Annotated in this window: 47 protein-coding genes and 1 pseudogene; 30 read left to right on the top strand and 18 right to left on the bottom strand. The window is 73.0% G+C overall.

Annotated elements, in window-relative coordinates; genetic code table 11:
- Window positions 1–52: 52 nt before the first annotated feature.
- Both IG74_RS0132730 and IG74_RS0132725 read right to left on the bottom strand, forming a co-directional pair.
- Window positions 53–1,021 (bottom strand): acyl-ACP desaturase, encoded by a 969-nt coding sequence (locus IG74_RS0132730; protein WP_030684606.1) that lies wholly within the window; start codon window positions 1,019–1,021, stop codon window positions 53–55.
- 125 nt (window positions 1,022–1,146) lie between these two features.
- The gene (locus IG74_RS0132725) at window positions 1,147–2,484 is read right to left on the bottom strand and encodes a PucR family transcriptional regulator (protein ID WP_030684605.1); all 1,338 of its coding nucleotides are present in this window, start codon (window positions 2,482–2,484) and stop codon (window positions 1,147–1,149) included.
- A gap of 279 nt (window positions 2,485–2,763) precedes the next feature.
- On the opposite strand from IG74_RS0132725, the gene IG74_RS0132720 reads away from it, so the two are divergent.
- Entirely contained in the window at window positions 2,764–3,657 is an 894-nt protein-coding gene (locus IG74_RS0132720; RefSeq protein WP_051855808.1) for a DUF4394 domain-containing protein, read from the top strand.
- A 42-nt stretch (window positions 3,658–3,699) separates the two neighbouring features.
- Here the strand turns inward: IG74_RS0132720 and IG74_RS0132715 are convergent, their stop codons facing one another.
- Together IG74_RS0132715 and IG74_RS0132710 are read right to left on the bottom strand one after the other, a co-directional pair.
- Window positions 3,700–5,988: an ATP-binding cassette domain-containing protein gene (locus IG74_RS0132715; protein WP_030684601.1), complete on the bottom strand. Its 2,289-nt coding sequence runs from the start codon at window positions 5,986–5,988 to the stop codon at window positions 3,700–3,702.
- 10 nt (window positions 5,989–5,998) lie between these two features.
- Window positions 5,999–7,675, bottom strand: a complete 1,677-nt coding sequence (locus IG74_RS0132710) for an ABC-F family ATP-binding cassette domain-containing protein (protein ID WP_078869207.1) — start codon at window positions 7,673–7,675, stop codon at window positions 5,999–6,001.
- Window positions 7,676–8,101: 426 nt separating this feature from the next.
- On the opposite strand from IG74_RS0132710, the gene IG74_RS0132705 reads away from it, so the two are divergent.
- On the top strand, window positions 8,102–8,935 hold the full coding sequence (locus IG74_RS0132705) for an isocitrate lyase/PEP mutase family protein (RefSeq protein WP_030684599.1): 834 nt from the start codon (window positions 8,102–8,104) through the stop codon (window positions 8,933–8,935).
- A gap of 67 nt (window positions 8,936–9,002) precedes the next feature.
- On the opposite strand, the gene IG74_RS0132700 is transcribed toward IG74_RS0132705, so the two are convergent.
- Complete coding sequence (locus tag IG74_RS0132700) at window positions 9,003–9,419, bottom strand: SsgA family sporulation/cell division regulator (RefSeq protein ID WP_030684597.1); 417 nt, start codon at window positions 9,417–9,419, stop codon at window positions 9,003–9,005.
- 357 nt (window positions 9,420–9,776) lie between these two features.
- On the opposite strand from IG74_RS0132700, the gene IG74_RS0132695 reads away from it, so the two are divergent.
- Window positions 9,777–10,901, top strand: a complete 1,125-nt coding sequence (locus tag IG74_RS0132695; protein ID WP_420709976.1) for a WD40/YVTN/BNR-like repeat-containing protein — start codon at window positions 9,777–9,779, stop codon at window positions 10,899–10,901.
- On the opposite strand, the gene IG74_RS0132690 is transcribed toward IG74_RS0132695, so the two are convergent.
- Window positions 10,898–11,197, bottom strand: a complete 300-nt coding sequence (locus tag IG74_RS0132690) for a YciI family protein (RefSeq protein WP_030684595.1) — start codon at window positions 11,195–11,197, stop codon at window positions 10,898–10,900. The two genes, IG74_RS0132695 and IG74_RS0132690, sit on opposite strands and share 4 nt — an antisense overlap.
- Window positions 11,198–11,622: 425 nt before the next feature.
- Between IG74_RS0132690 and IG74_RS54260 the strand changes: the two genes are divergently transcribed.
- The 3 genes from IG74_RS54260 to IG74_RS0132680 are packed head-to-tail and all read left to right on the top strand — an operon-like array spanning window position 11,623 to window position 14,154.
- The gene (locus IG74_RS54260) at window positions 11,623–11,751 is read left to right on the top strand and encodes a hypothetical protein (protein WP_267885620.1); all 129 of its coding nucleotides are present in this window, start codon (window positions 11,623–11,625) and stop codon (window positions 11,749–11,751) included.
- The gene (locus IG74_RS52325; RefSeq protein ID WP_158857858.1) at window positions 11,748–11,969 is read left to right on the top strand and encodes a hypothetical protein; all 222 of its coding nucleotides are present in this window, start codon (window positions 11,748–11,750) and stop codon (window positions 11,967–11,969) included. The genes IG74_RS54260 and IG74_RS52325 overlap by 4 nt, the downstream gene beginning before the upstream one ends.
- 25 nt (window positions 11,970–11,994) lie before the next feature.
- Window positions 11,995–14,154 carry a hypothetical protein gene (locus IG74_RS0132680; RefSeq protein WP_234334524.1) on the top strand — a complete coding sequence of 720 codons (2,160 nt, stop codon included), beginning with the start codon at window positions 11,995–11,997 and terminating at the stop codon, window positions 14,152–14,154.
- On the opposite strand, the gene IG74_RS0132675 is transcribed toward IG74_RS0132680, so the two are convergent.
- On the bottom strand, window positions 14,146–15,846 hold the full coding sequence (locus tag IG74_RS0132675) for a hypothetical protein (RefSeq protein ID WP_030684593.1): 1,701 nt from the start codon (window positions 15,844–15,846) through the stop codon (window positions 14,146–14,148). The genes IG74_RS0132680 and IG74_RS0132675 overlap by 9 nt on opposite strands.
- A 288-nt stretch (window positions 15,847–16,134) precedes the next feature.
- Here IG74_RS0132675 and IG74_RS0132670 point away from each other — a divergent pair, with 288 nt between their 5' ends.
- Window positions 16,135–16,839, top strand: coding sequence for an endonuclease V (locus tag IG74_RS0132670; RefSeq protein ID WP_107059086.1), 705 nt, complete (start codon window positions 16,135–16,137; stop codon window positions 16,837–16,839).
- Window positions 16,840–16,870: 31 nt separating this feature from the next.
- Here the strand turns inward: IG74_RS0132670 and IG74_RS0132665 are convergent, their stop codons facing one another.
- Window positions 16,871–18,058 (bottom strand): saccharopine dehydrogenase family protein, encoded by a 1,188-nt coding sequence (locus IG74_RS0132665; RefSeq protein ID WP_030684590.1) that lies wholly within the window; start codon window positions 18,056–18,058, stop codon window positions 16,871–16,873.
- A gap of 217 nt (window positions 18,059–18,275) precedes the next feature.
- Here IG74_RS0132665 and IG74_RS0132660 point away from each other — a divergent pair, with 217 nt between their 5' ends.
- The 4 genes from IG74_RS0132660 (at window position 18,276) to IG74_RS0132645 (ending at window position 24,172) form a co-directional block, all read left to right on the top strand.
- The gene (locus IG74_RS0132660) at window positions 18,276–19,418 is read left to right on the top strand and encodes a CaiB/BaiF CoA transferase family protein (RefSeq protein WP_030684589.1); all 1,143 of its coding nucleotides are present in this window, start codon (window positions 18,276–18,278) and stop codon (window positions 19,416–19,418) included.
- Window positions 19,419–19,474: 56 nt separating this feature from the next.
- On the top strand, window positions 19,475–20,617 hold the full coding sequence (locus IG74_RS0132655) for an acyl-CoA dehydrogenase family protein (protein ID WP_030684587.1): 1,143 nt from the start codon (window positions 19,475–19,477) through the stop codon (window positions 20,615–20,617).
- A gap of 114 nt (window positions 20,618–20,731) precedes the next feature.
- Window positions 20,732–21,946 carry an acetyl-CoA C-acetyltransferase gene (locus tag IG74_RS0132650; protein ID WP_030684586.1) on the top strand — a complete coding sequence of 405 codons (1,215 nt, stop codon included), beginning with the start codon at window positions 20,732–20,734 and terminating at the stop codon, window positions 21,944–21,946.
- Between the two features lie 48 nt (window positions 21,947–21,994).
- Window positions 21,995–24,172 (top strand): 3-hydroxyacyl-CoA dehydrogenase NAD-binding domain-containing protein, encoded by a 2,178-nt coding sequence (locus IG74_RS0132645; RefSeq protein ID WP_030684585.1) that lies wholly within the window; start codon window positions 21,995–21,997, stop codon window positions 24,170–24,172.
- Between the two features lie 25 nt (window positions 24,173–24,197).
- Here the strand turns inward: IG74_RS0132645 and IG74_RS0132640 are convergent, their stop codons facing one another.
- A complete protein-coding gene (locus IG74_RS0132640) occupies window positions 24,198–25,010 on the bottom strand; it encodes a MerR family transcriptional regulator (protein ID WP_078869204.1) in 813 nt (270 codons plus the stop codon).
- A 241-nt stretch (window positions 25,011–25,251) separates the two neighbouring features.
- Here IG74_RS0132640 and IG74_RS0132635 point away from each other — a divergent pair, with 241 nt between their 5' ends.
- The 3 genes and pseudogenes from IG74_RS0132635 to IG74_RS46440 all read left to right on the top strand — a co-directional run.
- Window positions 25,252–27,057 (top strand): AMP-dependent synthetase/ligase, encoded by a 1,806-nt coding sequence (locus IG74_RS0132635; protein ID WP_030684582.1) that lies wholly within the window; start codon window positions 25,252–25,254, stop codon window positions 27,055–27,057.
- Between the two features lie 184 nt (window positions 27,058–27,241).
- Window positions 27,242–28,708 (top strand): amino acid permease, encoded by a 1,467-nt coding sequence (locus IG74_RS0132630; protein ID WP_030684581.1) that lies wholly within the window; start codon window positions 27,242–27,244, stop codon window positions 28,706–28,708.
- A 111-nt stretch (window positions 28,709–28,819) separates the two neighbouring features.
- Window positions 28,820–29,071, top strand: a pseudogene (locus IG74_RS46440) (oxygenase MpaB family protein); the annotation flags it as partial.
- A gap of 153 nt (window positions 29,072–29,224) precedes the next feature.
- On the opposite strand, the gene IG74_RS0132620 reads toward IG74_RS46440, so the two are convergent.
- On the bottom strand, window positions 29,225–30,727 hold the full coding sequence (locus tag IG74_RS0132620; RefSeq protein ID WP_030684579.1) for a M1 family metallopeptidase: 1,503 nt from the start codon (window positions 30,725–30,727) through the stop codon (window positions 29,225–29,227).
- A 247-nt stretch (window positions 30,728–30,974) separates the two neighbouring features.
- Between IG74_RS0132620 and IG74_RS0132615 the strand changes: the two genes are divergently transcribed.
- The 3 genes from IG74_RS0132615 to IG74_RS0132605 all read left to right on the top strand — a co-directional run bounded on the left by IG74_RS0132615 (window position 30,975) and on the right by IG74_RS0132605 (window position 36,069).
- Entirely contained in the window at window positions 30,975–32,957 is a 1,983-nt protein-coding gene (locus IG74_RS0132615) for a Xaa-Pro dipeptidyl-peptidase (RefSeq protein ID WP_030684578.1), read from the top strand.
- The gene (locus tag IG74_RS0132610; RefSeq protein WP_030684576.1) at window positions 32,954–34,237 is read left to right on the top strand and encodes a M14 family metallopeptidase; all 1,284 of its coding nucleotides are present in this window, start codon (window positions 32,954–32,956) and stop codon (window positions 34,235–34,237) included. Before IG74_RS0132615 ends, IG74_RS0132610 begins: the two co-directional genes overlap by 4 nt.
- 140 nt (window positions 34,238–34,377) lie before the next feature.
- Window positions 34,378–36,069, top strand: a complete 1,692-nt coding sequence (locus tag IG74_RS0132605; RefSeq protein WP_051855819.1) for a BCCT family transporter — start codon at window positions 34,378–34,380, stop codon at window positions 36,067–36,069.
- Between the two features lie 115 nt (window positions 36,070–36,184).
- Here the strand turns inward: IG74_RS0132605 and IG74_RS0132600 are convergent, their stop codons facing one another.
- Entirely contained in the window at window positions 36,185–37,162 is a 978-nt protein-coding gene (locus IG74_RS0132600) for an FAD-dependent oxidoreductase (RefSeq protein ID WP_030684573.1), read from the bottom strand.
- Window positions 37,163–37,228: 66 nt separating this feature from the next.
- Here IG74_RS0132600 and IG74_RS0132595 point away from each other — a divergent pair, with 66 nt between their 5' ends.
- Together IG74_RS0132595 and abc-f are read left to right on the top strand one after the other, a co-directional pair.
- Complete coding sequence (locus IG74_RS0132595) at window positions 37,229–38,239, top strand: hypothetical protein (RefSeq protein ID WP_030684572.1); 1,011 nt, start codon at window positions 37,229–37,231, stop codon at window positions 38,237–38,239.
- 84 nt (window positions 38,240–38,323) lie between these two features.
- Window positions 38,324–39,976: a ribosomal protection-like ABC-F family protein gene (gene abc-f / locus IG74_RS0132590; RefSeq protein WP_030684571.1), complete on the top strand. Its 1,653-nt coding sequence runs from the start codon at window positions 38,324–38,326 to the stop codon at window positions 39,974–39,976.
- A 115-nt stretch (window positions 39,977–40,091) separates the two neighbouring features.
- Here the strand turns inward: abc-f and IG74_RS0132585 are convergent, their stop codons facing one another.
- The 3 genes from IG74_RS0132585 to IG74_RS0132580 all read right to left on the bottom strand — a co-directional run bounded on the left by IG74_RS0132585 (window position 40,092) and on the right by IG74_RS0132580 (window position 43,759).
- Entirely contained in the window at window positions 40,092–42,497 is a 2,406-nt protein-coding gene (locus IG74_RS0132585) for a Tex family protein (protein WP_037826419.1), read from the bottom strand.
- A 67-nt stretch (window positions 42,498–42,564) separates the two neighbouring features.
- Entirely contained in the window at window positions 42,565–42,729 is a 165-nt protein-coding gene (locus IG74_RS52870; protein WP_199818920.1) for an LPFR motif small protein, read from the bottom strand.
- A gap of 124 nt (window positions 42,730–42,853) precedes the next feature.
- A complete protein-coding gene (locus tag IG74_RS0132580; protein ID WP_030684568.1) occupies window positions 42,854–43,759 on the bottom strand; it encodes an SCO6745 family protein in 906 nt (301 codons plus the stop codon).
- 144 nt (window positions 43,760–43,903) lie between these two features.
- On the opposite strand from IG74_RS0132580, the gene IG74_RS0132575 reads away from it, so the two are divergent.
- Both IG74_RS0132575 and IG74_RS0132570 read left to right on the top strand, forming a co-directional pair.
- Complete coding sequence (locus IG74_RS0132575; protein WP_030684567.1) at window positions 43,904–44,890, top strand: GlxA family transcriptional regulator; 987 nt, start codon at window positions 43,904–43,906, stop codon at window positions 44,888–44,890.
- Between the two features lie 9 nt (window positions 44,891–44,899).
- Window positions 44,900–45,538, top strand: coding sequence for a DJ-1/PfpI family protein (locus IG74_RS0132570; protein ID WP_030684566.1), 639 nt, complete (start codon window positions 44,900–44,902; stop codon window positions 45,536–45,538).
- Here IG74_RS0132570 and IG74_RS0132565 read toward each other — a convergent pair.
- Entirely contained in the window at window positions 45,522–46,292 is a 771-nt protein-coding gene (locus IG74_RS0132565) for an enoyl-CoA hydratase/isomerase family protein (RefSeq protein ID WP_030684565.1), read from the bottom strand. The two genes, IG74_RS0132570 and IG74_RS0132565, sit on opposite strands and share 17 nt — an antisense overlap.
- A 74-nt stretch (window positions 46,293–46,366) precedes the next feature.
- Here IG74_RS0132565 and IG74_RS0132560 point away from each other — a divergent pair, with 74 nt between their 5' ends.
- Both IG74_RS0132560 and IG74_RS0132555 read left to right on the top strand, forming a co-directional pair.
- Window positions 46,367–47,074, top strand: coding sequence for an HdeD family acid-resistance protein (locus IG74_RS0132560; protein ID WP_078869201.1), 708 nt, complete (start codon window positions 46,367–46,369; stop codon window positions 47,072–47,074).
- A gap of 93 nt (window positions 47,075–47,167) precedes the next feature.
- Window positions 47,168–47,680 (top strand): ATP-binding protein, encoded by a 513-nt coding sequence (locus tag IG74_RS0132555; RefSeq protein ID WP_078869200.1) that lies wholly within the window; start codon window positions 47,168–47,170, stop codon window positions 47,678–47,680.
- A 21-nt stretch (window positions 47,681–47,701) separates the two neighbouring features.
- Here IG74_RS0132555 and idi read toward each other — a convergent pair whose 3' ends face one another.
- The 3 genes from idi to galE form a co-directional block, all read right to left on the bottom strand.
- Window positions 47,702–48,295, bottom strand: coding sequence for an isopentenyl-diphosphate Delta-isomerase (gene idi, locus IG74_RS0132550; RefSeq protein WP_030684561.1), 594 nt, complete (start codon window positions 48,293–48,295; stop codon window positions 47,702–47,704).
- 483 nt (window positions 48,296–48,778) lie between these two features.
- Window positions 48,779–49,711 carry a cation diffusion facilitator family transporter gene (locus tag IG74_RS0132545; RefSeq protein ID WP_030684559.1) on the bottom strand — a complete coding sequence of 311 codons (933 nt, stop codon included), beginning with the start codon at window positions 49,709–49,711 and terminating at the stop codon, window positions 48,779–48,781.
- A gap of 133 nt (window positions 49,712–49,844) precedes the next feature.
- Window positions 49,845–50,834: a UDP-glucose 4-epimerase GalE gene (galE, locus tag IG74_RS0132540; RefSeq protein ID WP_030684558.1), complete on the bottom strand. Its 990-nt coding sequence runs from the start codon at window positions 50,832–50,834 to the stop codon at window positions 49,845–49,847.
- A gap of 275 nt (window positions 50,835–51,109) precedes the next feature.
- On the opposite strand from galE, the gene IG74_RS0132535 reads away from it, so the two are divergent.
- From IG74_RS0132535 to IG74_RS0132505, 7 genes are all read left to right on the top strand, one after another.
- The gene (locus IG74_RS0132535) at window positions 51,110–52,912 is read left to right on the top strand and encodes a DUF5941 domain-containing protein (protein WP_030684557.1); all 1,803 of its coding nucleotides are present in this window, start codon (window positions 51,110–51,112) and stop codon (window positions 52,910–52,912) included.
- The gene (locus IG74_RS0132530) at window positions 52,909–53,661 is read left to right on the top strand and encodes a sugar phosphate nucleotidyltransferase (RefSeq protein ID WP_030684556.1); all 753 of its coding nucleotides are present in this window, start codon (window positions 52,909–52,911) and stop codon (window positions 53,659–53,661) included. Before IG74_RS0132535 ends, IG74_RS0132530 begins: the two co-directional genes overlap by 4 nt.
- A complete protein-coding gene (locus IG74_RS0132525) occupies window positions 53,649–54,713 on the top strand; it encodes an iron-containing alcohol dehydrogenase family protein (RefSeq protein ID WP_030684554.1) in 1,065 nt (354 codons plus the stop codon). Before IG74_RS0132530 ends, IG74_RS0132525 begins: the two co-directional genes overlap by 13 nt.
- Window positions 54,691–55,470, top strand: a complete 780-nt coding sequence (locus tag IG74_RS0132520) for a CDP-alcohol phosphatidyltransferase family protein (RefSeq protein WP_051855805.1) — start codon at window positions 54,691–54,693, stop codon at window positions 55,468–55,470. The genes IG74_RS0132525 and IG74_RS0132520 overlap by 23 nt, the downstream gene beginning before the upstream one ends.
- Window positions 55,471–55,514: 44 nt before the next feature.
- A complete protein-coding gene (locus IG74_RS0132515; RefSeq protein ID WP_051855813.1) occupies window positions 55,515–56,360 on the top strand; it encodes a glycosyltransferase family 2 protein in 846 nt (281 codons plus the stop codon).
- 116 nt (window positions 56,361–56,476) lie between these two features.
- A complete protein-coding gene (locus IG74_RS0132510; RefSeq protein ID WP_030684551.1) occupies window positions 56,477–57,406 on the top strand; it encodes an ABC transporter permease in 930 nt (309 codons plus the stop codon).
- Window positions 57,399–57,671: ATP-binding cassette domain-containing protein (locus tag IG74_RS0132505; protein ID WP_030684549.1), on the top strand; the 273-nt coding region annotated here is incomplete at its 3' end. The genes IG74_RS0132510 and IG74_RS0132505, both read left to right, overlap by 8 nt.

Genomic DNA, 57,671 nt, shown 5'->3' with positions numbered 1-57,671 from the left:
GTGGGAGAGAGGGCCCGGCGCGGTAGCGCCGGGGCTGTTGGCCGGGCCGGTCTCAGGCCCGGGCTGCGATGCGAGCCCGACGGGCCGCAAGCCGCTCGTCGAAGCGCCGCGCCTCCCCGTCGAGCCCGTCGAGGAAGAGCCCGAGCTCCTCCTGGGCCTGGATACCCTCCGGGCCGAGCCCGGAGATGCTCATGACCTTGAGGAAGCGGAGCACGGGCTGGAGCACGTCGTCGTGGTGGATGCGCAGGTTGTACACCCCGCCGATGGCCATCTTCGCGGCGGCCCGCTCGAAGCCGGGGATGCCGTGCCCGGGCATGCGGAAGCCGACGACGACGTCGCGTACGGCCATCATCGTGGCGTCCGGCGCGAGCTCGAAGGCGGACTTCAGGAGGTTGCGGTAGAAGACCATGTGCAGGTTCTCGTCGGTGGCGATGCGCGCCAGCATCCGGTCGCAGACCGGGTCGCCGGACTGGTGTCCGGTGTTCCGGTGGGAGATGCGGGTGGCCAGCTCCTGGAAGGCGACGTACGCGACCGAGTGAAGCATCGAGTGCCGGTTGTCCGACTCGAACCCCTCGCTCATGTGTGCCATCCGGAATCGCTCCAGCTGGTCCGGGTCCACCGCGCGGGAGGCGAGGAGGTAGTCCCGCATCACGATGCCGTGGCGGCCCTCCTCGGCCGTCCAGCGGTGCACCCACGTGCCCCAGGCCCCGTCCCGTCCGAAGAGCGTGGCGATCTCGTGGTGGTAGCTCGGGAGGTTGTCCTCGGTGAGGAGGTTGACGACGAGGGCGATGCGGCCGACGTCGGTGACGGGCGACTGTCCGAGCTCCCAGGCCTCGCCGTCCTCGAACTGGCCGGGGAAGTTCCGCGCGTCCGAGAACGGCACGTACTCGTGCGGCATCCAGTCCTTGGCGACCTTCAGATGCCGGTTGAGCTCCTGCTCGACCACTTCCTCCAGCGCGTACAGCAACCGGGCGTCGGTCCAGGTGTCCGGGCTGCCGAGGTGCGGGGAGGTGAGCGTCACGGGGTCTCCAGGGAGGGGGTGGGGACGGAGGGGGGTGCGGCACGGGGTGCCGCGAGCGGGGTTACCTACGGCATCGTAGGTTACGTTCCCGTAGGTTAAACCCGTCGTAAAGAGTGACGGTGGTCTCAGCGCACCGCCAGGCGCCGTGCGACGGCCGCGCTGAGGACGCGTACCCCCCGCGTCGAGCCGGGGGCGAGGCCGGTGAGCTCCCGTACCCGGCGCAGTCGGTAGTCGAGGGTGCGGGGGTGGACGTTGAGGGCGGCCGCCGCCGCGCCCCGGTCCATGTCGTAGCGGTAGTACGCGTCGAGGGTGACGACGAGGTCGGGTCCGGGTTCGAGGTGCCGGGCCACTGTAGCGAGCCAGGAGTCGACGAACGGCACGTCGGCGACGGCCAGTTCGACGAACGCGTCCGCCGTGGTGAGCGGCCGCAGCCGGGCGGGCGCCCGCCGCAGGGGGGTCACCCGGCTGATCCGCCGGGCCCGGTTCAGGGCGCAGGCGAGCTCCGTGAGCGGCGCGCTCGCGGTGCCCGCGGCGCAGGGGCGGTCGAGGGCGCCCGCGAAGTCCCGTACGAGGTCGAGGGCGAGGTCGGGCACGGGATCCAGGCCGAGGTCGGACGCGGAGTCGGCGGCGGGCTCCGCCGGGGGGCCGGGCTCGCGGGCGGTCGCGGGGGAGGCCGCGGCGGCGGGCGTCCGGCCGCTGGTGGACGCGGACGCGTGATCGGTCACGTCGCGTGATCGCGGCCTCGTCGCGACGTCGGGCACGAGGGCGATCAGCTCCCCGCCCCCGTCTCCCGTCGGGCACCAGACCATCGGCACCCGGTGGGTCTTCATGAGCGCCTCGATCTCGCGCTCCGGGCCGCCGCGGCCGTCGTGGCCGCTGCTCCCGTCCGGTATCCGGACCACCGTCACCGCGCAGTGCTCGGGCAGCTCCATGCCCACGGCCGGGGCGAGTTCCGCCGCCAGCGGGTCCTGGGTGAGCAGCGACTTGGCGAGCAGGGCGACCTGTTCGACGTACGGAAGGCGGCGGCGCAGCGCGGTCACGAAGCCCTGGCAGTAGGCGCTGATGCCGCGCTCGCCCTGCGGGGCGAACCAGCCCATCATGCGCAGGAGTTCCTCGGCGTCGCCGCCGCGCTTGGCGTCGACCGCCTCGTGGATCTCGCGCAGCATCAGCGCCGTGTGCAGGCACAGGACCCGCTGGCGTGACTCCAGGGACATGCCCGAGCCGCCCCGCACCTCGCCCATGGCGGAGACGAAGGCGAGGTCGTCGGGGGTCAGCGGGCTGTTGTCGGGCGACAGTTCGAGCGTGCGGCGGCGCAGCCACACCGCGTACTCCATCGTCTCGGCCCGGGCCCTGGCGTCGGCGTCCAGGGAGGCGAACTCCGGGATCTCGCGCGCGTACGCCTCGACCTCCCGGCGCGCGCTGTTCGCCGCCCGCCGGGCCAGCTCGGCGAAGAGGCTCCCCATGGCCGCGAGCATCCCACCGCGCGCGAGCGGCCCGACAGGGGGAATCCGGTCGGCGTTCACACCTCTCACACATTCCGGCCGGGCGGGCGGGCGGCTGTTTGTCACCCCGCGCAAAGTTCCGCGAACGGGGCGCCCTTGTCCCTGCAAGCGCTTGTCGGCCCCCGGTGACCTGGGCTTAATGGGAACCCTGCACCCGCCCGTGGGGGGAACACCGTGGCGATCGGGACAACCCGCATGTGCCCTATGACGTATTCAAGGAGCAACGGGAGGGAACCACCGATGAAGATTCGAAGCAGAACGCGCAGCAGGAGAAAATTCGCGGCGGCGGTCGCGCTCCTCACCGCGTCGACAGTGCTCGTGATGGGCGCGCCCGGCACCGGCTCGGCGGCGCCCGCCGCCACCCCGAGCCTGCAGGCGTACGGGATCAGTAGCGACGGCCTCTCGATGGCCGCGTTCAAGACCGACACCCCGACGCGACTGGACTGGGTGCGGGATATCACCGGCCTCAAGGGCGACCAGAAGGTGGTCGGCATCGACTTCCGGGTCCAGGACGGCCAGTTGTACGGGGTCGGCGACAAGGGCGGGATCTACACGTTCAAGTGGCCGCCCCAGGTCCCGGAGCCGACCGCCACCAAGGTCTCCCAGCTCCAGTTCGACCTGCTCGGCACCAACTTCGGCGTCGACTTCAACCCGGCGGCCGACCGGCTCCGGGTGATCAGTGACAACGGCCAGAACCTGCGGCACAACCTGAACGACCACACCACGGTCGAGGACGGCGTCCTTACCACCCCGCCCATCCCCGGGTGGACGCGGGGCGTCAGCGCGGTCGCGTACACGAACAACGACCTGAACGGGACCACCGGCACCCTCCTGTTCGACATCGACACCAAGACGGACCAGCTGCTCGTCCAGGCCCCGGCCAACAACGGCACCCTGTCGCCGATCGGCTCCCTGGGCGTCGACGCGGGCCCCAACGCGGGCCTCGACATCTACAGCACGCTCTCGGGCGGCAAGACGGTCTCGAACGCGGGCTTCGCCATCCTGGGTCCGCCGTCCGGCACGGTGAAATCCAGCCTCTACAACGTCAACCTGTTCACCGGCGAGACCGAACTCATCGGCCGGTTCCCCGCCGTGGACATCACGGACCTGGCCATCTCCCTCACCGGCAAGTGAGCCCACGCCGCGGCCCGGTCACCGCCGGGCCGCGGTGAAGGCCTAAGCGGCCACCGATCGCCGCAGGTGTTCCGCCGTGAACGAGCCCTCGGCGGCGAGCAGTTCGCGCGGTGTTCCCTCGAAGACGACGCGGCCGCCGTGCTTGCCGCCGTCCGGGCCGAGGTCGATGACCCAGTCGGCGTGCTTGACGACGTCCAGGTTGTGCTCGACGACGAGGACGGTGTTACCGGCGTCGACGAGCCGGTCGAGCAGGGCGAGGAGTCCGTCGACGTCCGCCATGTGCAGCCCGGTCGTCGGCTCGTCCAGGACGTACGTCGTCCCGGTCCTGTGCAGCTGGGTGGCCAGCTTGATGCGCTGGCGCTCGCCGCCGGAGAGGGTGCTCAGCGGCTGCCCGAGGGTGAGGTAGGTGAGTCCGACGTCCCGCAGGGCGCCGAGGCGGCGGCGCACCGCCGGGTCCGGGAAGTCCCCCAGGAAGGCGAGGGCCTGCTCGGCGGTCATGTCCAGGACGTCCACGACCGAGCGGCCGCCCACGGTGAGCCGGAGCACCTCCTGCTTGAACCGGCGTCCGTCGCACTCCTCGCAGGTCGTCGTCACCGGGTCCATGAAGGCCAGGTCGCTGTAGATGATCCCGCGGCCCTGGCAACGCTCGCACGCGCCACTGGAGTTGAAGCTGAACAGGCCGGCCTCCGCCCCCGTGTGCCGGGCGAACAGGGTCCGTACGCGGTCCATGATCCCCAGATAGGTCGCGGGGGTCGACCGGCCAGAGATGCCGATGGCGGACTGGTCGACGACCACGGCGTCCGGGTGCTGCGCGGTGAACGCCCCGGAGACGAGCGTGCTCTTTCCCGAGCCCGCGACGCCGGTGACCGCGGTGAGCACGCCGGTGGGCACCCGTACGCTCACGTCCTTGAGGTTGTGCAGGTCGGCGCCCTTGATCCAGGCGCCGCCGACGGGCTCGCGCGGGTGCTCCTTGACGCCCGACGCGCGCCGCAGGGAGCGGCCGGTGAGGGTGTCGGCGGCGCGCAGTCCGTCCGGGGTGCCCTCGAAGACGACCAGGCCGCCGTGGCTGCCCGCGGCCGGGCCCATGTCGACGACGTGGTCGGCGACCGCGATGACGTCCGGGTCGTGCTCGACGACGAGGACGGTGTTGCCCTTGTCGCGCAGGCGCAGCAGCAGGTCGCCCAGGCGCCCGACGTCCCGCGGGTGCAGGCCGACGCTCGGCTCGTCGAAGATGTACGTCATCCCGGTGAGGCTGGAGCCCAGGTGCCGGACCATCTTCAGGCGCTGGCCCTCGCCGCCGGAGAGCGTGGAGGTCTCGCGGTCGAGGCTGAGGTAGCCGAGGCCGATCGCCTCGACGCGTTCGAGCGCGGCGACGGCGGCCCGCGCGACGGGGCCCGCGACCGGGTCGTCGACGCGGCCGAGCTCCACGATGAGGTCGGTGACCTCCATGCGGGCGCAGTCGGCGATGTTCAGGCCGTTGATCCGGCTGGCCAGCGCCGCCGGGTTGAGCCGCGCGCCCGCGCAGGCGGGGCAGCGGCCCTCGATGAGGAAGCCCTGCACCAGGTCGCGGGTCTTCTGGGAGAGCGCCGACAGGTCGCGGTGCAGGTAGAGGCGCTCGAACCGGTCGGCGAGGCCCTCGAAGTCGATGTCGCGGGCGCCGCCGGTGTTGCCCACGTTGACCTTCCCGCTGTGGGGGTGCCCGCGCAGCAGGAAGCGCCGCTCCTCGGCGGTGAAGTCGCACAGCGGCTTGTGCGGGTCGAGGTCGGGGGTGTTGGTGTACGTCTGGCCCTGCCAGGTCCCGACGGCGAACGGCGGGAACAGGACCGCGCCGTCCGCGAGGGACTTGGCGGGGTCCAGGATGCGGTCGTAGTCGGGCCGCACGGTGCGGCCGAGCCCGGCGCACTCGGGGCACATGCCGCTCGGGTCGTTGAAGGAGTAGGCGGTGGCCGGGCCCGCGCTCGGCGTGCCGTGCCGCGAGAACAGGACCCGGATCACCGAGTAGATGTCCGTCATCGTGCCGACGGTGGACCGGGAGTGGCCGCCGATCGGCTTCTGGTCGACGACGATCGCGGGCGCCAGGTCCTCGATGGCGTCCGCGTGCGGCCGCTCGTACTTCGGCAGGCGGTTGCGGACGAACCAGGTGAAGGTCTCGTTGAGCTGGCGCTGCGACTCGACGGCGATGGTGTCGAAGACGACCGACGACTTCCCCGAGCCGGAGACGCCGGTGAAGACGGTGAGCCTGCCCTTGGGGACGCGCAGGCTCACCTCCCTCAGATTGTTCTCGCGGGCTCCGGTGATGGTGATGTGGTCATGGGCGGTTGCTTCGTACATGCCTCCGAAGCTATTCGGGATACCCGACAACCTCTGTCGGGATTTCCGGGCGGTCCTTCGTGAGCTGCGGGCGGTCTCCCGCGAGCTCGCTGAGCCCGCCGTCGAGCAGCAGCCAGCGCGTGATGCCGATGGACTCCAGGAACGGCAGGTCGTGGCTGGCCACGATCAGCGCCCCCTCGTACGACTCCAGGGCCGACGACAGCTGCCGCACGCTCGCCATGTCGAGGTTGTTCGTCGGCTCGTCGAGCAGGAGCAGCTGGGGTGCGGGCTCGGCCAGCATGAGCGCCGCGAGCGCCGCCCGGAACCGCTCGCCGCCCGACAGGGTGGCGGCCCGCTGGTCGGCCTTGGCGCCCCGGAACAGGAAGCGGGCCAGGCGGGCCCGGACGCGGTTGTTGGTCGCGTCCGGGGCCTGCCGCGCCACGTTCTCGGCGACGGTCAGCTCGTCGTCGAGGACGTCGAGGCGCTGCGGCAGGAAGCGCATCGGCGCGTGCGTGATCGCCTCGCCGCCGGCCGGTGCGAGGTCGCCGCTGATGGTCCGCAGGAGCGTCGTCTTGCCCGCGCCGTTGCGGCCCACGATCGCGATCCGCTCCGGGCCCCGGATCTCGAACTCGCCCCGTACGGAGGCTCCGTAGCGCAGGGACAGATTGCTCAGGGTGAGCACGGTGCGGCCCGGCGGCACCGCCGTGTGGGGCAGGTCGACGCGGATGTCGTCGTCGTCCCGCACGGCCTCCACCGCGTCGTCGAGACGCTCCTTGGCCTCGGCGAGCTTCTCCTCGTGCAGGATGCGGTGCTTGCCCGCGGACTCCTGGGCGGCCCGCTTGCGGTTGCCCATGACGACCTTCGGCTCCCGCTTCTGGTCCCACATCTTCTGGCCGTACCGCTTGCGCCGGGCCAACTTGACCTGGGCGTCGACCAGTTCGCGCTTCTGCTTGCGCAGATCGGCCTCGGCGACGCGCACCATGCGCTCCGCCGCCTCCTGCTCGACGGCCAGGGCCTCCTCGTACGCGGAGAAGTTGCCCCCGTACCAGGTCACCTCGCCGTCCCGTAGATCGGCGATCTGGTCGACCCGGTCCAGGAGTTCGCGGTCGTGGCTGACCACCACGAGCACGCCGGACCAGGCGTCGACGGCCGCGTACAGGCGGCGCCGGGCGTACAGGTCCAGATTGTTGGTGGGCTCGTCGAGCAGCAGCACGCCGGGCCTGCGAAGGAGCAGGGCGGCCAGGCGCAGGAGCACCGACTCGCCGCCGGACACCTCGCCCGTGGTGCGGTCGAGGCCGATGTGGCCGAGCCCGAGCTGGTCGAGCGTCGCCGCGGCGCGCTCCTCGACGTCCCAGTCGTCGCCGACGGCGGTGAAGTGCTCCTCGCGCGCGTCGCCCGCCTCGATGGCGTGCAGGGCGGCGCGCGTCGCCGCGATGCCGAGGACCTCGTCGACGCGGAGCGCGGTGTCGAGGGTGACGTTCTGCGGCAGGTAGCCGACGTCGTCGGCGGTGCGCACCATGCCATCGGTCGGGGCGAGTTCGCCCGCGACGAGCTTCAGGAGCGTGGACTTGCCCGAGCCGTTGCGGCCGATGAGGCCGGTCCTGCCGGGGCCGAACGCGGCCTGGAGGCCGTCGAAGACGGGGGTGCCGTCGGGCCAGGTGAAGGACAGCGACGTACAGGTGATGGACGGGGTGGGGACAGTAGACATGCGGCCTCGCGGTTGCTCGGTGGCGTGATCAGGGGCAACGCGTGTGAGACACCGCGGGGGGCCGTGCGCGCCGGGCCTGGGAGGCCGGACGCGGAAGGAGGACCCTGTGCCGGGGCGGGACGGCTCGTACGCCGAGGTCGCACGCGACGCACACAGCGAGGGACAGCTGTGTGACGCGGTGTCTCAAGACCTCAGACGAGCAACGTCCTTCTCCAATCGGCGGCAACAGAAGCGAGTACACCGTAGGAAGAGCCCGGAAGACGTGTCAACGCATTTTCTCCCCGCCCCGGTGCGCGAGGGGTGAGTGAGGGGTGCGTGAGAGATGCGCGCGGGGTGCGGGAGGGGGGCGGGAGGGCGCGCCGCCGTCGACGACGATGTCGGATTCCTGCCGGACCGGATGCGGCGCGGACTGGTTGAGTGCTGGGCATGACGCACGTGAACGATCTCGCGACCGCCTTCCGTGACCTGCACGTCCCCGGGTCCCCACTGGTCCTGCCCAACGCCTGGGACGCCGCGAGCGCCCGGCTCGTCGAGACGGCGGGGGCCGCCGCCGTCGCCACCACGAGCGCCGGGCTCGCCTGGGCCCTCGGGGCGGGCGACGGCGACCGGCTCACCCGCGACCAGGCGCTCGGCGCCGTGGCCCGGATCGTGGACACGGTCTCCGTGCCCGTGAGCGCCGACGTCGAGAGCGGCTACGCCGAGGACGCCGCGGGCGTCGCCGACACCGTCCGGGCGGTCCTGGCCGCGGGCGCGGTGGGCGTGAACATCGAGGACGGCCGGTACGCCGGGGGCGAGCCGCTGCGGCCCGTCGCCGAGCAGGCCGAGCGGATCGCGGCCGCGCGCGGTGCCGCCGACGCCGCGGGCGTGCCCCTGTTCGTGAACGCGCGCGTCGACACCTATCTGCGGGGCGCGGGGGAGGACGCGGGGGAACGGCTCGCGCTGACCCTGGAGCGGGCCGCCGCGTTCCTCGGCGCCGGGGCCGACGGCGTCTTCGTGCCCGGCGTGGTCGACCCGGAGACGGTCGGGGCCCTGGTCGCGAAGGTCGACGGGCCGGTCAACGTGATGGCGGGGCCGGGAGCGCCGCCGGTCGCGCGCCTCGCCGCGCTCGGCGTGGCGCGGATCAGCGTCGGCTCGGGCATCGCCCAGGCCGCGCACGCGCTGGTGCGCGGGGCGGCGCGGGAACTGCTCACCGAGGGCACGTACGGATCGCTGGCGGGCGGGCTCGACTTCGGTGAGCTCGACGCGCTGTTCGGCCGCTGACTGCGGGGCGCCGCGCGCCGCGGGGACGCGGCCGCCGCCGGGTGCGGCCGCCGGGTGCGGCCGTGCCTCAGCAGGCGTCGCGCATCAGATCGGCCAGGTCCTGGTCCAGGTCCACGTGCTGGTGCTCCTGGCCGGCCGGTACGAGGGCCGTCGTGCGGTGCAGGAACCGGCGCAGGTCACCGGTGCGGACGTGCACGATGGCGGTGCCCTCGGGGGCGTGGAACTCCAGGACCGTGCGCTCGTAGCCGTACGGCCGCACCCGGACGTCACCGTCGCCCACCGTGCTCTCCACTCCCTGGGTGAGCAGCTCGCGGGCGAACGTCCAGTGCACCTCGACGCCCTCCAGGGTCGCGGGGGCCGGGAAGCTCATGCGCACCGCGAAGGGGTCACGCTGGTCGTAGTGGAGCGTGGCGGGGATGGTGGGCATCCGGGGCGCCGCGGCGACCAGACGGGCCTCGACGGCTTGCTCGATGACAGTGGACAAGGCCTGCTCCCTTGACTCTGGCGACTGGACGACCTCGGTGTGCACGACAGTGGTCGGGCACTTGAATAGACGTTGGAATCGGGAGATCCGTGCATGCGGGGTCCGGTCGGACCGAGTGACCTCTGTCACCGCGACACCGTGAACCGCGGCGCGGTTCCGGCCGTCGGCCTTCCGAGTGCCCTGGTTCGGCCATCTGGACGCCACCGGCGCCGTGGGCTAGCTTCGCCCGCCAAGAGGGGCACGGGGCGGCTGGGACATCCGGACTTCAGGGGGCGTGTGGTGCGTACGGGACGTTTGACGCGGCGCGGAGCGGGCGGCCTGGGCCGCCTGGGCGGTCTGGGGGTGGCGCTCGGCGCGGTGGCGCTGGTGGCGACGTCCCTCGTCACTCCGGGAACGGCCGGTGCGGCTGGCGCGGCCGGTGCGGCTGGCGGGGCCGACGCGGGTGGTGCGGTTGGCGCGGCTGAAGGTTCGGAAGGGGCTGCTGGGGCGTCGGTCCACCGGGGCGGCTCCCCGGCCTGGGACCTCAAGCCCACCGGAACCGACGCCCGCTTCCGTGGCCTCGCCGCCGTCAGCCGGAGCACCGCCTGGGCGGCCGGGTCCAAGGGCACCGTCCTGCGCACCGCGGACGGCGGCGCCCACTGGCGGGACGTGTCGCCGCCCGGCGCGGTGGGCCTGGAGTTCCGCGACGTCGAGGCGTTCGACGGGCGCCGGGCCGTGGCGCTCGCGATCGGCGAGGGCGAGGCCTCGCGGGTCTACCGCACCGCCGACGGCGGCAAGACCTGGACGGAGGCCTTCCGCAACACGGAGCCCAAGGCCTTCTACGACTGCATGACCTTCTTCGACCGCCGCCACGGCCTCGCCGTGAGCGACCCGGTGGACGGCAAGTACCGCATCCTGTCCACCGGGGACGGCGGCCGCTCCTGGAAGGTCCTTCCGGACAAGGGCATGCCCGCCGCCCAGGCCGGCGAGAGCGCCTTCGCCGCGAGCGGCCAGTGCGTGGTGAGCGCGGGCCCGCGCGACGTGTGGCTGGCCACCGGCGGCGCCGCCCGCGGCCGGGTCCTGCACTCGGCCGACCGGGGTCTGACCTGGACGGCCACCGACGCGCCGATCCCCGCGGGGGACCCGGCGCGCGGGGTCTTCGGCCTCGCCTTCCGCGACCGTACGCACGGGCTCGCCGTCGGCGGCGACTACCGCGCCGGGGAGGCGTCGCCCCGGGCCGCCGCCGTGACCCGCGACGGCGGGCGCACCTGGCGGCCGTCCGCACGCCCCGTGCCCGCCTACCGCTCGGGCGTCACCTGGCTTCCGCACAGCCGCACCACGGCCCTCGCCGTCGGACCCACCGGCACCGACGTCACGACGGACGCGGGGCGCTCCTGGCGCACCGTCGACGGCGGCTCCTACGACACCGTGGACTGCGCCCCCGACCTCGGCTGCTGGGCGGCGGGCGAGAAGGGCCGCGTGGCACGCCTCGAACGGCGCTAGGCGGGCAGCTGCTGCCGGTAGGCGGACAGCGCGGGGGCCGTCTTCGTGGCGAGGAACTCGGTGATCCGGTACTCGCACACCCCGCCGGTGACGAAGGGGTCGAGGGCCGCGATCCTCTCGATGTCGGCGCGGCTGTCCCCGACGGCGAGGATCACCCCGCCGTCGCGGGGGTTCTTCCGCCCCGAGGCGAGGAACACCCCGGCGGCGTACTGCTCGTCGAGCCACGCGACGTGCTCGGCGAGCAGCGCGTCGACACGGTCGACCGGGGCGGTGTAGGTGAGCTCCATGACAAACATGATCGCGAGGCTATCGCGGGGCGCGGCGACGGACGGACCTGGTCGCCGGACACGTGGAATCCGTCGAGCGCGGCACGGAAGTGCGCCTCGGCGTCCGTGAGGTTCCCCGCGGTGCCCAGGTTGTTCCGGCAGCGGGCGATCTGCCACACGTCCGCCGCGGACCGGCGCAGCTCGACGGGGCCGAGGACGCTAATGCCCAAGTCCACCCGTGCCTCCGGGTGTTCCGCAGGTCGGCTCTCGCTCGGGTAGGGCGTTGAAGAATCGCACGCGGTCGATATCGTTCACACAGGGAGGGGCGCGACTTCTTTTATTGGCTTGATTTGCTTAGTCGTTCGGATTGCTTAGTTATTCGATCAGATGCGGGCGGGTACAACGCTGGAACGGTAACGCCCACGGCCACGGTGAAGCGGGGAAAGGGCGGCGGATTGGAGCAGGTGACGGCCGTCGCGCTGATGGCCGCCCTGTCGCGGGCCGCCGCCCTGCCGCACCACCGCGACGCCCTGCGCGCGCTCGCCCGGACGTCGTACGCTCCGCCGCCGAGGCCCTGGCGGTGAGCGAGCACCAGGCCGAAGTCGCCGCGCAGCGCGCGCCAGGGCAGGACCGGTGCGCCGAGCGCCTTGAGGGAGCGGCAGCAGGACGCGCCGCGCCCGCCCCGGCGTGCTGCAAGGTTTCGGCAAGGCGCGGGCTGCCCGGCTGCAAAAGCGTCCTCGTCGTCGTGCACACCGAGGTGTACGGGCAGTGGTACGGACGGCGGCCGCACGGCATACGGTGAGGTGTCGCGGCGGCAAAGGAGCCTTGTGGAGGACGAGTTGGGCAGCCAAGAGGCGGGCGGCGGGGGCAACGACCTGTCAGGGACTGTGCACGGCCACAGCGTTCAGGCCGGGCACGTCGCGGGCGACGTGACGCTCAACGTGCTGCCGCCCCCGGCGCACCAGTACGTCACGCCGTACGAAGTGCCCCCTCTCAGTGCCGGGTTCTTCAATCAGGTCGACGTCCTCGCGCGCCTCGACGCCCTCGCGGCGCCCGGCCACGGCGCTCCCGTGGGCGTCGCGGTGCTCCAGGGGCTGCCCGGCGTCGGCACCACGGCGGTGATCAGACGCTGGGCGGAGCTGAAGCGCGCCTGGTTCCGGGGCGGGCAGCTCTACCACGACTTCGCCGCCCTGAGGGACCGGCGGGAGGGCGCGGACGTCTCCGAGGCCGCCGGGCAGTTCCTGCGGTCCCTCGGCGTCGAGGAGCCCCTGATCCCCGACTCCCTCCAGGAGCGCGCCGCCCGCTTCCGGTCCCGCACGGCCGAGCAGCCCCTGCTCGTGGTCCTGGAGAACGTCAGCCGCGCCGCGCAGGTGCGCGCCCTGCTGCCCCGCGGGCCCGGCAGCGTCGTCCTCGTCACCTTCGGCGGGGACAGCGGCGAGCTGGGCGAACTGTCCGTCGACGCCCAGCTGGTGTACGTCGACCCGCTGGACCGGGCCAGCGCGCTGCGGCTGCTCGCGGACCGGTGCGCGCACGCCGTGGCGGCCGACCCGGCGGCCGCGGCCCGCGTCGTCGAGCTGTGCGGGCAGCTGCCGCTGGCCCTCGACATCGTGGCCGGGCGGCTGCGGACGGCCCGCAGCCTCACCCTGGCCCGCCTCGCCGACGAACTCGCCGACGCCACCCACCGCCTGTCCGGTCTGTCCGTGGGCAGGAGCCGTTCCATGACCGCTGCTCTCGACCTCGCCTACGGCGCGCTGCCGCCCGCGACGGCCCGGCTCTACCGGCTCATCGGCTCCCTGCCCCTCACCGCCCTCGACGAGTCGGCCGTCGCCGCGGCCGCCGGGGTGGACCTCGCACAGGCCCGCGCCCAGCTGCGCGAACTGGAGGCGCTGAGCCTCCTGGAAGCCACCGCGGACGGCCGCCACCGCGTCCACGACCTCGTCCGGCTGCACGCCGGCGAGCGCGCGGAGCGCGAGGACCCGCCCGCGAGCGGACAGGCCGCGCTCGCCCGCGTCCTGGACCACTACCTGCGGCTCACCGCCCTCGCCGACCGCGCCGTCCGGCGGGACCGGCTGCGCGTCGCCGATCTCACCGACGTGCTGCGCGCCGTCCCCGACCCGTTCGCGGCCCCCGGCGGCCCCGCCCCGCTGGCCTGGCTCGAAGCCGAGTACCCCAATGTGCTCGGCGTGCTGCGCGCCGCCGCCCGCGAACCCGGACTCCAGGTGCCCGTCTGGCAGACGGCGGAGGCGCTCACCGTCCTGTTCCTGCACCACCGGCACCTCGGGCCCTGGCTGGAGTCGCTCGCGCTCGGGGCCGCCGCGGCCGCCGCGGCCGTCGACCCCGCGGCCGAGGCCCGGCTGCGCAGCCTGCGCTCACGCCCCCTGCTCGACCTCGGCGAACACGCGGAGGCCCGCGCCGAGCTGGACGCGGCCGTCGCCTGCGCCGAGGTCTCGGGCCACACCGTCCTGCGCGCGTCCGTCCAGGAGTTCCTCGGCCGCTGCCTCGAACACCACGACCTGGACGCGGCCATGACCGCCTACCGCGCCTCCCTCGCGCTCAACACGGCGGCGGGGGAGGAGCGCGGCGCCGCCATCGCCGCGTACTTCCTCGGCCGCGCCGAGGACACGGCCGGGCGGCCGCGCGCGGCCCTCGCCACCCTCCGCGACGCGCACTCCCGTCTGACGGCCCGCGCCGACCACCGCATGGCCGCCCGCGCCACCCTCGCCATCGGTCTCGCCCACGACCACCTGGGCGAGACCGACGACGCCGTACGCGCCCTCACCGCCGCGGCCCAGGCCCTGCACGCCACGGAGGCGTACAGCTACGAGGCCGACGCACGCGCTGCCCTGGCCGACGTCCTCAGCCGCACCGGGAGCGACCCGGACGCCGCCCGTCCCCTGCTGGCCAGGGCGCTGGAGGTCTACGAGGCCTACGGCAGTCCCCGCGCGGACGCCGTGCGCGCGCGGCTCGCGGAGCTCGACTCAGCCTGAGGCGCGCCGTACCGTCACCTGCCGCTCGGGCAGGGAGCCCAGGCGCAGCGTCACCGCCGCCTCCAGCGGAAGCCCGGCCCGCAGGCACGTGTAGACGACGGCCGCCGCGAGGCCGGGCGCGGTGACCTCGCATCCGGTCGCCAGGACCGACCGGCCGTCCCGCAGGGCGATCAGGACGTCGTCGCCGTCCGCCACGGCCGACGCGGCCAGCAGCGCACCGGGGAAGCGGCACAGCACGTCCTCGGCCCACCGCCGCGCCGCCGCGGCCGACGTCGCGGGGCACGTGGCGGTGAGGACCGACGCGCTCTCCGTGAGACGGCGGTCCCGTTCGGCCTCGTCACAGGCGAGATGGGTGTACGTACGCGCGGTGTCGCCGTCCGCGCGGGACACGGCCGCGGGCGTGCGCCGCACGTCGACGACCGGACCGGAGCCCGGCAGGGCGCCGTCCGTGAGGGACGTGGTCACCGCCCAGGACGTGACGTCCCGCGACTCGGCCCGAGGGGGCGGCAGGACCAGCGCGGACGGCGGGTCACCTGCGGGTTCGGGCAGGCCGAGCAGCCGGTAGAGGGCGGCGCGGAGACGGGGCAGCGCGCGGCCGGGTTCGGCGAACGCCAGGCGCGCGACCTCCGCCGACACCGACGCCGTCGACGGCTCGCGCAGGGCCGCCGCGAGCTGCGCGCGCAGGTCGCCGTCGAGGTCAAGCCGGGGCGCGGTGCGGGCGAGGTGGGCCACGGCCGTGCCGGGCACCGCGTCGCTGCCGTACGCGCCGAGCAGCACGGGTTTGCCGAGGGCCGCCCCGTACAGGGTCACCGAACCGTGGTCGCCGACCACGGCGTCCGCGGCGACGAGCGCGGACCGCCAGGCGTGCACCGGCGGCACAAGGAGCAGCCCGGCGTCGAGCGCGGCGGCCTGCACCGTGCGGATCTGCCAGGGTCCGTGCGCGGACCACACGTTGGGGTGCAGGACCGCGGCCACCCGGTACTCGTCGCAGGGCAGCGCGGCGAGCAGCCGCGCGGGCAGCTCCGGCGCGCGCCCGAGCAGGGACGTCGGCCCCCAGGTGGAGCTGACGAGGACGAGCCGCTGCCCGGCGGCCACGCCGAGGGCGGCCTTGTAGGCGTCGGCGTGCCCCCGGCTCGCAAGCAGCTCGTCGAAGCAGGGGTCGCCGACGGGCAGAGTGTGCCCGGCCGCCTTGGGGTGCGCGGCGAGCAACTGCCGCTCCTGGTCGGGGTGCGAGGTGGCGAGCCAGGCACGGCCGGTGTCCAGGAGCGCGTCCGGCACGGCTCCGGAGAGCCTGCTGCGCGAGGTGCGGGAGTCGGGGACCAGCTTCTGGAAGCCGACGCCGTGCGGCAGGACGAGGACGGGGTAGTCGCCGTCCGGCACGTCGATGTTCTCGCTCGCGGAGAGCACGAGGTCCGGTGCGATGTCACCGAGCCGGTCCCAGGGCAGGACCCGGCAGCCGGCGTCGTGCAGCACGTCCGTGACGCCTTCGCTGAACGCCGACGTCGGGTCGTGGGCGAAGACGACGGTCACCCGGGCGTCGCCGCGCAGCAGCGCGGGCAGGCATTCGAGGATCCGCACCGTCGAGGTGACCGTGCGCGCCGCCACGACCAGGGTTCTGCTGCCCCGGAACGTCGACCAGCGCCAGGCGTCGTCCCCCACCAGGGCCCGCAGCGGCTCCGGGCTACCGCCCACGCGGGCCTCCGGCTATGCCCTCCGGGCCACCCGGTACCAGGTCCCAGGTCCCAGCGCCCAGCGCCCGGTTCGCGGTTCGCGGTTCGCGGTTCGCGGTTCGCGGTTCGCGGTTCGCGGTTCGCGGTTCGCGGTTCGCGGTTCGCGGTTCGCGGTATGGTCGCGCGCTACCAGACATCACGACCTGTGCCAACCCTTCCCGGCCCGTGCGCGATGGGCCCGCCCTGGACGACGGAGACCCGAGAACCGTACCGGAGCCCGTTGTGCCGGAGGCCCTAGGCTGAGATGACCATGAACACGACCACCGTGACGATCCCGCCCCTGCCCGTCGACTGGCCCGTGGACGAGGCGGCGGCCCGTGCCGTACAGGACGCCCTGCGCACCCGCGTGGTGCGCGACGAGCCGGGCCCGCCGCCCGGGACGGGCCACGTCACGGGTGTGGACGTGGCGTACGACGACGAACGGGACGTGGTGGCCGCCGCGGTCGTGGTCCTGGACGCGGCGAGCCTCGCCGTCGTCGAGGAGGCGACGGCGGTGGGCACCGTCGCGTTCCCTTACGTGCCGGGTCTGTTGGCCTTCCGGGAGCTGCCCGCGGTGCTCGCCGCCCTGGACGCGCTCACCGCCGACCCGGGCCTGGTCGTCTGCGACGGCTACGGAATCGCCCATCCGCGCCGCTTCGGCCTCGCGAGCCACCTCGGCGTGGTCACCGGTCACCCCACCATCGGCGTCGCCAAGAACCCCTTCACCTTCTCCCACGAGGCGCCGGGCGCCGGGCGCGGCAGCGCGGCGCCGCTGCTCGACGGCACGGAGGAGGTCGGCGTCGCGCTGCGCACGCGGGACGGCGTGAAGCCGGTGTTCGTGTCGGTCGGCCACCGCGTGGACCTCGCCCGTGCGGCGGCCCACACCCTGCACCTCACCCCGCGCTACCGGCTGCCGGAGACCACCCGCAGGGCCGACGCCCTGTGCCGCGCGGCCCTGCGCGAGGCGACGGCCTGAAGCGGCCCGGACCGGACAGCCGTCGCGCGCGTCACCGCACCGCGGCCACCCGGAACCCGATGCCCGCCGCCGTGAGCCGCTCGATGAGCGGTTCGGCCATCGCGATGGCCGTCGTCACCTGGCCCGAGGTCTCGGGCAGGTCGTCGAGCGCGAGGCACAGCGCCGCCTCCGCGAAGATCTTCGAGGTCTCGCCGTACCCGGGGTCGCCGCCGGACACCTCGGTGAACACCCGCTGCCCGCCGCCGGCGCCGACGTACCGCAGGGAGAACCAGCTCGCCGCCCGGCGCGCCGCGTCCGGCCCCTCGCCCGGCTTGACCAGGCCGGAGAGCCAGCGCCGCGCCGGGGGGACCTGCGCGGCGGCGAGGACCGTGCCGACCGCCGCGACGCCGCCCACGGCCACCGGGAGCGACTTGACGGCGGCGTAGTGCCGGTAGCGGAAGTCCGGCCCGTAGCGCGGCAGGGCGCGCGCGGAGTGCTGCACGACCTGCGGGTCGATCGTCGGCAGCGGCAGCGCCCACGCGCCGACCTCGGCGGCGTACCGGGGCGGGCCCGGCGGCGCGTACGCGGTGCGGCCCACCAGGCGCGGCTCGTGCCGCCGCCGCTCGCGGGCGGCGGCCACCAGCTGGCGCCCGCGCGCGAACTGCTGCAGTGCGGAGGCGAACGTACCGCCGGAGAAGCGCGCGTGGGTGCGGACGAATCCGTCGACGCGCAGCGGCACGTCCTCGGGCAGCCGCTGCACCGTGTAGTACACACCGAGGTCGTGCGGGACCGAGTCGAAGCCACAGGCGTGCAGCAGGCGCGCGCCGGTCTCCCGTGCGCGGGCGTCGTGCCGCACGTACATCTGGTCCACGAACTCCGGCTCGCCGGAAAGGTCCAGATAGTCCGTGCCCGCGTCCGCGCAGGCGGCCACCAGGTCCTGGCCGTACGTGAGGTACGGGCCGACGGTGGTGGCCACCACGCGCGCGTGGGCGGCCAGTTCGCGCAGCGACCCGGGGTCGCCCGCGTCCGCGTGCAGCACGGGCAGCTCCGCGCACGCGGGGTGCGCGTCGGCGAGGCGTTCCCGCAGCCGCTCCAGCTTCGCGGTGTCGCGCCCGGCGATCGCCCAGCGCAGCCCGGCGGGGGCGTGCGCGGCGAGGTACTCGGCGGTGAGCACCCCCACGAAACTGGTCGCTCCGAAGAGCGCGATGTCGTAAGGACGGTCCTTGTCGTGACTGGTCATGGCACCTCTCTGCCGTGTCCCGCGCCGGTGTCGGGGGCTGAGGCTAGCGCGCCCCGGCGCCGGGCGGCGGCCCGCCGCAGGGCGCCCGGCCCCGGTCACCGGGCTAAGCGCTTGCTCGTTCGGGGTCGTCAAGGGCTTGTGCCCAGTGGAACACGTTCTTAGCATCACTGGTGTTACATCGGTTGTGTCATAGCGGCGGCAGAGCTCTGGGGGCTCAATGGCAGTGCCGGACAACGGCGTTCACGGACCGCTCGACGGCGTGCGCGTGGTGGAGTTGGCGGGCATCGGCCCCGGCCCGTTCGCCGCCATGCTCCTGGCCGACCTGGGCGCGGACGTCGTACGCGTCGACCGGCCCGGCGGCGCCGGGCTCGCCGTCGACCCCGCGTACGACCTCACCAACCGCAACAAGCGCAGCGTCCTGATCGACCTGAAGGCCCCGGGCGGCGCGGAGCGCGTGCTCGACCTCGTCGCGCGCGCGGACGTGCTCATCGAGGGCTACCGCCCCGGCGTCGCCGAGCGCCTCGGGGTCGGCCCCGACGACTGCCGCGCCCGCAACCCCAGGCTCGTCTACGGCCGCATGACCGGCTGGGGGCAGCAGGGCCCGCTCGCCCCGCGCGCCGGGCACGACATCGCGTACATCGCCGTCACCGGCACCCTCGGCATGATCGGCGCCGCGGACGAGCCGCCCACGGTCCCGGCGAACCTCGTCGGGGACTACGCGGGCGGCTCGCTGTACCTCGTCGTCGGCGTCCTCGCCGCGCTGCGGCACGCCCAGGCGCACGGCACCGGGCAGGTCGTGGACGCCGCGATCGTGGACGGCGCCGCGCATCTGGCCACGATGATCCACGGCATGCTCGCGGCGGGCGGCTGGCAGGACCGCAGGGGCGCCAACCTCCTGGACGGCGGCTGCCCGTTCTACGGCACGTACGAGACGGCGGACGGCGGGCACATGGCCGTGGGCGCCCTGGAACAGCGCTTCTACGACGAGTTCGTCGAGCTGATGGGCCTGAAGGACGTCGCGGACGCGCGGGGGGACCTGGCCCGCTGGGGCGAGCTGCGCGAGGCCGTCGCCGCCCGCTTCAAGACGCGTACGCGTGCCGCGTGGACGGCCGTGTTCGAGGACTCGGACGCCTGCGTGGCGCCGGTGCTCTCGCTGCGCGAGGCCCCCGGCCACCCGCACCTGGCGGCCCGCGGCACCTTCACCGACCACGGCGGCCTCACCCAGCCCGCGCCCGCGCCCCGGTTCTCGGCGACGCCCACGGCGGTGCGCTCCGGGCCCGCGCGCCCCGGCGCCGACACCGAGGACGTGGCCCGCGACTGGGACGTACCGGCGCTGCGCGACGCCGCGCCGCGCTCCTGAACACCCCGCGCGCACGCACGCCGCGGCGCCCCCCTCCGACGACGGAACGGAAGACCATGGAACGGCAGATCTTCGACGCCGAGCACGACGCGTTCCGCGAGACCGTGCGCACCTTCCTCGCCAAGGAGGTCGTGCCGCACTACGAGCAGTGGGAGAACGACGGCATCGTCTCCCGCGACGCCTGGCGCGCGGCCGGCCGACAGGGCCTGCTCGGGATCGCCGTGCCCGAGGAGCACGGGGGCGGCGGCAACGGCGACTTCCGCTACGCCGCCGTGCTCGCCGAGGAGTTCACCCGCGCGGGTGCCGCGGGCCTCGCGATCGGCCTGCACAACGACATCATCGGCCCCTATCTGACCGGCCTCGCCACCGAGGAGCAGCGGCGGCGCTGGCTGCCCGGCTTCTGCGACGGCTCGCTGATCAGCGCCATCGCCATGACGGAGCCGGGCGCGGGCTCCGACCTCCAGGGCATCCGCACGACCGCGGAGGACCGCGGCGACCACTGGCTGCTCAACGGCTCCAAGACCTTCATCTCCAACGGCATCCTCGCCGACCTCGTCATCGTCGTCGCCAAGACCACGCCCGATGGCGGCGCGCACGGCCTGTCGCTGCTCGTCGTCGAGCGCGGCATGCCCGGCTTCGAGCGCGGCCGCAACCTCGACAAGATCGGCCAGAAGGCCCAGGACACCGCCGAACTCTTCTTCCACGACGTGCGCGTGCCCAAGGAGAACCTCCTCGGCGAGCTGAACGGCGCGTTCGTCCATCTGATGACGAACCTCGCGCAGGAGCGCATGGCCATCGCCGTCGCCGGGATCGCCGCCGCCGAGCACCTCCTGGAGATCACCAAGACGTACGTCAAGGAGCGCGAGGCCTTCAACCGCCCGCTCGCCAAGCTCCAGCACATCCGCTTCGAGATCGCCGAGATGGCCACCGAGTGCGCCGTCACCCGCACGTTCCTCGACCGCTGCATCGTGGACCACTCGAACGGGCAGCTCGACGCGGTGCACGCCTCCATGGCCAAGTGGTGGGCCACGGAGCTGCAGAAACGGGTCGCCGACCGCTGTCTGCAACTGCACGGGGGATACGGCTACATGACGGAGTACCGCGTGGCGAAGGCGTTCACGGACGGACGTATCCAGACCATCTACGGCGGCACGACCGAGATCATGAAGGAGATCATCGGCCGCGCCCTCCTCGACTGACCCCCGCACCGCCCCCCCCGCACTGACCCCCGCACGGCGCCCCCGACCGCCCCGGGACCCCGCGGCCGACCTGCCGGGCCCCGCCCGACCGACCCTCCCCCGAAAGGCTTCCCAGTGAGCTCCGAAGCGTACGTATACGACGCGATCCGCACCCCGCGCGGCCGCGGCAAGGCGAACGGCGCCCTGCACGGCACCAAGCCGATCGACCTCGTCACCGGCCTGATGCGGGAGGTCACCCGCCGCCTTCCGGGCCTGGACCCGGCGGCCGTCGACGACGTCGTGCTCGGCGTCGTCGGACCGGTCGGCGACCAGGGCTCCGACATCGCCCGGATCGCCGCCATCGCGGCCGGTCTGCCCGACACGGTCGCGGGCGTCCAGGAGAACCGCTTCTGCGCCTCGGGCCTCGAAGCGGTCAACATGGCCGCGATGAAGGTCCGTTCCGGCTGGGAGGACCTGGTCCTCGCCGGTGGCGTCGAGTCCATGTCGCGGGTGCCGATGGCCTCCGACGGCGGCGCCTGGTTCAACGACCCGATGACCAACATCGACACCGGCTTCGTCCCGCAGGGCATCGGCGCCGACCTGATCGCCACCCTGGAGGGCTACACGCGCCGCGACGTCGACGAGTACGCCGCCCTGTCGCAGGAGCGCGCGGCCACCGCCTGGAAGGAGGGCCGCTTCGAGAGGTCCGTCGTCCCGGTGAAGGACCGCAGCGGCCTCACCGTCCTCGACCACGACGAGCACATGCGGCCCGGCACCACCGCCGACTCGCTCGCGCGGCTCAAGCCGTCCTTCAAGGACATCGGCGACCTGGGCGGCTTCGACGCGGTCGCGCTGCAGAAGTACCACTGGGTGGAGAAGATCGACCACGTCCACCACGCGGGCAACTCCTCCGGCATCGTCGACGGCGCGGCCCTCGTCGCCATCGGCAACAAGGAGATCGGCGAGCGCTACGGCCTGACCCCGCGCGCCCGCGTCGTCTCCGCGGCCGTCTCCGGCTCCGAGCCGACCATCATGCTCACCGGGCCCGCCCCCGCGACCCGCAAGGCCCTCGCCAAGGCCGGCCTGACCATCGACGACATCGACCTGGTCGAGATCAACGAAGCCTTCGCCGCGGTCGTCCTGCGCTTCGTCAAGGACATGGGCCTGAGCCTGGACAAGGTCAACGTCAACGGCGGCGCGATCGCCCTCGGCCACCCGCTCGGCGCCACCGGCGCGATGATCCTCGGCACCCTCGTCGACGAACTGGAGCGCCAGGACAAGCGCTACGGCCTCGCCACGCTGTGCGTCGGCGGCGGCATGGGCATCGCGACGATCGTGGAACGTGTGTAGACCCCAGCGGCTCGGCCTGCCTTCCAAGACTTCTACGGAGACCACCACATGACCACCGAGAGCACCACCATCCGCTGGGAACAGGACGACACCGGCGTCGTCACCCTCGTCCTCGACGACCCCAACCAGTCCGCGAACACGATGAACCAGGCGTTCAAGGACTCCATCGCCGCGATCGCCGAGCGCGCCGAGGCCGAGAAGGACTCCATCCGCGGCATCGTCTACACCTCCGCCAAGAAGACCTTCTTCGCGGGCGGCGACCTCAAGGAAATGATCCAGGTCGGCCCCGAGAACGCCCGGGCCGCCTTCGAGACCGGCACCGCGATCAAGAACTCGCTGCGCCGCATCGAGACCCTCGGCAAGCCCGTCGTCGCCGCCATCAACGGCGCGGCCCTCGGCGGCGGCTACGAGATCGCCCTGGCCAGCCACCACCGGATCGCGCTCGACGCCCCCGGCTCCAAGATCGGCCTGCCCGAGGTCACCCTCGGCCTGCTCCCCGCGGGCGGCGGCGTCACCCGCACCGTCCGCCTCATGGGCATCGCCGACGCCCTGCTCAAGGTGCTGCTCCAGGGTACCCAGTACAACCCGGAGCGGGCCCTGGAGAACGGCCTCGTGCACGAAGTGGCCGCGACCCCCGAGGAGATGCTGGCCAAGGCCCGCGCCTTCATCGACGCCCACCCCGAGTCCCAGCAGCCCTGGGACGTGCCCGGCTACCGCATCCCCGGCGGCACCCCGGCCCACCCGAAGTTCGCCGCGAACCTCCCGGCCTTCCCCGCCAACCTCAAGAAGCAGCTGAACGGCGCCCCCTACCCGGCGCCTCGCAACATCCTCGCGGCCGCCGTCGAGGGCTCCCAGGTCGACTTCGAGACCGCCCTGACCATCGAGGCCCGGTACTTCACGGAGCTGGTCACGGGCCAGACCTCGAAGAACATGATCCAGGCCTTCTTCTTCGACCTCCAGGCCGTCAACTCCGGCGCCAACCGCCCCAAGGGCATCGAGCCCCGCAAGGTCCGCAAGGCCGCCGTGCTCGGCGCCGGGATGATGGGCGCGGGCATCGCCTACTCCTGCGCCCGCGCGGGCATCGACGTCGTCCTCAAGGACGTCTCCGCCGAGGCCGCGGCCAAGGGCAAGGCCTATTCGGAGAAGCTGTGCGAGAAGGCCGTCGCGCGCGGCCGCACCACCCGCGAGAAGGCGGACGCGCTGCTCGCCCGCATCACGGCCTCCGGCGACGTGGCCGACCTCGCGGGCTGCGACGCGGTCATCGAGGCGGTCTTCGAGAACCCCGAGCTCAAGCACAAGGTGTTCCAGGAGGTCCAGGACGTCGTCGCGCCCGACGCGCTCCTGTGCTCCAACACCTCGACCCTGCCCATCACCCTGCTCGCCGAGGGCGTCTCCCGGCCGGTGGACTTCATCGGCCTGCACTTCTTCTCGCCCGTAGACAAGATGCCGCTCGTGGAGATCATCAAGGGCGAGCGCACCGGCGAGGAGGCGCTGGCCCGCGCCTTCGATCTCGTCCGCCAGATCAACAAGACCCCGATCGTGGTCAACGACTCGCGCGGCTTCTTCACCTCGCGGGTCATCGGCCACTTCATCAACGAGGGCGTCGCGATGGTCGGCGAGGGCGTCGAGCCCGCGTCCGTCGAGCAGGCCGCGGCCCAGGCGGGCTACCCGGCGAAGGTCCTGTCCCTGATGGACGAGCTGACGCTCACGCTGCCCCGCAAGATCCGCAACGAGTCGAAGCGCGCCGTCGAGGAGGCGGGCGGCACCTGGGCCACCCACCCCGCGGAGGCCGTCATCGACCGCATGGTCGACGAGTTCGACCGGACCGGCCGCAGCGGCGGCAAGGGCTTCTACGACTACGGCGACGACGGCAAGCGCACCGGCCTGTGGCCGGGCCTGCGCGAGCACTTCAGCAAGCCGGGGCACAGCATCCCGTTCGCGGACATGCAGGAGCGGATGCTGTTCTCCGAGGCGCTCGACACCGTGCGCCTCCTCGAGGAGGGCGTCCTCACCTCGGTCGCCGACGCCAACATCGGCTCCATCTTCGGCATCGGCTTCCCGGGCTGGACCGGCGGCGTGCTCCAGTACATCAACGGCTACGAAGGGGGTCTGCCCGGCTTCGTGACCCGCGCGCGGGAGCTCGCCGAGCGCTACGGCGAGCGGTTCGCGCCGCCCGCGCTGCTCGTGGAGAAGGCGGACCGGGGCGAGAAGTTCAGCGACGGCTGAGCCGCCCGCCGCGCGGGGGAGTGGCTCAGGTCTCCGTGAGCCACTCCCTCAGCTCCTCCTTCAAGGACCGCTGGAACGCCGTGACCAGGGCCTGCACCACCAGCGGCTGCATATGGGCCGAGAGCGACTTCATCGCCGCCACGTGCTCGGGGTCCGACGCGTGCTCGCGGTAGGGCCCCGACACCTGGTCGCGGAAGAGCCGCGACAGCTCGTGCGCCGCCGAGCGCGTGTGCTCCATCAGGACCGTGCGCGCCGCCAGGATCGTCTCGTGCGGAATCGGTACGTCCAGGAGCCGCAGGCCGAGCCGCAGGAGCCCCGGGTCGACCCGGCAGCGGTCCGCCTCCGCGTCGTAGGCGACGACGCCCATCGCGGCGAGCCGCCGCACGTCCTCCGCGGAGAGCGCCCGGCCCGCCCGGCGCTCCAGACCGGCGCGGGACACCTCCTCCGCGCCCTCCGGCGCCCACGAGGCCACCACCGCGCGGTGGATGGCCAGGTCGTGCGCGCTCAGGTCCGGCGGCAGCTGCTCCAGATACCGCTCGATCGCCGCGAGCGTCATGCCCTGGTGCTGCAACTCCTCGATGAGCGCGAGCCGGGAGAGGTGCTCGGGGCCGTAGTGGCCCACGCGGCGCGGGCCGATCACGGGCGGCGGCAGCAGGCCCTTGGTGCTGTAGAAGCGGATGGTGCGCACGGTGACGCCCGCGCGTGCGGCGAGTTCGTCGACCGTGTAGGTCGCCCCGTGCCCGGCGGCCGGCTCCCGAGGGTCCCTCCCCGTGTGCTCCCGCGGGTCCCCCGCCGACGCGCGCGTGCCCGTCGCCGGCCCCTCCGTGCCCGTCGCCATGGCCGTGCGTCGCCTCCCAGGTCGTGCGGCAATGCGGTGCAACAGTATTGCTGTACCACCGCCGCTGTGAAAGTCTCCGGGGCAGTCACGCCACGTAGCCGGTGCACTCCGCTGGGATGGGCGGGATGGGCCGTCTTTCGCCCGCGGGCCGTCTGTGGCTGGTCGCGCGGTTCCCCGCGCCCCTTCGGGGCGCTGCCGCACTGCACCGCACTTCCGCACAGACCACTCAGGAGGCGGTTCCATGACCAAGAACCTGCGACTCCCGGGGGACCCCGCCGACCTCACGTTCCCCGCCCTGCTGCTGCGCAACGCCGAGGACCATCCCGGTCTGCCCGCCCTGTCCTGGCGCGAAGGGCCCGCCTGGACGACGCTCACCTGGGCCGAGGTGCGGCGCGACGTCGCGGTCCTCGCCGCCGGGTACGCCGCCCTCGGGGTGCGCCGCGGCGAGCACGTCCTGATGATGATGGCCAACCGGCCCGAGCACTGGCTGACCGACCTCGCCCTGGTCCACCTCGGCGCCGTCCCCGTCACCGTGTACGGCACCTCGGCGCCCGGGCAGATCGCCCACATCGCCCGGCACAGCCGCGCCCGCCTCGCCGTCGTCGAGGGTGCGCGCGAACTCGCCCGCTGGGAGCCCGCCCTCGCCGACACCACGGTGCCCCTGGAGCGGCTCGTGGTCGTCGACGCGGCCGCGGCGGGGCCGCACGGCACGTACGCGGCGGTGCGCGAGAGCGGCACCCGGGCGCACCGGGCCGACGCCTTCGACAAGACCTGGCGCGAGGTCCGGCCCACCGATCCGCTGACCGTCGTCTACACCTCCGGCACCACCGGCGACCCCAAGGGCGTGCGCCTGACCCATCGCGGGGTGCTCCTGAACGGCATCGCCCTGGACGAGGCCGTCGGCTTCCCGCCGCTCGCCGCCCACCTCTGCTACCTGCCGTTCGCGCACATAGCGGAGCGGATGCTCGGCATCTACCTGCCGCTGTACCGGGCCGCGCCCGTGCACCTGTGCGCGGACCCCGCGCAGGTCGCCGACTCCGTGCGCGAGCTGCACCCGCTGCAGTTCTTCGGCGTCCCGCGCGTGTGGGAGAAGTTCGCCGCGTCCTTCGGCGCGGCCCTCGCCGCCCTCCCCGAGGAGCAGCGGCGCGTCGTCGAGGCGGCGAACGGGACGGCCCGCGCGCACGTGGCCTGCCGCGAGCGCGGCGAGCGCCCGCCGGCCGACCTCGACGCGGCCTTCCGCGAGGCCAAGGAGAAGGTGCTCGACCCGCTGCTCGCGCGCGCCGGGCTCGACCGGCTGCTGTGGGCGGCCAGTGCGGCGGCCCCGATGCCGGTGGGCGTGGCCCGGTTCTGGGCGGGCTTCGGCCTGGTGGTCGTGGACGCCTGGGGCCTGACGGAGACCAGCGGCGTGGTCACCACCAACGGCCCGGAGACCTTCAGGCTCGGCTCGGTGGGCAGGGCGCTGCGCGGCATGGAGGTCCGCACGGCCGACGACGGCGAGATCCTGGTGCGCGGCCCCTACGTGTGCGAGGGCTATCTGCGGGCCGACGGCGGCGTCGACGACGTCCGGGACGCCGACGGCTGGTTCGCCACCGGTGACGTCGGGCGGCTCGACGAGGACGGCTACCTCTGGGTGACCGACCGCAAGAAGGAGCTGATCGTCACCTCCACCGGCAAGAACGTCGCGCCCGCCGTCGTCGAGAGCGCCCTCAAGGAGCACCCGCTCATCGGCCAGGCCCTGGTGCACGGCGACGGCCGCTCCTATCTGGTGGCGCTCCTCGTCCTGGAGCCGGAGGCGGCCGCGGCCTGGGCCGCCGCGCGCGGCATCGAGGGCGACCCGGCCGCGAGCGCGGAGGTCCGGCAGGAGGTCGCCCGCGCCGTCGAGGCGGCCAACGCGCGCCTCAACCGCACCGAGCAGGTCAAGCGCCATCTGCTGCTCACCGAGGAGTGGGGCCCCGAGACCGGCGAGCTCACCCCGTCGCTCAAGCTGCGCCGCCGGGTCATCAGGGAGAAGTACCGGAACCTCATCGAGAGCCTGTACACCGAGTGACACGCGGCTGTACACACGACTCTCACCATGTGAGAAGTACCGCTATGTGACGTGCGCCACCGCGTTATACGCGTTGCGTAAGGGAAGGTGTCGGGTCGGTCCGTGGTGCGTCAGGGGTGCCACGGGCCGGAGCACATCCGGACCCCGGGAGCTCTTTCCGGGCACCACAGAGTGGATCTTCCACGTGAGCAACGACGCCGTAGACACGGCCGTGGACGCAGCGGGCACCGCTGAGTCCCAGGCCCCCGCGGACGCGGGCGACGCCGGTTACAGCAAGGACCTCAAGGCCCGCCACGTCAACATGATCGCCATTGGTGGCGCGATCGGCACCGGTCTCTTCCTCGGGGCGGGCGGCCGCCTCCACTCGGCGGGCCCCGCGCTCGCCGTCGCCTACCTCGTGTGCGGCGTCATCGCGTTCTTCGTCGTACGCGCCCTCGGCGAGATGGTCCTGTACCGGCCCTCGTCCGGCTCGTTCGTCAGTTACGCGCGCGAGTTCCTCGGCGAGAAGGGCGCCTACGTCGCCGGCTGGATGTACTTCCTCAACTGGTCGACGACGTGCATCGCGGACATCACCGCGATCGCGCTGTACACGCACTACTGGAGCTTCTTCACCGACATCCCGCAGTGGGTGCTCGCCCTGATCGCCCTCGCGGTCGTGCTCGCGGTGAACCTGATCTCGGTGAAGTACTTCGGCGAGATGGAGTTCTGGTTCGCGATCATCAAGGTCGCGGCGCTCGTGGCCTTCATGTTCGTCGGCATCTTCCTCGTCTCCACCCAGCACGAGGTCGGTGGCGAGACGCCCGGTCTGAACATGATCACCGACCACGGCGGCTTCCTGCCCAACGGCGTGATGCCGGTCGTGATCGTGCTCCAGGGCGTCGTCTTCGCGTACGCCTCCCTCGAGCTGGTCGGCGTCGCCGCGGGCGAGACCAAGGACCCGCACAAGATCGTGCCGCGCGCCGTGAACTCGATCATGTGGCGCGTGGGCCTGTTCTACGTCGGCTCGGTCGTGCTGCTCGCGCTGCTGCTCCCCGGCTCGGTGTACTCGGCCGACGAGAGCCCCTTCGTGACGGTCCTCTCCAAGATCGGCGTCTCCGGCGCGGGCGACGTGATGAACTTCGTCGTCCTCACCGCGGCCATGTCCTCGCTGAACTCCGGCCTGTACTCCACCGGCCGCATCCTGCGCTCGATGGCGATGGCGGGCTCGGCCCCCAAGTTCACCGCCAAGATGAACCGCAACCAGGTCCCCTACGGCGGCATCCTGCTCACCGCGAGCATCGGTGTCCTCGGCGTCGGCCTGAACCGCGTGGTGCCGGACAAGGCGTTCGAGATCGTCCTGAACGTCGCCTCGCTCGGGATCATCGGCACCTGGATCAGCATCATGGTCTGTCACTTGGCATTCGTGAAGCGGGCCAAGGAGGGTCTGATCACGCGGCCGAAGTTCCGGCTGCCCGGCAGCGGCGTGACGGAGTACGTCACGATCGCCTTCCTGCTCGCCGTGCTCGGCCTGATGTGGAAGGACGCGGAGGTCGGGCGCAAGACGCTCTTCCTGATCCCGGTCGTCGCCGCCGCCCTGGTCGTGGGCTGGTACGCGATCAAGCGCAAGGCCGCGCGTGAGACCGACCGCGAGGCGGCCGAGCTCACGAAGTAGGCACGTACGACAGCGACGGCGGGCGGCACCCTCAGGGCGCCGCCCGCCGCCGTACGTCCGGCCGCCCCCGGGCGGCATCCTCTGGGACATCGCGGGCGACGCCCGGATGCTCCTCGCCCTCCCGGCCAGGAGCGGCAGCTGTACGCGGAGTGGCTCCAGGTGGGCCGCGTCCTCGGGCTGCGGGACCAGGACATGCCGCCCACGGTCGAGGCCTTCTGGCCGTACTACCGCCGCATGCTGGCCGAGGAGCTGGAGGAGACCGAGGTGGTGCGCGACCTCGCCGTCCGCCTCCTCGCCCCCCGTCTGCCGGAGCGGGCCCGGTACCTTCCCCAGGCCTACGAGGCCCGCCGGCGGCATCGCTGAGCGCTGCGCGGGAAGTGCGGTGCCGAACCTGCGGGCCGTCGGTGGCTGGTCGCGCAGTTCCCCGCGCCCCTTCGGGGCGCTGCCGTAGCGCGGCGGACTGCACCGTCACCGCTCAGCGGGGCCTTCCCACGGCGGGAAAGGCCCCGCGACCGGTCAGTGGCGGTCGTGCAGCGAGTTCGTCGCGGCGATCTTCTTCCAGGACTTCGGCTTCGCCGGCGCGGCCTTGGCGGCCGAGCGGACGAGGCCCGCCTTCTTCGCGGCCGGGGCGGCCGGCTTGCCCGCCTCGTACAGCCAGGTGTCGAAGAGCGCCGACAGCGGCTTGCCGCTGATCTTCTCCGCGTACGACACGAAGTCGCGCACGCTCGCGTTGCCGTACTGGCGGTCCGTCGGCCAGCCCTTCAGGATCTTGAAGAAGGTCTTGTCGCCGACCTTGTTCCGCAGCGCCTGCAGGGCCAGCGCGCCGCGGTCGTACACGGCGCCGTGGAACTGGTTCTCGGGGCCCGGGTCGCCCGGCTTGACCTGCCAGAACGGGTCCTCGGCGGGACGCGAGGCGTAGGTGTAGTCGGCGAGCTCCTGCGCCGTGCCCTCGCCCTCCTTCTCCGACCACAGCCACTGGCTGTAGCGGGCGAAGCCCTCGTTGACCCAGATGTCCTTCCAGTTCTCCACGGAGACGCTGTCGCCGTACCACTGGTGGGCCAGCTCGTGCACCACGATGGAGACGTTGGAGCCGTTCGCGAAGGCCTTCGGGCTGTAGAACGGCCGGGTCTGGGTCTCCAGGGCGAAGCTGGTCGGCACGTTGGGCACGTAGCCGCCGAGCGCGTTGAACGGGTACTTGCCGAAGACCTCCTCCAGCCACTCGGCGACCTCGGTGGTCCGCTCGATGCTGGCGCGCGAGGCCCCCGCGTTGTCGCCGAGGTCCTTGCTGTAGGCGTTGAGGACGGGCAGGCCGCTCTCGGTCTTGTCCGTCGTGATGTCGAACTTGCCGACGGCGAGCGTCGCGAGGTACGGCGCCTGCGGCTTGTTGGAGCGCCAGTCGAAGCGGGTCCAGCCCAGGCGCGAGCTCTGCCGCTGGAGCACGCCGTTGGAGATGGCCTGGGTGCCGTCGGGGACGGACACCGACACGTCGAAGGTCGCCTTGTCGCGCGGGTGGTCGTTGGCGGGGAACCACCAGGCGGCCGACTCCGGCTCCTGGGCCGCGACCCCGCCGTCGGGCGTGCGCTGCCAGGCGGTGAAGCCGTGGATCTTCACCTCGGACGGCTTGCCCGCGTACCGCACGACGATGGTCACGGAACTGCCCTTGGGCAGGCCGGACTTCGGCGTGATCTCCAGCTCCTGCTCGCCCGAGCGGGCGAACGCCGCCTTCTTGCCGTTGACGCGCACCTCGCTGACCTTGAGGCCGAAGTCGAGGTTGAAGCGCGACAGGTCCTGCGTGGTGGTGGCGTTGATGGTCGCCGTGCCTTCGAGCAGGTCCGTCTTCGGCTGGTACTTCAGACGCAGGTCGTAGTGCGAGACGTCATAGCCGCCGTTGCCGGCGTCGGGGTAGTAGGAGTCGCCCACGCCGGGCGCCCCGGGCGTGAAGTCGGCCGCCGTCGCCGGGATCGCCAGGAGGAGGGAGGCGGCGAGCGCGCCCGGGGCGATGAGTCTGCTGCGGTGCACGTAAGTCTCCAAGTAATAGGCGGTGCGGGTGCTATGGGCGCGGCGGCGCCCCTGGTGGGAAGCCGCCCGCGCCGTACAACTCACGATGCGGTCGACCCTATTGAGCCCCCTGGCCCCCGGTCATGTCCATGGCCGCATATGTCACACGATCGCCATTCGGCCGACATGTGCCATGACGTCCCACGCACCTTTCACCGTCTCCTGCGGCCCTCTTTCCGGCCGCAGTTGACGCGTGTACCTTCCGGCCATGCCGATACGCGCGCGCATGCGCCTGCCGATGTGGAGAACGCTCCTGACGGCGGCACTGGCCGCCCTGCTCGCCACGCTCCTCGCCCCGGGCGCCGCGCACACCGCGCCGCGCACCCCGACGGCGTACGACAAGGCCAAGGAGAGCAGACCCGTCTACTCCTACGCGGACGCGATACGCGAGTCCGTGTGGGTCGACACCCGGATCGACGGCGACGAGGACGGCAGGACCGACCGCGTCGCCGTCGACATAGTCCGCCCCCGCGAACCCGCGCGGCACGGCCGCGAGATACCCGTGATCATGGACGCGAGCCCGTACTACGCCTGCTGCGGCCGCGGCAACGAGAGCCAGAAGAAGACCTACGACGCCGCGGGCAACCCGGTGCAGCTCCCGCTGTACTACGACAACTACTTCGTGCCCCGCGGCTACGGCTACGTCGCCGTCGACCTCACCGGAACAAGCCGTTCCGACGGCTGCGTGGACGTCGGCGGCCGCTCCGACATCCAGTCCGCGAAGGCCGTCGTCGACTGGCTGAACGGCCGGGCCCGCGCCTACACCTCGCGCACCGGCGCCGAACGCGCCCGGGCCACCTGGAGCAACGGCCGCACCGGCATGATCGGCAAGAGCTACGACGGCACCGTCGCCAACGGCGTCGCCGCGACCGGCGTCGAGGGCCTGGAGACCATCGTGCCGATCGGCGCCATCTCCTCCTGGTACGACTACTACTTCGCCAAGGGCGCCCCGCTGTTCAACAGCGGCCCCGACGGCCTGTCCAACGGCATCGAGAGCCCCGAGGCCCGCGCCCGCTGCGGCCGGGTGCAGCAGCGCCTCGTCGAGGGCGCGCCGCGCAGCGGCGACTGGACCCCGCTGTGGACCGCGCGAGACTACGTCCCCGACGCCGACGAGGTGCGGGCCAGCGTGTTCGCCGTCCACGGGCTCCAGGACCTGAACGTGCGCATGAAGCACTTCGGCCAGTGGTGGGACGCGCTCGGCGACGCGGGCGTGCAGCGCAAGCTGTGGCTCAGCCAGGCCGGGCACGTCGACCCCTTCGACTTCCGCCGGGCCGACTGGGTGCGCACCTTGCACCGCTGGTTCGACCACGAGCTGCTCGGCTACCGCAACGGCGTCGACCGCGAGCCCATGGCCGACATCGAGCGCGCCCCCGACCGCTGGACCACCGACCGCGTCTGGCCGCCGCGCGCCACCGACACCGTGACGCTCCGCCCCGCCAAGGGCACCGCCCCGGGCGTCGGAGCGCTCGGCACCCGCCGCGGCGAGGGCACCGAGACCTTCACCGACGACCGGCGCCTCGGCGAGACCGACTGGGCCTCCGCCATCGACACCCCCACCCCCGCCAAGGCGGGCTTCACCACCCGGCCGCTGGCTCGTGACCTGCGCCTGTCCGGCTCCTCGAAGGTCACCGTCACCGTCACCCCGTCGGCCCGCACCGCGCATCTGAGCGCCGTACTCGTCGACGTCGGGCCCGACACCATCCGTGACTACGCGGCCAGTGGCGAAGGCATCACGACGCTGCCCACGCGCAGCTGCTGGGGCGCGAGCACGGACGGCGACAGCGCCTGCTTCAAGGACACCGGGGCCCGCACCAAGGACGTCGACTACACCATCTTCAGCCGCGGCTGGGCCGACCTCGGCAACCACGCGGACGACCACCGGGGCCGCCCGCTCACGCCGGGCGAGCCCGTCACGATCACCCTCGACCTGGCCGCGAGCGACCACGTCGTACCGAAGGGGCACCGGCTCGCGCTGATCGTCGGGGGCACCGACCGCAACCTCATCACCGCGCCCGCCGACACCCCGACGCTCACCGTGGACCTCGCCCGCACATTCGCCCGGTTGCCGCTCGTCGGCGGTGACAAGGCCCTCACGACCGCTCCGCACGCTACCGTTCCGCGCGAGTCCCGCCTGGACGGCGTGGCCCCCGCGCGTCCGCTGAACCCCCGACCGGGAGGCCGTACTTCATGACATCCCGCATCCGCGCGCTGGCCCTGACCTGCGCCTGTGCCGCGCTCGCCGCGCCCCTCGTGACGGCGCCCGCCCAGGCCGCCGAGACCCCGCCGCGCACCGGCTTCGAACAGAGCGGCGGGGCGCGCTGGACCAGCCAGCCCGAGGAGCAGCAGCTCCTCGCCGCCGTCGACAAGGCGAGCAGCCGGGTCTCCGTCTCCCGCATCGGCACGACCGAGCAGGGCAGACCGCTCCAGCTCGTCCGCGTCGGCGAGCGCCGCACCGCGTCCGCCGTGCTCCTCGTGTGCAGCCAGCACGGTGACGAGCCGTCGGGGCGCGAGGCCTGTCTGAGCACGGTCCGCGACCTCGCGTACGCCAAGGACAAGGAGACGAAGCGGTTCCTGGCGCGCACCACGCTGTTCGTCGTGCCCACCGCCAATCCGGACGGCCGCGCCGCGAACACCCGCGGCAACTCCGACGGCGTCGACATCAACCGCGACCACATCGCCCTCAAGACCAAGGAGGGCCGCGCGCTCGCCGCCGTCATCCGCGACCGCGCCCCGGACGCCATCTACGACCTGCACGAGTACGGCGCGACGCCCAAGTACTACGACAAGGACCTGTTCGACCTGTGGCCGCGCAACCTCAACACCGATGACGCGGTGCACCGGGAGGCCAAGGAGCTCTCCCTGGACTACGTCAGGCCCGCCGCCACCGCCGACGGCTACACCACCGGCACCTACGGCATCTGGACCGACCCCGTGACCGGCGAGCCCGTCAAGCAGGTCGCGGGCGACGGCCAGGAGCGCATCCTGCGCAACGTCTCCGGCATCAAGCACGCCGCGGGCCTGCTCATCGAAAGCCGCGTCGACCCCCTCACCGAGGCGGAGAAGAACGACCCGGCCCTGAACAACCGCCGCCGCGTGCACTCCCAACGCTCCGCCCTGAAGGGACTGTTCAGCTACGCCGACGAGCACCGGTGGAGCCTGGAGGCCGCCACCGCGGCGTCGCGCCTCAAGGGCCTGCGCGACCGCGGCCCCGTCTACCTCGGCGGCGCCGACAACGACCCGGCCGAACCGGGCGAGATCATCCAGGACCCGGCCTGCGGCTACCGCCTGACCCCGGAGCAGTACGCCGACGTCAAGGACGAACTCGACCTGCACGGCGTGACCGCGCGCCGCGACGGCCACGGCGGCGCCCTGGTGCCGCTGCGCCAGTCCGCCCGCGCCCTCGTGCCGCTGCTGCTCGACGCCCGTGCCGCCTATCACCTCGTCACGGGGCGGCCCGACACCGACTGTTGAGCCCGGTCCGGGCACGTCACATGTGGTAGGGGGTTAGCGGAGAGAAGAACAACCGACGAACCGTCAGACGTGATCACTCCGCGAAAGGTGCACTCGTGACCCAGGAACCCCAGAAGCCGGACGCCGGAGGAGGCCCACCGCTGTCCGTGGCGGGCCACTCCGGCGACCGGTCCCCCCAGACCGACCGGGTGGTGTTCGGCGTCACCGCCGTGCTCACCCTCGCCTTCGTGGTGTGGGGCGCCACGGCCACGGACACCCTCGAAGACGTCTCCTCGGACATGCTCGAAGGCCTGATCCACAACGGTGGTTGGGCCTTCATGCTGGCGGCGTCCGGCTTCGTGGTCTTCGCCCTGTGGCTCGCCGTCAGCCGCTACGGGAAGATCACCCTTGGCCGGGAGGGCGAGGAACCCGAGTTCCGCACCGTGTCCTGGGTCGCCATGATGTTCAGCGCGGGCATGGGCATCGGCCTGATGTTCTACGGAGTGAGCGAACCGCTCGCCCACTTCACCGACCCGCCGCCCGGCACCCACCCCGACGACCAGGCCGCCGCCATGGAGACCTCCATGGCGACGACGCTCTTCCACTGGACGCTGCACCCCTGGGCGATCTACGCCGTCGTCGGCCTCGCCATCGCGTACAGCACGTTCCGGCGGGGCAGGCGGCAGACCATCAGCTCCGTGTTCGTGCCGCTCATCGGCGAGAAGCACGCGCACGGAGCGTGGGGCCGCATCATCGACATCCTCGCCATCTTCGCCACCCTCTTCGGCTCCGCCGCGTCCCTCGGCCTCGGCGCGCTGCAGATCGGCAGCGGCTTCGAGGAACTGGACTGGATGGACAAGGCGAGCACCGGGCTGCTCGTCGCCATCATCGCCGTCCTGACCGTCGCGTTCGTGGCGTCCGCGGTCTCCGGCGTCGAGAAGGGCATCCAGTGGCTGTCGAACATCAACATGGTGCTCGCGCTGACCCTGGTCGTCTTCGTGTTCATCGCGGGCCCCACCGTCATCATTCTGGACCTGGTGCCCACCTCCATCGGCTCCTACCTGGGCGACCTGCCGCAGCTCATCGGGCGCACCGAGGCCTCCAGCGGCAAGGACGTCTCCGACTGGCTCGGCAGCTGGACGGTCTTCTACTGGGCCTGGTGGATCTCCTGGACGCCCTTCGTCGGCATGTTCATCGCCCGCATCAGCAGGGGCCGTACGATCCGGCAGTTCGTGGGCGGCGTGATCCTCGTGCCGAGCACCGTCAGCCTGCTCTGGTTCGCCGTGTTCGGCGGCAGCGCGATGACGGTCAAGGAGCGCGGCGGCCTCAAGGGCGACACCACCCCCGAGGCACAGCTGTTCGGCCTGCTGCACGAGTACCCGATCGCCACCGCGACGAGCCTGCTCGTGATGATCCTCGTCGGCATCTTCTTCGTCTCCGGAGCGGACGCCGCGTCCATCGTCATGGGCACCCTCTCCCAGAAGGGCTCCCTGGAACCCGGCCGCCTCGTCATCATCTTCTGGGGCGTGGTCACGGGCGCGGTCGCCGCCATCATGCTGCTCATCGGCGACGGCAAGGACAACGCGCTCACCGGCTTGCAGAATCTGACGATCCTGGTGGCCGCGCCGTTCGTCCTCGTGATGATCGGGATGTGTGTGGCGCTGATGAAGGACCTGCGCCACGACCCGCTGATCGTGCGCGGCGAACACGGCACGGACGCCGTGGAGCGGGCCGTCCTCGCCGGTCACGAGCAGTACGACGGGGACTTCGAGCTCCAGATCGGCCCGAGCGACAGCACGGAGGCCGACACCGGCGGCGACACCCCGTCGCCGCGGCCCGACCCCGCCCGCTGAGCGGCGGGCGCCGCCGGACGAGGCCGACCGCGGTCGGCCTCGTCGGCAGGAGCGGTCCCGCGGTGGGACCGGCAGGAGCGGGCGGCGGCGGGACCGGCCGGGGCGAGCGCCCCGGTCAGCCCGCCGCGGGCCCGTCCGGTTCCTCCAGGAGCTCCGCCGCCGCCTCCGCGCAGCCCCACGCCACCGTGACGCCCGCTCCGCCGTGCCCGTAGTTGTGCACAAGCGCGCGCCCGTCGTGCGCGCGCTCGCGCTCAAGGCGCACGGCGGGCCGGGCGGGCCGCAACCCCACCCGGTGACTGATGATCCGCGCCCCGGCGATCTCCGGGCGCACCCGGGCACAGCGCGCCACGATCGCCTCCGCCACCGCCGGATCCGGCTCCAGGGACCAGACGCCGTCCTCGGCCGTCCCGCCGAGCACGAGTCCGCCGGGCTGCGGCAGGAAGTACGTCGTCTCGTTCGACGCGCTGTCCGCGGCCGTGAACCACGTCCGGATCCCCGGGTTCTCCACCAGGACCAGCTGCCCGCGCACCGGGCGCACCGTCTCGTCCGGGACCAGGCTCCGGGCGCCGAGCCCCGAGCAGTTGACGACGTGCCGCGCCTCGGCCAGCGGCTCGGCGAGCGTCGCGGCCGCCCTGACCTCCACGGACCCGCCCGCCGCGCGCAGCCGCTCGCGCAGCCACCCGAGGTGCGCCGGCATGTCGATCAGCGGAAGCCGCGCCCACAGGCCGACGCCCGTGTACTCGTCGGCCGTCGCCGCCCGCAGCCCCGGCACCTGCTTCGCCCACGCGCCCAGCGTGTCCAGGCCGGTCTCGGCGTGTACGCCCTCGACCATGCGTACGCCCGTGCGCCCGGGGTCGGCCGCCAACTCCCGGTACCGGTCCAGGGATATGAGGGACCAGTCGCCGACGAGCCCCTCCGGCTCGATGCGGTACGGCCACCACAGACCGCCCGCAACAGCCGAGGTCGTCCGCTCCGCGGGCTCCCGCGTCCACACCCGCACCCGGCGGCCGCGCTCCGCGAGCACCACCGCCGTGGTGAGCCCCGCGACCCCGCCCCCCACCACGATCACATCCGTGTCATCACCATGCGTCATCCCCGAAACGTAGCGGAACCCGGCAAGGGGCGCGCAGAAGCCCCCGGAGGTGGGGATACTCACAGCATGTCTGCCGAGTACGCGACCTTCGGCCTGGCACCGGCGATGCGCGCCGGTGGAGTTCTCGCGAGCGGTGCCTACCAAGTGCACCGCGACTTCGTCGACTTCATCGTGAACGGACGCCCGCTGCTGTTCCAGCTCGCCGACCTCGACGCCGTCTCCCCGCTCGCGTCCGACATCCCCCCGGCGATCTTCACCACGCATGTGCGCCGACTGCTCCTGGAAGCGGACGCGCCGCTGCTCGACGGCCGGTACGTGATCTACGGCTGCCCCGAGTGCGAGGGCCTGGACTGCGGCGCGGTCACGGCGGTCATCGAGCGCGCCGACGACGACTACGTGTGGCGGGACTTCGCCTGGCAGACCTCCGACCACGCCGACCTTGAGCTGAACGGCTACCGCGGCATAGGCCCGTTCCGCTTCCAGGGCGGCGAGTACCGCGAGCAGCTCGGCCGCCTGCTCACCGGCGACGACCCCGGCGCCGTGCGGCGGCGGGTCCTGCTCATCGGGGCGCGCGTCGCGCTGCTCGCGAAGCTCGCGGCGGCGCTGCGCACCATCGGCATCGGCGCGGAGATCGCCGCGGACGCGGCGGGCGTACCGGCGGAGGAGCTGCGGACGTACGGGGCCGTGGCGTTCGGGCAGGCCGTGCCCGAGCGGGTGCGGGGCTCCGTGCGCGAGGTGTTCGAGCGCGCCGGGGTCGACGTCGCGTACGTCGACGGGCTCGCGCCGATCGTGCCGCTGCTCGTCGCGCAGATCGAGTACGCCCTGGATCCGGGCCCGGTGGCCCAGCGGCGCCTGGCGCGGCTCGCGGTCACGGACGGGGCGGTCGTCACGGAGGTCACGTCCCCGTGCCGGGTGCGCCTCACGGCCTACCGGGTGGGACGGCTGCGCCGGGCCCGCGTCCAGGAGGTCTTCGACGAGGTCCTGGAGCCGGGCGAGCACCGCGTGCCCCTGCCGGGCGGCGCACCGTACGTGGTGGCGCGCAGCTCCGACGCCGTCCTGGTGGCCGCCGCCTCGTGACCGCCCCCGCCGCCGCGGGGCGCGGCCCTCCCCGGCGGCGGGCGATCGTCATGGCTCGCGGCGCCCGGTTAGGCTCGACCCCTGATGAATGCAACCCTCGTCGCCAAGCAACTCGCCGCCGGCCACGGCGACCGCTCCCTCTTCGAGGGACTGGACCTCGTCGTCGCCCCCGGCGACGTCATCGGCCTCGTCGGCGCGAACGGCGCCGGCAAGTCCACCCTGCTCCGCCTGCTCGCGGGCGTTGACGCCCCGGAGTCCGGCCGGATCAGCCTGTCGCCGCCGACGGCCGTCGTCGGGCACCTGCCGCAGGAGCCCGAGCGCCGCCCCGGCGAGACGATCCGCGCGTTCCTCTCCCGCCGCACCGGCGTCACCGACGCCCAGCTGGCCATGGACGAGTCGACCGAGGGTCTGGTCGCGGGCGCGCCCGGCGCCGACGACGCGTACGCGGTGAGCCTGGAGCGCTGGCTCGCCCTCGGCGGCGCCGACCTGGACGAGCGCGCGGAGGACGTTGCGCGCTCCCTCGGCCTGGGCGTGGACCTCGACCAGGAGATGACGTCCCTGTCCGGCGGCCAGGCCGCCCGCGCGGGCCTGGCATCGCTGCTGCTCTCCCGCTACGACGTCTTCCTGCTCGACGAGCCCACCAACGACCTGGACCTCGCGGGCCTGGAGCGCCTGGAGGAGTTCGTGCGCGGCCTGCGCGCGGGCACCGTCGTCGTCAGCCACGACCGCGAGTTCCTGTCCCGCACCGTCACCAAGGTCCTCGAACTCGACCTGGCGCAGCAGCAGATCAACCTCTACGGCGGCGGCTACGACGCCTATCTGGAGGAGCGCGAGGTCGCCCGCCGCCACGCCCGCGACGAGTACGAGGAGTACGCCGACAAGAAGGCCGCCCTCCACGACCGGGCCCAGATGCAGCGGTCGTGGATGGACAAGGGCGTGAAGAACGCCCGCCGCAAGGCCACCGACAGCGACAAGCTGGGCCGCAAGTTCCGCAGCGAGGCCAGTGAGAAGCAGGCCGCGAAGGCCCGCCAGACGCAGCGGATGCTGGAGCGGCTGGACCGTCGAGAAGCTGTCGAGGAGCCGCGCAAGGAGTGGCAGCTGCGCATGGAGATCGCCGCGGCCCCGCGCTCCGGCGCCGTGGTCGCCACCCTGCGCGACGCCGTGGTGCGCCGCGGTCCCTTCACGCTCGGTCCGGTGCACCTCCAGCTCGACTGGGCCGACCGCGTCGCCATCACCGGCGCGAACGGCTCCGGCAAGACGACGCTGCTGCGCGCCCTGCTAGGCCGCACCGCCGTGGACGCGGGGCACGCCGCGCTCGGCTCCGGCGTCGTGGTGGGCGAGGTCGACCAGGCACGGGCCCACTTCCACGGCGAGGAGACGCTGCTCGACGCCTTCCGCGCGGCCGTGCCCGACACCGAACCGGCCGAGATCCGCACGCTCCTCGCCAAGTTCGGCCTCAAGGCCGACCACGTGATGCGCTCCGCGGCGACCCTGTCCCCGGGCGAGCGCACCCGCGCCGCCCTCGCGCTGCTCCAGGGCCGGGGCGTGAACCTGCTGGTCCTCGACGAGCCGACGAACCACCTCGACCTGCCCGCCATCGAACAGCTGGAGTCCGCGCTCGACTCCTACGAGGGCACGCTACTGCTCGTCACGCACGACCGGCGCATGCTCGACGCCGTGCACGTCACCCGCCGCCTGGAGGTGGCGGACGGCAGGGTGACCGAGCGAACGCCTTGACCCTCGGGGGCGCTCCGCGGAGGAGCGCCCCCGAAGGGGCGCGGGGAACCGCGCGCTCAGCCACGACGAGCCCGCAGTCGCCTGACGGCACGGCGTGGCACACCGGGCAGCGCGCTCAGCGCCGCTTGGGGTCGACCAACCCGGCCCGGCGCAGAGCCTCCGCCATCGCGTCATTGGCAGGCGGCGGTCCCTGCCGCTGCCCCCCGCCCTTGGCGGCACGGTTGCCCCGGCCCTGCTGGCCCCCGCGGCCCTGCTGCTGCCGCTGCTGCGGCGGCCGCCCGCCACGCTCCCTGCGCTCACCCGGGGCGGAGCCCTTGGCTGCGGGCTCGTCGTCCAGACGCAGCGTCAGCGACACGCGCTTGCGCGGCACGTCGACGTCCATGACCTTGACCTTCACGATGTCGCCCGGCTTCACCACGTCCCGCGGGTCCTTGACGAAGGTCTTGGACATCGCGGAGACGTGCACCAGGCCGTCCTGGTGCACGCCGACGTCGACGAAGGCGCCGAACGCCGCGACGTTCGTGACCACGCCTTCGAGGACCATCCCCGCGGACAGGTCGCCGATCTTCTCGACGCCCTCCTTGAACGTGGCCGTCTTGAAGGCGGGCCGCGGGTCGCGGCCGGGCTTCTCCAGCTCCTTGAGGATGTCCGTGACGGTCGGCAGACCGAAGACGTCGTCCACGAAGGCGGTGGGCTTCAGGGCGCGCAGCGTCGCCGTGTTGCCGATGAGGGACGGCACGTCGACGCCCGCCTCCTGCACCATCCGCCGCACCACCGGGTACGCCTCGGGGTGCACGCTGGAGGCGTCGAGCGGGTCGTCACCGCCGCGGATGCGCAGGAAGCCCGCGCACTGCTCGTACGCCTTCGGGCCGAGGCGCGCGACGTCCTTGAGGGCCTTGCGGTTCTGGAACGGGCCGTTCGCGTCGCGGTGCGCCACGATGTTCTCGGCGAGGCCGGAGCCGATGCCGGAGACGCGGGCGAGCAGCGGGGCGGAGGCCGTGTTCACGTCCACGCCCACGCCGTTCACACAGTCCTCGACGACCGCGTCGAGGGAGCGGGACAGCTTCACCTCGGACAGGTCGTGCTGGTACTGCCCGACGCCGATGGACTTCGGGTCGATCTTCACCAGCTCGGCGAGCGGGTCCTGCAGACGGCGCGCGATGGAGACGGCGCCGCGCAGCGACACGTCCAGGTCCGGCAGCTCCTGGGAGGCGAAGGCGGAGGCCGAGTACACCGAGGCGCCCGCCTCGGAGACCATCACCTTGGTGAGCTTCAGCTCCGGGTGCTTGCCGATCAGGTCGGCGGCGAGCTTGTCCGTCTCGCGCGACGCCGTGCCGTTGCCGATCGCGACCAGGTCGACCGCGTGCTCCCGGGCGAGCCGGGCGAGCTTCGCGAGGGACTCGTCCCACTTGTTCGCCGGGACGTGCGGGTAGATCGTGTCCGTCGCGACGACCTTGCCGGTCGCGTCCACGACGGCGACCTTCACGCCCGTACGGAAACCCGGGTCGAGGCCGAGCGTGGCGCGCGTGCCCGCGGGGGCGGCGAGCAGCAGGTCGCGCAGGTTCGAGGCGAAGACGCGCACGGCCTCGTCCTCGGCGGCGGTGCGCAGGCGCAGCCGCAGGTCGATGCCCAGGTGCACCAGGATGCGGGTGCGCCAAGCCCAGCGGACCGTGTCCTTCAGCCACTTGTCGCCGGGCCGTCCGCGGTCGGCGATGCCGAAGCGCTGGGCCACCGTGCCCTCGAACGACGAGGGTACGGTCGGCCCTTCCGTGGCCTCCTCCGGCTCCAGGACCAGTTCCAGGACGTCTTCCTTCTCGCCGCGCAGCATCGCGAGGATGCGGTGCGAGGGCAGGTCCGTGAACGGCTCGGCGAAGTCGAAGTAGTCGGCGAACTTCGCGCCCGCCTCCTCCTTGCCCTCGCGCACCTTGGCGGCGAGCCGCCCGCGCACCCACATGCGCTCGCGCAGCTCGCCGATCAGGTCGGCGTCCTCGGAGAAGCGCTCGGTGAGGATGGCCCGGGCGCCGTCCAGCGCGGCCTGCGCGTCCGCGACGCCCTTGTCGGCGTCGACGAACGCGGCCGCGGCCGCGAGCGGCTCCACGGCCGGGTCGCCCAGCAGCCCTTCGGCCAGCGGCTCCAGGCCCGCCTCGCGGGCGATCTGCGCCTTGGTGCGCCGCTTGGGCTTGTACGGCAGATAGATGTCCTCGAGGCGGGCCTTGGTGTCGGCCTCGCGGATGCGCGCCTCGAGGTCATCGGTGAGCTTGCCCTGCTCGCGCACCGATTCGAGGATGGCGGCGCGCCGCTCCTCGAGCTCGCGCAGATAGCGCAGGCGCTCCTCGAGCGTGCGCAGCTGCGCGTCGTCGAGCGACTCGGTCGCCTCCTTGCGGTAGCGCGCGATGAAGGGCACCGTCGACCCGCCGTCGAGCAGGTCGACGGCGGCCTTGACCTGCCGCTCCCGCACGCCGAGTTCCTCGGCGATCCTGCTTTCGATGGACGCTGGAGTGGACGTCTGCAAAGGTGCCACGTTCCGGTACCGCCTTCTCACTGAGGTTGCCCGGCAATTGTGGCAGGTGGCACGGACAGCGGGGCAGTCAGACCCGGCGGGTCCGCCCCGGTCGTCGCACGCGTCCTCCGCCGCGGCGCCCGGAACGAGAGGCTCCGCCGAAGAGCCGGGCCAGCGCCCGGAACGGCAGCGTCACCACCGTCGCGAGCGCCGCCCCGATCTGTCGCAGCACGTCCGCGATCGCACGGAACACGTGGATCTCCCTTCGGCACGCGGCCCGCCACGGAACGGGGGCCGGGGACGCCCGAGTACCTCGGGAGCCGCGTGCCATGCGCCGGGCGCGCCGCGGCCTCAGCCCCGGCGTCCGCCCGCCGTGCTCACGCCTTGCCGAGCAGATCCGCGGGGAACGCCCCCGCGCGCAGCGCCGCCCCGGCGAAGGCGCCGCCGAGCTCGGTGAGCCGCTCGACCCCGGCCTCGCCGAGATGCGCGTACGGCGCCCGGTCGAGCCGGTCCGTGCGCTCCTCGACCGCCTGCCGCAGCGCCACGCCCGCTTCCGTCAACTCGCCCTCTGCGTCCAGGAGTCCGCGCGCCCGCAGCCGCTCCACGGCCCCGTCCCAGTCCTCCTGGGTCCAGCCGCGCGTGAGCAGGTTCCGCTTCGGCGTCATGCCCTTGCCGGTCGCCGTGTGGCTCACCAGGGCCTCCACGGCGTCGAGTTCGGCGTCCAGGAGCGCGGCCAGGTGCCCGTCGCCCCGGTGTTCGCGCAGCAGCGTCGCGGCGTGCCAGTACGCCAGGTGCGGCTCGTCGGGCACGGGCAGGTCGGCGTGGGCCGCGTACAGCGGCCGCGCGCTGCGCACACAGGCCTCCGTGGCGCGCAGCGCGAGCCGCGCCGCCTCGGCCATCTCCGGCGACGCGACGGCCTCGTCGCCGAGCAGCCGCCGCAGCGTCGTGTCGACGGCCCGAAGGCGCGCCGCGAGGACGTCCTCGGGGGCGGCGGTGCGCCACACGGCGGGGACGTGCTGGGCGACGGTCTCCGGCTTGTAGTTGAAGAATGCCGCCGTCACGGTTCCGGCGCCGACGGCGCCCATCGCCGCCGCGCGCGCGGCGAGGTTGACGGCCCTGGGGTGCGTTATCCCCAGGGCGCCCAGCTCCCGCCCCAGGTCGGGGGCGAAGTAGTGGGTGGAGTGCAGGGCGTTGAGCGCGCTGTGACAGCGTCGTCCCGCGCGCGGGTGCGGGACCGCGCCGGTCGCGGACGAGCTGGTGGGGGAGGCCGTGGGAGAGGTCATGCCCGTACGCTACCGACTGGTTGGTATGACGTGAAGGGCGGGTCCGGCGGCTCCCGGTGCCGCAGGGCCCGGCCGCGGCCCGTGGCAGGAATGGTGGGCTGTCCGTCATTGCGGCCGTCCCGCGCTGCCTCAAGAATCGAGGGCATGGCGCAGCGAACCGTCCTGGTCGTCCTCTTCGAAGGCGTGCAGAGTCTCGATGTCACCGGCCCCGTGGAGGTCTTCGGCGGGGCCGTCGGGCCCGAAGGGGGCCCCGCGTACCGGGTGTGCACCGCGTCCCTGGACGGCACCCCCGTACGCACGTCCAGCGGCCTCACCCTGGTCCCGGACCACGCCCTGGCCGACGCCCCCGACCCGCACACCCTGCTCGTGCCCGGCGGCGCCGGCACCCGCCCGGACGTGCCCCGCCTGGTCGACTGGGTGCGCGTCCACGGCCCCCGCGCCGAACGGCTCGTCTCCGTGTGCACCGGGGCGGTCCTGCTCGCCCGCGCGGGCCTGCTCGACGGCCGCCGCGCGACGACCCACTGGGCGTACTGCGACACGCTCGCCCGCGACCACCCGGCCGTCGAGGTGGAGCCGGACCCCATCTACGTACGCGACGGGAACGTGGCGACGTCGGCGGGCGTCACGGCGGGCATCGACCTCGCGCTCGCCCTGGTCGAGGAGGACCTGGGCCGCGCCATGGCGCTCACCATCGCCCGCCACCTGGTCGTGTTCCTGCGCAGGCCCGGCAACCAGGCGCAGTTCAGCGCCCAGCTGGCCGCGCAGACCGCCACCCGCGAGCCCCTGCGCGAGGTCCAGCAGTGGATCACCGAGCACCCGGACGACGACCTCGGCGTCGAGAAGCTGGCCGCGCGCGCCCGGCTCTCGCCGCGCCACTTCGCCCGCGCCTTCCAGGCGGAGACCGGGACGACGCCCGGCAAGTACGTCGACCGCGTCCGCGTCGAGCACGCGCGCCGGCTCCTGGAGGACACCTCGCGCGGCGTCGAGGAGGTCTCCCGCGCCTGCGGCTACGGCACTCCGGAGGCGATGCGCCGCGCCTTCCTCAAGGCGCTCGGCACCTCGCCCGCCGAGTACCGCCGCCGCTTCCACGCGCCCCTGCCCGCGTCCCATCCGCACCCCGTCACCCTCTAGGAGTTCCGCATGCAGATAGCCATCGCCCTGTACGAGCGCTTCACCGCCCTGGACGCGATCGGTCCGTACCAGATGCTGGCCGGCGTCCCGGACGCGCAGGTCGTCTTCGTGGCCGAGCGCACCGGACCCGTGCGCGACGACAGCGGGCAGTTCGCCGTCGTCGCCGACAAGACCTTCGCCGAGGTCCCGGACCCGGACGTGCTCGTCGTCCCCGGCGGCCCCGGCCAGAGCGACCAGATGGAGAACGCGCCGCTCCTCGACTGGCTGCGCACCGCCGACGCCACCAGCACCTGGACGACGTCCGTGTGCACCGGCTCCCTCGCGCTCGCCGCCGCCGGTCTTCTCGAGGGCCGCACCGCGACGTCCCACTGGCTCGCCCTCGGCGAACTGGAGAAGCTCGGCGTCCGCCCCTCGGAGGAGCGGGTGGTCTTCGACGGCAAGTACGTGACGGCCGCCGGTGTCTCCTCCGGCATCGACATGGGCCTCGCGCTCGTCGGCAGGATCGCGGGCGACGAGCGCGCCCAGACCGTCCAGCTGATCACCGAGTACGACCCGCAGCCGCCCTACGACGCGGGCTCGCCGAAGAAGGCGCCCGCCCACCTCGTCGAGATGTTCCGCGAGCAGAGCCGGTTCACCGAGGACGCGTAGCCGCCCCGTCCGGCACGGCCCAGGTGAAGCGCGGCTGCCTGCGCTCCAGGAAGGCGGCGACCCCCTCCGCGGTGTCGCCGCTGCCGCGCTCCTGGTCCGCCCAGTGGGCGTCCCGGTCGGCGCGGCCCGCCGTGAACTCCTTGGCCGCAGCCTGCGTCAGGAGCGAGCGGGAGGAGAGGACGCGCGTGAACTCCTTCACGCGGGCGTCCAGTTCGCCCACCGGCAGGACCTCGTCCACCAGACCCGTCCGCAGCGCCCGCCCCGCGTCGATCAACTCGCCGGAGAACAGCAGGTACTTCGCCGTGGCCGGGCCCACGAGCGCGGCCAGGCGGCGCGTCGACGGGGCCGGGTAGACGATGCCCAGCTTCGCCGGAGTCACCGCGAACGACGCGCCCTCGTCCGCGAACCGCAGGTCGCAGGCCGCCGCCAGCTGGCAGCCGCCGCCCACGCAGTACCCGCGCACCGCCGCGAGCGTCGGCTTGGGGAAGGCTGCCAGGGCCTCCTCCGCGCGCACCGCCAGCTCCTGCGGACGGCCGGGCTCGGCGCGCAGCGAGGAGATGTCGGCGCCCGCGCAGAAGGTGTCGCCCGCGCCGGTGAGGACAAGCACGCGCACCGCGGGGTCCCCGGCGAGCGCGTCGAGCAGCGGCGGCAGCGCGCGCCACATGTCCGCCGTCATGGCGTTGCGCTTGGCCGGATGGTCGATGACGACGGTGGCGACGCCGTCCGCGACGGCCTGCCTCAGCTGCGGTTCCATGCGCCGGATGCTATCCGCACCGTACGAACGTACGATCAAGAAGGGGCGGCTTCGCACAGCGGACGGAGACGCTCATGTTCGGACGCGACAAGGCGCGCGCTGCGGCGCGCGACGCCACTGGTGACCCCGAGGGCATCGGCGGCGCGGACCCCAGGACCCTCAGCCGCAGCTTCGGCTGGCTGGCGCTCCTCGGCGCCATCCTCGCCGTCGGCGGGCTCGTCGGCCTGGTCTACGCCGGGGTCGCCACGCTCACCTCGATGCTCCTGTTCGGCTGGCTGCTGCTCGTCGGCGGCATCGTCGCGCTGCTGCACGCGGTGCAGTCGCGGGGCACCAGCTTCTTCTGGCTCGGCGTGGTGGTCGCCGCGCTGAACCTCGCGGCGGGCTTCGTCGTCATCCGCAGGCCCGACGTGGCCGCCGAGGCGCTGACGATGTTCGCGGCGCTGCTGTTCCTCACCGGCGGTGTGTTCCGCCTGGTGGGCAGCCTGGTGGTGCGCGGCCCGCAGATGGCCGTGACCCTGCTGCAAGGCGCCTTCGGCGTCCTGCTCGGCGTCCTCGTGCTCGCCGGGTGGCCGAGCAGCAGCCAGTACGTCATCGGCACCTTCTTCTCGCTCGCGCTGCTCTTCGACGGCCTCGGCCTGCTGGCCACGGGCATCGGCGCCCGGCGCATCATCAGCCTGGTGTCGGACCGCGTGGGCGCCGACGAGGGCGGGGCCCGGGAAGCCGTACAACCTGAAGAACCTGTGAAGGCAGCACAAGAAGGGCAGGACCAGTCGCGCAACTGACGCCGCCATGCGGCCGCGATCAAATCCCGTCGATACTCGCTGACTTCTGGTCAGTAGCGCGGTCCGGACCAGTGTGTTCCCAACACTCGACGTGTGGTGACAATCGAGCGCGAGGGCGGCGACCGGGCGATGGGGAACGACGGGAGGGGGCCGGGCCCGCTCCCTCGGGGCAATGGGCGCGTGCCGTACGAAGGGGTGTGGCGGTTCACCGCGCCCGCCGTCGACGCGTCCGTGCCCCAGGCGCGGCACGCGGTGCGCGACCTGCTCGCGCGCCAGGGCGTACCGGCGCCCGACGACCTGGTACAGGGCCTGCTGTTGATCGTCTCCGAGCTGGTCACCAACGCGGTGCGGCACGCGGCGCTGCTGTCGCCCACGCTCGCCGTGGAGGTCGCGGTCGGCGCCGAGTGGGTGCGGGTGTCCGTCGAGGACAACCACCCCTACCGGCCGACCGCCCTGGTGGCCGACTACGGCCAGACCGGCGGGCGCGGCCTGCTCCTGGTGCGGGAGATCACCCGCGAGGCGGGCGGCGCCTGCGACGTCGAGCACACGGCCAGCGGGGGCAAGGTCATCTGGGCGGCCCTGCCCCTGAAGCCGAACACCGCCTAGCGGCGGCGGGGAAGCGGCCGCCTACCAGCCCGCGCCCGGGCCCGTCAGCTCCTTGACGGCGGGCCGCGCCGCGTCCAGGACCGTCATGAACCACGCGGAGAACGGGCCCTTCGCGTGCCGCTCGGCCAGCTCGTCGGCCGTCACGAACACCGTCTCGCCCACCTCGGAGGGGTCCGGGCGCAGCTCGGCCTGCACCATGCCGACGAACAGGTGGTTGTACTCCTGCTCCACCAGGCCCGAGTCCGGGTCCGGGTGGTTGTAGCGCACGGTGCCCGCCTCGGCGAGCAGCGAGGGCGAGACGCCGAGCTCCTCGAAGGTGCGCCGGGCCGCCGCCGCGAACGGCGCCTCGCCGGGGTACGGGTGGCCGCAGCAGGTGTTGGACCAGACGCCGGGGGAGTGGTACTTGCCGAGCGCCCGCTGCTGGAGCAGCAGCCGGCCCTGCTCGTCGAAGAGGAAGACGGAGAACGCCCGGTGCAGCTGTCCGGGCGCCTGGTGGGCGGCCAGCTTCTCCGCCGTGCCGATGGTCCTGCCGTCCTCGTCGACGAGCTCGAGCAAGATTGTCTCTCCGGTGCCGTTCGACGAGCTGTGCGCCGCGGTGGCAGGTGTGATCGGCATACCCATCCTTCGCTTCGGTCTCGGAGCTCAAGTCTGCCGTACGACATCGGTGCGCCCGGCACTCCGGGGGCCCCGCATGTCCCGTCCGCAACGCTGCGAACGCGAGGCGCGGCCGTGGCGCGATCGGGTGCCGGGCGCCGAGGGACGGCTGATCGTGCCGCGCGGCACGACCCCCGGACCGGCCCGCTCGCCGGGCCGGTCAAGGACCAGCGCCCCCATCGACGCGTCCGGCGTCCCGAAACTTGGCTTGATCCTTTGCCGCGACGCCGGCGCGAAGCCGTAGCGCGGGGAGGGGCCGGGGCGGCCGGGGACGGGGACCGGATGCTCGCCAGGGGCGCGCACGGCGCGCGGGACGGCGCGCACCACCGCGGAACCAGCGCCCGTGGGCCGCGCCCGCGCCCGTGGCCCGCGAGGCGTACCCGTGGACCGCGAGGCGTACCCGTGGCCCGCGGGGCATACCTGTGGACCCGTGGGACGTACCCGTCAGTGGCAGAGCTTCGGCTCGTGCTCCGCGTGCCCGCTCGGCTCCAGCTGGAACGTGCAGTGCTCGACGTCGAAGTGGTCGCCCAGGCAGCCCTGGAGGTCGTGCAGCATCTTCTCGTGGCCGACGGCGCTGAGCGTCCCGGGGCTCACCACGACGTGCGCGGAGAGCACCGGCATGCCCGAGGTGATCGTCCAGGCGTGCAGGTCGTGGACGTCCTCGACGCCGGGCAGGGCCAGGATGTGGCTCCGCACCTCGGCCATGTCCACGCCCTTGGGGGCCGCTTCGAGCAGGACGTTCAGGGTGTCCCGCAGCAGCTTCCAGGTGCGCGGCACGATCATGAGGCCGATCACGATGGAGGCGATCGGGTCGGCGGCCTGCCAGCCGGTCAGCAGGATGACCGCGGCCGACACCAGGACCGCCACCGAGCCGAGCGCGTCCGCGAGCACCTCAAGGAAGGCGCCGCGCACATTGAGGCTGTCCTTCTGGCCGCGCATCAGCAGGAGCAGCGAGACGAGGTTCGCCGCCAGGCCGATGAGGCCGAAGACGATGGTCAGGCCGCCCTCGGTCTCGGACGGCGTGACGAACCGCTGGATCGCCTCGTACAGCACGTAGCCGCCGACGCCGAGCAGCAGCAGACAGTTGGCGAGCGCGGCCAGGATCTCCGCGCGGGCGTAGCCGAAGGTGCGGCTGTCGCTCGCGGGGCGGCCCGCGAAGTGGATCGCGAGCAGCGCCATGCCGAGCCCGAGGGCGTCGGTGGCCATGTGCGTCGCATCCGCGATCAGGGCGAGCGAATCCGCGACGATGCCGCCGATGATCTCCACCACCATCACGGTGACCGTGAGGGACAGGGCGATGCGCAGCCGGCCCTTGTAACCGGCCGTCACGGTGCCGTTCGTCGGCGGCGCGTGGCCGTGGTCGTGTCCAGCCCCCATCGCGTGGTCCTCCGGATCCGTAGGGTGCCGCCGCCCCATGGCGACGATCACAGTGAACTACGGGTGGGGGGTATCTGGCAACGCGATCGTGAACACCGTTGTCATATGCGCTGGCCTGCGAAAACGGGCCGCGTCAGACGGGCCGGGCGGGTCCCGCCTCCGGATGGCGCAGGCACCAGCCCGCCCATGCCGACGTCACCATCTCGCGCACCCCGAGCCCGGCCGTGAAGCCCAGCTCGCGCGCCGCCAGGCGGACGTCCGCGACCGCGCGCGGCGCGTCACCCGCCCGGCGCGGCTCCACGAGCGGCGCGCGGGTGTCCCCGGTGACCTCGGCGATGACGGTCAGGAGTTCGCGGACGGAAACGCCTTCGCCGCGGCCGATGTTCACCGTCAGATCGGTGCCGGGGGCGGCGGCCCTGCGGGCGGCCGCGAGGTGCGCCCCGGCCAGGTCCGTCACGTGCACGTAGTCGCGCACGCAGGTGCCGTCCGGCGTGGGGTGGTCGGTGCCGAAGACGCGCGGGGCCTCGCCGCGCGTGAGCCGGTCGAAGACCATCGGGACCACGTTGAAGACCCCGGTGTCCGCGAGCTCGGGCGCGGCGGAGCCCGCCACGTTGAAGTACCTGAGGCAGGTCGTGGTGATCCCGTGCGCCCGCCCGGCGGCCCGGACCAGCCACTCCCCGGCCAGCTTCGTCTCGCCGTACGGGCTGACCGGCGCGCACGGGGTGGCCTCGGAGATCAGCCCGGCCGCCGGCGGATCCCCGTACACCGCGGCCGACGAGGAGAAGACGAACCGCCGGACCCCGGCCGCGGCCACCGCGTCCAGGAGCGTCACCAAACCCCCGACGTTCTCCCGGTAGTAACGCAGCGGCTGCGCCACGGACTCGCCGACCTGCTTGCGCGCCGCCAGATGCACCACACCCGTCACCGCGTGCTCCGCGAGCACCCCGGCGAGCAGCTCGCCGTCGAGCGAGGAACCCCGGACGAGAGGGATCTCCGCGGGCAGCCGGTCCGGTATCCCGGACGACACGTCGTCGAGGGCGACCACCCGCTCTCCGGCGCCGGCCAGGGCCCGCGCCACGTGTGCCCCGATATATCCCGCTCCACCTGTGATCAGCCACGTCATGGGCGTCCACCTTAGGCGGGCTTGTGCGGTTCGGTACCGCGCGGTTTGTGGCCGCGGCCCGCCATCGACGATGATGATCGTGGCGATCAGAGGCGAAGCGGCCCCTGGAGCCCCCTGCAGATCGGGCTGATCGGGGCGTGAACGGGCGGTGAACGCCTGCTTCCCATCATCCGATAGCCTCTGCCGACATGCCGCCCGGCCGCATCCGGCGAGGGCGCCCCCCGTCACGCACGTGCCCGCGCGAGCCGCGCCGGGAATCAAGGAGTGAGTTCGTCCTGTCGACCGCCATCCTCACCGGCCAGCCGGTGCCCGGCTCGCCCCTCGAAGGCGATCTGCGGTCCCTGGGCTTCGACGTGCGGACCGCCAGGGACGCGGCCGACGCCGAGACGCTCGTGCGGGCCGTCCCCGCGGACCAGCGCGTCGCCGTCGTCGACACCCGCTTCGTCGGTCACGTGCACGCCCTGCGCCTCGGCCTGACCGACCCGCGCTTCGCCGCGGCCGCCGTGCCCGGCGCCGTCACCGTCAAGCCCGAGGCCCGCGGGGCGCTCACGCGCGCGCTGCGCACGGCCGTCGGCGCGGGCGCCGCCGGGACCGTCGCGGTCGTGCCGGACGCCGTGCCCGACCAGCTCGCCCAGGCCCTCGAAGCCGCCGACGTCGACGTGTACCGGCCCGAGCTCGGCACCCTCGTCGCGGCCGTGCCCGCCGACCCCGAGACCCGCAACGCCGCCCGCCAGGCCGTCGCCGCCGTCGACGACGAGGCCGTACGTCTGCGCAGCGCGGTCAAGGCCAGGGACGGCTTCTTCACCACGTACTGCATCAGCCCGTACTCGCGCTACCTCGCGCGCTGGTGCGCCCGGCGCGGCCTCACCCCGAACCAGGTCACCACCGCCTCGCTGCTCGTCGCCCTGATCGCGGCGGGCTGCGCGGCCACCGGCACCCGCGGCGGCTTCGTCGCCGCCGGACTGCTGCTCCTGTTCTCCTTCGTCCTGGACTGCACGGACGGCCAGCTCGCCCGCTACTCCCTGCAGTACTCGACGCTCGGCGCCTGGCTGGACGCGACCTTCGACCGGGCCAAGGAGTACGCGTACTACGCGGGCCTCGCCCTCGGCGCCGCCCGCGGCGGCGATGACGTCTGGGCCCTCGCGCTCGGCGCGATGATCCTGCAGACCTGCCGCCACGTCGTGGACTTCTCGTTCAACGAGGCCAACCACGACGCGACCGCGAACACCAGCCCCACCGCCGCCCTCTCCGACAAGCTCGACAGCCGAGGCTGGACGGTGTGGGCGCGCCGGATGATCGTCCTGCCCATCGGGGAGCGCTGGGCCCTGATCGCCGTACTGACCGCGCTCACCACCCCGCGCGTCACCTTCGTCGTGCTCCTGATCGGCTGCGGGCTCGCCGCCTGCTACACCACCGCGGGCCGCGTCCTGCGCTCCCTGACCCGCAAGGCGAAGCGCACCGACCGGGCCGCCACGGCCCTGGCCGACCTCGCCGACACCGGGCCCTTCGCGGGCGCGCTCGCCACCCTGCGGGGCATCCCGGCGCTGGCCCCCGTGCTCGCCTTCGCGGGCGGCGCGGCCGTCGTCGCCACCTCGGCCCTCACGTCCTTCGGCAGCCCGTGGCCGGTCGTCGCCGCCGCCGGGTACGTGATCACCTCGGGTCTGGCCGTCGCGCGCCCCCTCAAGGGCCCCCTCGACTGGCTCGTCCCCCCCTTCCTCCGCGCCGCCGAATACGGCACCGTCCTGGTACTGGCGGCCAAAGCGGACGTGAACGGAGCCCTTCCCGCGGCTTTCGGCCTGGTGGCCGCGGTCGCCTACCATCACTACGACACCGTGTACCGCATTCGCGGTGTCGTCGCGCCGCCGCGCTGGCTGGCGCGGGTGATCGGCGGGCACGAGGGCAGGACCTTCGCGGTCACCGTCGCCGCCGCCCTGCTGACAAACACAGATTTCACCGTCGCGCTCACGGCGCTCGCCGTGGCCGTGGCACTCGTGGTGCTCGTCGAGAGCATCCGCTTCTGGGTGACCGCGCACAACCGCGGCGCACCCGCCGTACACGATGAAGGAGAACCCGCATGATCGGCCTCGTCCTGGCCGCCGGCGCCGGCCGGCGTCTGCGTCCCTACACCGAAACGCTGCCCAAGGCGCTGGTGCCCGTGGTGGGCGAGGGAACCGAGAACGAGCTGGCCGTCCTCGACCTCACCCTGAAGAACTTCGCCGAGATCGGCCTGACCGAGGTCGCGATCATCGTCGGCTACCGCAAGGAAGCCGTCTACGACCGCAAGGAAGCGCTCGAGGCGAAGTACGGCCTCAAGCTCACCCTCATCGACAACGACAAGGCCGAGGAGTGGAACAACGCCTACTCCCTGTGGTGCGGCCGTGACGCCCTCAAGCACAGCGTGATCCTCGCCAACGGCGACACCGTGCACCCGGTCTCCGTCGAGAAGACGCTGCTCGCCGCCCGCGGCGACGGCAAGAAGATCATCCTCGCCCTCGACACGGTGAAGAACCTCGCCGACGAGGAGATGAAGGTCGTCGTGGACCCCGAGAAGGGCGTCCAGAAGATCACCAAGCTGATGGACCCGGCCGAGGCCACCGGTGAGTACATCGGCGTCACCCTCATCGAGGGCGAGGCCGCCGAGGAGCTCGCCGACGCCCTGAAGGCCACCTTCGAGCGCGACCCCGACCTGTACTACGAGGACGGCTACCAGGAGCTCGTCAACCGCGGCTTCAAGGTCGACGTCGCGCCCATCGGCGACGTCACGTGGGTCGAGATCGACAACCACGACGACCTCGCCAAGGGACGTGAGATCGCGTGCCAGTACTGACGAGGCTCATCCCCTCGCCGGTCGTCGTCGACATCCGGCCGGGGGCGTTGAACGACCTGGCCGGTGTCCTCGCCGACCAGAGGATCTGCTCGTCGACCGGCAAGCTCGCCGTCGCCATCAGCGGCGGCTCCGGCGCGGTCCTGCGCGAGCGCCTCGCCCCTTCGCTGCCGAACGCCGAGTGGTTCCCGGTGGGCGGCGGCACGCTCGATGACGCCATCAAGCTCGCCGACGCCATGAAGAAGGGCCGCTACGACGCGGTCGTCGGCCTCGGCGGCGGCAAGATCATCGACTGCGCCAAGTTCGCCGCGGCGCGCGTCGGCCTGCCGCTGGTCGCCGTCGCGACGAACCTGTCGCACGACGGCCTGTGCTCGCCCGTGGCGACCCTCGACAACGACGCGGGCCGCGGCTCGTACGGCGTGCCGAACCCGATCGCGGTCGTCATCGACCTCGACGTCATCCGCGAGGCCCCGGTCCGCTTCGTCCGCTCCGGCATCGGCGACGCCCTGTCCAACATCTCCGCGATCCGGGACTGGGAACTCGCCGCCCGCGAGCGCGGCGAGGACATCGACGGCCTCGCCGCCGCGATGGCGCGCCAGGCCGGCGAGGCGGTCCTGCGTCACCCCGGAGGCGTCGGCGACGACGGCTTCCTCCAGGTGCTCGCCGAGGGCCTGGTCCTCACCGGCATCGCCATGTCCGTCTCGGGCGACTCCCGCCCGGCATCGGGCGCCTGCCACGAGATCAACCACGCCTTCGACCTGCTGTTCCCGAAGCGCGCGGCGAGCCACGGCGAGCAGTGCGGCCTCGGCGCCGCCTTCGCGATGCACCTGCGCGGTGCCCGCGAGGAGTCGGCGTACATGGCCGAGGTGCTGCGCCGCCACGGCCTGCCCGTCCTGCCGGAGGAGATCGGCTTCACCGTGGACGAGTTCGTCCAGGTCGTGGAGTACGCGCCGCAGACCCGGCCGGGCCGCTACACGATCCTCGAGCACCTCAATCTGAACACCGACCAGATCAAGGACGCATACGCCGACTATGCCAAGGCCATCGGTAGCTGAACTCCGGCCCGTCGTTCACCCCGCGGGGGTGAAGGACCGGCGCAGCGGTGAGCACTGGGCGGGACGCCTGTACATGCGGGAGATCTCGCTGCGCTGCGACCGGTACCTGGTGAACACCAGGATCACGCCCAATCAGCTGACGTACCTGATGACCGTCGCGGGCGTGCTCGCGGCCCCGGCCCTCCTGGTGCCGGGCATTGCGGGAGCCGTGCTCGGCGTCGTCGCGGTGCAGCTCTACCTGCTGCTCGACTGCGTCGACGGCGAGATCGCCCGCTGGCGCAAGCAGTACTCCATGGGCGGGGTGTACCTGGACCGGGTCGGCGCCTATCTGTGCGACGCCGCGGTCCTGGTCGGCTTCGGCCTGCGCGCCGCCGACCTGTGGGGCTCGGGGCGGATCGACTGGCTGTGGGCCTTTCTCGGCACGCTCGCCGCGCTCGGCGCCATCCTGATCAAGGCCGAGACGGACCTCGTCGCCGTCGCCCGGCACCAGCAGGGCCTGCCGCCGGTCCAGGAGTCGGCGTCCGTGCCGCGCTCGTCCGGCGTGGCGTTCGCCCGCAGGGCAGCGGCCGCGCTGAAGTTCCACCGGCTGATCCTCGGGATCGAGGCGTCCCTGCTGATTCTGGTCCTGGCGATCGTGGACTCGGCCCGGGGCGACCTGTTCTTCTCCCGCCTCGGCGTCGCCGTGCTCGCCGGGATCGCGCTCCTGCAGACGGTGCTGCACCTGGTGTCCATCCTCGCCTCGAGCAGGCTGAAGTGAGCACTCCGGTACAGCAGCCGAAGGTCGGCGCGGTCATCATCACCATGGGCAACCGCCCGCAGGAGCTGCGGGCGCTGCTCGACTCCGTCGCCAAGCAGGACGGCGACCCGGTCGAGGTCGTGGTCGTCGGCAACGGCGCCCCCGTGCCCGACGTCCCGCCGGGCGTACGCACCATAGAACTGCCCGAGAACCTGGGCATCCCCGGCGGGCGCAACGTCGGCATCGAGGCCTTCGGGCCCGGTGGCACCGACGTCGACATCCTGCTGTTCCTCGACGACGACGGCCTCCTGGCGCACACCGACACCGCTCGGCTGTGCCGCGAGGCCTTCGCCGCCGACCCGGCTCTCGGGATCATCAGCTTCCGCATCGCCGACCCGGACACCGGCGTCACCCAGCGCCGGCACGTGCCGCGGCTGCGCGCGTCCGACCCGATGCGCTCCTCGCGCGTGACGACGTTCCTCGGCGGCGCCAACGCCGTCCGCACCAAGGTCCTGGAACAGGTCGGCGGCCTGCCGGACGAGTTCTTCTACGCCCACGAGGAGACCGACCTCGCCTGGCGGGCCCTGAACGCGGGCTGGATGATCGACTACCGCGCCGACATGGTCCTGTACCACCCCACCACGGCGCCGTCGCGGCACGCGGTCTACCACCGCATGGTGGCCCGCAACCGCGTCTGGCTCGCCCGCCGCAACCTGCCCGCGCTCCTGGTCCCCGTGTACCTGGGCGTGTGGCTGCTCCTGACCCTGGCCAGGCGCCCCTCGCGGCCCGCCCTGAAGGCCTGGTTCGGCGGCTTCAAGGAGGGCTGGACCAGCCCGTGCGGACCCCGCAGGCCCATGAGCTGGCGTACGGTGTGGCGCCTGACTCGACTGGGCCGACCTCCTGTCATCTGACAAGCTCTGGTCTGAGACCATTCGGGCCGTATCCCGGTCCCTGGCCCGGCCTCTGCCCGACCTGGCCCACGCCTACGCCCGACCGGCCGCGCATCTGAAGACGAAAGTTTCCACTCGTGAGTGAGACAACGCAGGACGGTGGCGTCGCGGTGACCGCGCCACCGTCGCCCGACGACGGGCTTTCCCCGGCCGAGCTCGCGGCCAAGTACGGTCTGTCCGTCAGCGGTGCCCGTCCGGGCCTCATGGAGTACGTCCGCCAGCTCTGGGGGCGGCGCCACTTCATCCTCGCCTTCTCGCAGGCGAAGCTGACCGCACAGTACAGCCAGGCCAAGCTCGGCCAGCTCTGGCAGGTCGCGACCCCGCTGCTCAACGCGCTCGTCTACTTCCTCATCTTCGGCCTGATCCTCAAGGCCGACCGCGGCATGACGCGGGAGGTGTACATCCCCTTCCTGGTCACGGGCGTGTTCGTGTTCACCTTCACGCAGAGCTCGGTGATGGCGGGCGTGCGGGCGATCTCGGGTAACCTCGGCCTGGTGCGCGCGCTGCACTTCCCGCGCGCCTCGCTGCCCATCTCGTTCTCGCTCCAGCAGCTCCAGCAGCTGCTGTTCTCGATGATCGTGCTGTTCGTGGTGGCCATCGGCTTCGGCAGCTACCCGCGGCTCTCCTGGCTCCTGATCGTCCCGGTCCTGGCCCTGCAGTTCCTGTTCAACACGGGGCTCGCCCTGGTCATGGCTCGGCTCGGCAGCAAGACGCCGGACCTGGCCCAGCTGATGCCGTTCGTGATGCGCACGTGGATGTACGCGTCCGGCGTGATGTTCTCCATCCCGGTGATGCTGAAGGACAAGCCGGCGTGGATCGCCGACATCCTCCAGTGGAACCCGGCGGCCATCTTCATGGACCTGATGCGCTTCGCGCTCATCGACGGCTACGGCTCGGAGAACCTGCCCCCGCACGTCTGGGCAGTCGCGCTCGGCTGGTCCGTGCTCGTCGCCGCGGGTGGCTTCGTCTACTTCTGGAAGGCAGAGGAGCGGTACGGCCGTGGCTGACGACAAGGGCGCCGGGACGCGCCTCCCCACTGTGATCGCCGACGAGCTGCACATCGTGTACCGGGTGAACGGCGGGAAGACGGGGAAGGGCAGTGCGACGGCGGCGCTGAGCCGGATCGTGCGGCGGGGCGAGTCGCCGGGCGTGCGCAAGGTGCACGCGGTGCGCGGGGTGAGTTTCACCGCGTACCGGGGTGAGGCGATCGGGTTGATCGGGTCGAACGGGTCGGGCAAGTCGACGCTGCTGCGGGCGATCGCGGGGCTGCTG

This window comes from Streptomyces sp. NRRL B-1347 (assembly GCF_000720325.1).
Taxonomy (GTDB): domain Bacteria; phylum Actinomycetota; class Actinomycetes; order Streptomycetales; family Streptomycetaceae; genus Streptomyces.
The sequence above is the reverse complement of the archived record's forward strand: the minus strand, read 5'-3'. Positions and strand labels throughout refer to the sequence as shown.

Coding starts and splice junctions, on each gene's coding strand:
- IG74_RS0132725 (WP_030684605.1), bottom strand. CDS start 2,484: ATGGGGAGCCTCTTCGCCGAGCTGGCCCGGCGGGCGGCGAACAGCGCG.
- IG74_RS0132720 (WP_051855808.1), top strand. CDS start 2,764: ATGAAGATTCGAAGCAGAACGCGCAGCAGGAGAAAATTCGCGGCGGCG.
- IG74_RS0132715 (WP_030684601.1), bottom strand. CDS start 5,988: ATGTACGAAGCAACCGCCCATGACCACATCACCATCACCGGAGCCCGC.
- IG74_RS0132710 (WP_078869207.1), bottom strand. CDS start 7,675: ATGTCTACTGTCCCCACCCCGTCCATCACCTGTACGTCGCTGTCCTTC.
- IG74_RS0132705 (WP_030684599.1), top strand. CDS start 8,102: ATGACGCACGTGAACGATCTCGCGACCGCCTTCCGTGACCTGCACGTC.
- IG74_RS0132690 (WP_030684595.1), bottom strand. CDS start 11,197: ATGTTTGTCATGGAGCTCACCTACACCGCCCCGGTCGACCGTGTCGAC.
- IG74_RS0132670 (WP_107059086.1), top strand. CDS start 16,135: ATGAACACGACCACCGTGACGATCCCGCCCCTGCCCGTCGACTGGCCC.
- IG74_RS0132665 (WP_030684590.1), bottom strand. CDS start 18,058: ATGACCAGTCACGACAAGGACCGTCCTTACGACATCGCGCTCTTCGGA.
- IG74_RS0132660 (WP_030684589.1), top strand. CDS start 18,276: ATGGCAGTGCCGGACAACGGCGTTCACGGACCGCTCGACGGCGTGCGC.
- IG74_RS0132655 (WP_030684587.1), top strand. CDS start 19,475: ATGGAACGGCAGATCTTCGACGCCGAGCACGACGCGTTCCGCGAGACC.
- IG74_RS0132645 (WP_030684585.1), top strand. CDS start 21,995: ATGACCACCGAGAGCACCACCATCCGCTGGGAACAGGACGACACCGGC.
- IG74_RS0132640 (WP_078869204.1), bottom strand. CDS start 25,010: ATGGCGACGGGCACGGAGGGGCCGGCGACGGGCACGCGCGCGTCGGCG.
- IG74_RS0132635 (WP_030684582.1), top strand. CDS start 25,252: ATGACCAAGAACCTGCGACTCCCGGGGGACCCCGCCGACCTCACGTTC.
- IG74_RS0132615 (WP_030684578.1), top strand. CDS start 30,975: ATGCCGATACGCGCGCGCATGCGCCTGCCGATGTGGAGAACGCTCCTG.
- IG74_RS0132610 (WP_030684576.1), top strand. CDS start 32,954: ATGACATCCCGCATCCGCGCGCTGGCCCTGACCTGCGCCTGTGCCGCG.
- IG74_RS0132600 (WP_030684573.1), bottom strand. CDS start 37,162: ATGACGCATGGTGATGACACGGATGTGATCGTGGTGGGGGGCGGGGTC.
- IG74_RS0132595 (WP_030684572.1), top strand. CDS start 37,229: ATGTCTGCCGAGTACGCGACCTTCGGCCTGGCACCGGCGATGCGCGCC.
- abc-f (WP_030684571.1), top strand. CDS start 38,324: ATGAATGCAACCCTCGTCGCCAAGCAACTCGCCGCCGGCCACGGCGAC.
- IG74_RS0132580 (WP_030684568.1), bottom strand. CDS start 43,759: ATGACCTCTCCCACGGCCTCCCCCACCAGCTCGTCCGCGACCGGCGCG.
- IG74_RS0132575 (WP_030684567.1), top strand. CDS start 43,904: ATGGCGCAGCGAACCGTCCTGGTCGTCCTCTTCGAAGGCGTGCAGAGT.
- IG74_RS0132570 (WP_030684566.1), top strand. CDS start 44,900: ATGCAGATAGCCATCGCCCTGTACGAGCGCTTCACCGCCCTGGACGCG.
- IG74_RS0132565 (WP_030684565.1), bottom strand. CDS start 46,292: ATGGAACCGCAGCTGAGGCAGGCCGTCGCGGACGGCGTCGCCACCGTC.
- IG74_RS0132560 (WP_078869201.1), top strand. CDS start 46,367: ATGTTCGGACGCGACAAGGCGCGCGCTGCGGCGCGCGACGCCACTGGT.
- idi (WP_030684561.1), bottom strand. CDS start 48,295: ATGCCGATCACACCTGCCACCGCGGCGCACAGCTCGTCGAACGGCACC.
- IG74_RS0132545 (WP_030684559.1), bottom strand. CDS start 49,711: ATGGGGGCTGGACACGACCACGGCCACGCGCCGCCGACGAACGGCACC.
- galE (WP_030684558.1), bottom strand. CDS start 50,834: ATGACGTGGCTGATCACAGGTGGAGCGGGATATATCGGGGCACACGTG.
- IG74_RS0132530 (WP_030684556.1), top strand. CDS start 52,909: ATGATCGGCCTCGTCCTGGCCGCCGGCGCCGGCCGGCGTCTGCGTCCC.
- IG74_RS0132520 (WP_051855805.1), top strand. CDS start 54,691: ATGCCAAGGCCATCGGTAGCTGAACTCCGGCCCGTCGTTCACCCCGCG.
- IG74_RS0132515 (WP_051855813.1), top strand. CDS start 55,515: ATGGGCAACCGCCCGCAGGAGCTGCGGGCGCTGCTCGACTCCGTCGCC.